Origin of the sequence: Carboxylicivirga marina (assembly GCF_016612505.1) — a bacterium.
Taxonomy (GTDB): Bacteria; Bacteroidota; Bacteroidia; order Bacteroidales; family Marinilabiliaceae; genus Carboxylicivirga; species Carboxylicivirga marina.
Window position 1 is genome coordinate 1 of sequence record NZ_JAENRR010000024.1, and the last position, 57671, is coordinate 57671.

Below are 57671 nucleotides of genomic sequence, written 5' to 3' on the forward strand. Positions count from 1 at the left end.
GAATGCTTAAAAGCCATTAGTTATTCACATTTATTGTTGATAACTAATGACTTATGATGTTGTTAAGGATTAACTAATTAATGTTGTACAACATGAAATCCTGATTTTGACTTACGCGAAGCCATTTTAAAAGCACAAAAAAAGGAGCCCGAAGGCTCCTATATTTGTTTCGATATAATGAATGGCATTTACTTGCTTATCCACATTTTAGTTGAGATGAAGTTATCACCAGCATTACCATATGCTTTTTGACGCTCCATAGCTTCATTAATATTAGTTGTGTTATTAATACGCTCGCGATCAGGGTAATCTAATCGACGAGGACGAACACCACCCGTTACACCACCATTATGATACGGCGTTGAGAAGAAGGCATCTGGTGTTTGCTCAACACCTGGTATAGCATCTTTAATGTCATCCCACTTATACTCTGGTAACTCAATATTAGTATCGTATGAAATTCCAGTTGGTGTAACTGCCAATTCAGTCCTGTTCCATAAAGCAAAAGCTTCGTAGCCATTTAAAAATAATGACTTCCAACGTTCTAACTGAATAGTTTCCTCTGTTGCCACACCTAAATTAGCAATGTAATCCGCAGCCATATCTTCATATGCTCGTGTATCACCCGTTGTTTCTTCATACTTTTTAATATATGCTGATGGTGAGTTATTGTCGTATAAAGCAGGATATTTAGCAATACTCAACTCAACAGCCTTAGCTAAGTTGGTGGCAGCATTACCTGGCACAGCCCAACCCTTTGCAGCCGCTTCAGCTAAAATAAAATATGACTCATCGGCACCATAAACAATGGTTGGAGCCGTACGTGAACCTACTGTTTCAGGGTTTACAGCACATAATGTGCGGTATTGTGCATACTCAGCATCATAAGTGTAAGTATAAAGAACATTATCACCATCCTTCACTTCTACTTCGTTACCCAGATTACCACCTGTCACAAACCAATCGGTGAATACATTTACGCCTTCCACCTTCATCAATCCACGAACTGAGAAAGACTCATCACCTCCACCTTTTTCAGGATTGAAAACAACAGGTTTCCAGGCTTCACCAGGCCGTGCTGCTTCTTCAAAAGGATTAAAATGTGTTTGACCAGTCCATGCCTTAAAACCATCCTGGTTAATAACCTGGCAGGCTGTATAAAACAAACGTGGGTCTTCATTTTGCTGTGCCAAACGTAAATACTCTTCACCTACAAAAGCATAAGCAAATCCACCAACCTGACCGTTAATAGCCGATCCAGAACCATTTTCATGAATACCCCATGGACCACCAACAGTTGAATGATTAACCATTGCCGAGTTATCATTTGTATAGTTAGTGATGAAACCAGCACTATGAGCAGCGGCTTCTTCAACTACTGTTTTTGCCCAAGCAGCATCTGCCGATGATGCACGCATACCAATACGTAATAAAACAGAGTTAGCTAATCGTGCCCATGCCTCTTTTTGCTCGGCAGCATCTAAATGACCAAATATAATGTCATAACGGCCACCAAACACTTCACCGTCATCAGATAATAATGTATTTCTGGCATCTTGCAATTTAGCTACCATCCCTTTGTACACATCTTCCTGACTGTCGTAAGCAGGATAAAATAAAAGATCATTGTAACCGGCACCAGCATCTGTATAAGGGATATCTCCATACATATCTGTTAAGCGCTGAAAACCTAATTGCAGCATGATGTTGGTTTGCGCAATTTTAACGGTATTAACGTCATCTGTATTATCTCCCTCCAGTGTACGAAGCATGTCGAATCCATCTTTCATAACATTGGTATAAACAGCTGTCCATTTCGCCTCAGTGAAACCATCAGCCAAACCAAAAGCTTGTCCATTACGGTATCCACATTGAGTGATTCCTGCTATTGGACCTGTCATGATTAAGTTGCCACGCCACTCTTCATGTCCGTTACCAGCATACATCAACTGTATTTTTCCAAATTGAAAACCTGGCTCTAACTCCTCAACCCTGTTCGGGTTGTCATTAATTGAATCGAAATCATCTGTACAGGCAGTTGTCATTAAAATACCTGCAATGAATAATAATATATTTAGCTTTTTCATGCTTATTAAAATTTCAGATTTAAGTTGAAACCAAAGCTAGCTGGTAAGGCCATGTTACCATACTCAATACCTTGTCCTCCATTGCTAATTGAGAAAGTTGACTGAGGATCGATATTATCTGTTGAACGGTATAAGTAACCTAAGTTCTTACCGAATATACCAATACTAGCGCTCTTAAAATATTTAGAATCTTTAAACAAGTGACCTGGCAAACGGTAGGCTACGCTTAATTCGCGCAGAGATACATACGATGCATCGTAAACAAACATGTCATCGATACTGGCCAATGCACCATAATAATCTTCAGGACGAGCAGTAGTACCCTGACCTTCTAATTCAGCCGGGAACCATTCCTGACCAGCTACATAATCTTCTCTTCCTATAGTTGCTTCGTGCTTACCTAATGAATAAGCCGATGCTTCGGTAGCTGAGTACACCTCTCCACCAAACTTAGAATCAAGTAATAAGTTCAATGTGAAACTTTTGTAGTTGAATATATTGCTCCATCCTAACATAACCGGATGATAAGCACAACCTAAGGCAGAATAATCATTGGTAGCTTGTGGTAAACCATTATCACTTAAAACGATTTTACCTTCATCATCACGCACCATGGTTCTTCCCATAATGGTTCCGTACTCTTCACCCACTGCAGCAATCACATTTACACCGGCGCCACTCATCAGGTTTAGCTGTGTTACACCATCAGCCAATTCTTTTACCTCATTAATGTTGTAAGAGAAATTAAACGATGTGTTCCAAGAGAAATTTGCACTACGATAAGGTGTAGCATATAATACCACTTCCCATCCTTTATTCTGAATAGAACCTGAGTTAACGATAGCCCTGTTATAGCCTGAAGTATTTGAAATATCAATTGGCATAATCTGATCTTCGGCAGTCGAGTTGTAATAGGTAACATCTAAGCCTAAACGATTATTTAGGAATTTCAAGTCAGCTCCTACTTCATAGGATGTCATGATAGATGGCTTTAAAGCGGCATTAGGTACCACATCGCCATCAGTACCTCCAACAACAATATTACCACCCCAACCTGGATGTGCATTATCATCTAACTTATATTGTAGAGCCAATTGGTATGGGTCTGTATCCGAACCAACCTGTGCAACCGAGGCTCTTACTTTAGCAAAAGTCATCCATTGTGGTAAATCAACCACTTCAGATACAATAAATGAAGTACTTACGGATGGATAAAAATAAGAGTTGTTATTTGACGGCAAAGTTGAAGACCAGTCATTACGCGCTGATAAATCGACATACAACATGCTGGCGTAACGCAATTGAGCAGTACTATATACTGAGTTGATGCGCTTACGGCTATAACCAATCTGCTGTGTATTATTTGACCCAAAACCCGGACGTTGTAAGCCTGGATCTGAGAAACTATCAGAGAAAATGGCTAAGCTTTCGTACTCTCTGTCCATACGAGAGGCACCAGCATTAACAGTAATGCCAAACTTATCATTAAAGTTTCGATCGTAATTTAATATAAAATCGTAGTTTGACTCTACCTCGTCAGCCTTCATCATATTAGCACGACCACCTTCGTAATAAGGCGTACCAATTGGATAGATAGATTCGTTGGCAAAGAATGTCATATCGCTACCTGCACGCACCTGAGCATTTAAATGGTCAGTAATATGAAGCTTGGCATTAACCAATGACATTACACGCTTTTTGCGGTAGTTGTGCTTGATTTCGTTGGTTGTCCAGTAGATGTTGCTGTTACCATTAACACCTAAGCCAACAGGCATTCCTGTAACCGAATCTTTGTAATCTTTTAAATCATCCAACGACACATTGTTTGGTACACCTAACAACTGCGATGTTGGGTTAAAAGGTGTTGCTCCCATCATCGCATTTTGCGAATCTTCATCAGTGTAAGCGATTTTAGCATTAATTTCTAAACGGTCATTAAATGTCTTAGTTCCACCTGACACGTTAAAAGTATTACGATCATATGATGTTCCAGGAACCAAACCATTATTGGTCGTATTGGAGTATGATAAACGTAAATTGGCATCTTCAGTATTGTGATTAACAGCCACAGAGTTCGTCCATGTCATACCGGTATCGAAGAAATCACGTTCGTTATCGTGGAAAACATAGTCACGCTGGTCGCCACGGTAATTAACATAGCTGGCAACATCATTATACTTTGCACCCCACATTGAAGTCTGGTCGCGACCTGCATCGATGCTTTGAGGAGCCTGGCCGTTGATGCCCTGTCCGTAAACTTCTTGCCAATTCGAATAAATTCGAGCACGGTCGAAAGTCATGTTTGAATTAAAGTCAACACTTGTTCCCTTGTCGCCTTTACCTGTTTTAGTTGTTACCAAAACAACCCCGTTAATAGCACGAGAACCATATAAAGCAGTTGCAGCAGGACCTTTCAACACTGAAATATTTTCGATATCATCGGCCGCAATACCTGATAAACCATTACCAGAATCGATACCACCGTTATCTGAATCATCAGCATTTGAAAACTGTGTATTTGAAATTGGTACTCCATCAACTACATAAAGTGGCTCGTTTGAACCAGACAGAACAGCTGCACCACGAATAATTACAGACGAGGAACCACCAGCACCCTGTGACGACGTATTAATTTGAACACCAGCCATGCGACCAGAAAGTGCTCCCATTGGGTTGGCATCTTTCATGTTTTCAAAAGCCTCTTCACCAACATCAACTGCTGAATAACCAAGTGCTTTCTTTTCGCGTTTGATACCAAGAGCAGTTACGACGACTTCATCAACATTCATGACATCTTCCTGCATCGTAACATTATATGATACTCCTGAGGCGATAGTAATTTCTTGCGTAGCAAAACCGATGAAGGAGTATACGATAACACCATTAGCCGGTGCTTCAAACGTGAATTGACCATCTAAATTAGTGATGGTACCGGTAGTTGTTCCTTTAACCGAAACATTTACACCGGGTATTCCCATTCCGAACTGATCTACTACTGTACCTGTAATCTGAACTTTATCCTCCTGCGTATTAGCAACAGTCTCTGGCTCATCTGCTACAATAACAACCTGATTGTCGTATACTTTGAAATCCGCATCTTCAAGTACTTCATTCAATACATTTTCAACACTTTCATTGCTAACATTAACCGAAACCAATTGACTAACATCAACCAATGCTTCATTGTAAACAAACACCATGTTACTTTGCTCTTCAATAGCAATTAGAAGCTCATGAAGCGTTACATCCTTAAAATTTAGATTTACCTTTTGTTCTTTCAATCGGCTCGATGCCACAACATCGTTCGAACCCAAAATCATAATAAGGCAGGTTAAAACACCTGCTTTAAGCAAATTTCTGGTTCTTTCCGAGAAGAAGGATTTCCATTTCCCAGTGAAATTCATAAATTAGTAATTTAATTAAGTGATTAAAAAAAAGATTTGAAGGGTGTGTTTTTTGACGGAGCGCACCCTTTTTTACTTTTATTCCTGTTTATAAAAACTGACTTGATTATTCTCAATACGATAGCCCATTCCCGATAAATCACACAAAGCTTTACAAACCCGCTCGGCATCAGTATCGAGCATTAGCTTTCCGCTTAGTTGAATATGCATTTCCAATAGCTCGTTGCTAATTGTAATATCACAATTATAATAGTGTTCTATTTGGTAAATTAAAGTCCGAAGATTATTCTTCTCAAGTGTTAAAAAACCATTCTTCCAGGAGGTATATATAGACGTATTTACCTGCTGTATAATTATTTGCCCTTCATTATTTGCAAACGAACATTTTTCACCTGGCTTAAGGATGATACTTTCCTTATTGAATAAAGCATTTTCATCCACTTTCAACGAACCATCAACAAGCACAGCCGAATGTATTGGGCTATGATCGTAAGAACGGATATTAAATGAGGTACCTAACACCGTGTAAGTTAGCTTATCAGTTAATACTCTGAATGGCTGAGATTCACTATGTGTTACTTCAAAAAAGCCCTCACCAAGTAGCATAACATCTCTGTGGTCTTTGTTGTTAAAATGATTAGGAAACACCAACTGACTACCTGCATTTAACCATACTTTTGTGCCGTCAGCAAGTATTAATTTAGCTGTTTTACCATAAGGCACTTGAATTTGATTAAGTTGACTCTGAGCCGCTGTCTCCCCCTTTGTTTTAACGATTTGATTCTTTTCAACAATAAATTGTTCGCCATCCTTATCGGCTTCAACGGTAGCATGCTGTTCATTTAAAGTGAATTGTTGACCATCAGCCAAGTTTAACACAGTGTTATCACCTTCTGGCTCATTAGTACTTAGCATCGATGAATATTTGTTATTAGCAGCACTAAAGATCTGCATTGTCACAACCATAACAATGGCAATAGAGGCCGCGACAGAAGCAAATCCCAATAATCGGCGCGACTTAAAACTTGCCTTATTATTTAGTTCAAACTTATTAGCAAATCGCTCCCATTCATCATTAACATCCATCTCCGCTTGCTTTTCAATGTCTGACTTTAATTTTTCAAACAAAGCCTTATTGCCATGGTCTGCTTTTAACCAGTCACCCAATTCAGCAATTTCATTAACTGAAGCTGCTCCGTATACATAGCGCTTGACAAGTCCTTTGATGTATTGATTTGTTTCTTTCATCTTCATCTCTTCCACTTCTACTACAATCAACTTTTAATACCCCCACCCTTTTTCAATAAAAAAATTACTTTTTTTACTCAAATGAATTAGGGCAACAGTGTTAAAATAAAGATGGCGGTTTTCAGATGCTTAAGTTTTGCACGCAAGGCTTTATTTGCCATGGTAATATGTCGCTCAACTCCTTTTGTAGTAATGTCTAATTGTTGAGCTATTTCGTTATGCGTTTGTCCTTCTATTTTTGATAATTTATATACCTCTTTACGTTTTTGAGGCAGTTCATCAATGGCTTTTGATATTTGGGAGTACACATAAAAGGTATCGGAATCAGATGTCTCCAAATTAAAATCCTCCCGATACACCGTATCAATCGAATCATAATTTTTGGCAAACTCGATGAACTTATCCTTTACCTTACTATGTTTAATGGCATTCAGGCATTGATTTCGAATGGCTCGATACAGTAGGCCACCGATTGATTGTTCAACATTAATAGAAGCACGTTTATTCCACAAGTTTATAAATGCATCCTGAACAACATCTTCAGCTTCATCAGATTGACTGAGAAACAATGTTGCATAATTATGAAGACGCTTATAATTTGTTTTATAAAAATCCTGAAATACTTCAAGATTTCCACATTTTATTTTTTGGGCAATCACGCTTTCGGGCACCATACAACTTAGGATTAAAGATGTAATTGTTAGCTGTGTTTTTCAATGATGGTGAAAGTAGATTTTACTGCTTGGCTGCACAATGGACAAATGTTCAGCTAGGTATACAAATGTTACCACTCCTCATACTCAACTAAAATACTGACACTTACAAACCACTCCGTGCAGGACAATTATCATTTTTTAACTTTTTTGAGAATGATTAAAACCGTTTACTATTCAAAATCACCCTTTAATCCGATCCGCTTATGAAGTCACGTTGATTATACAATGGCATTTACCATTGTAGTTTTTAAATTACGCTTAAAGCATATATTAAAATACAATTGGTTTAACATCAGTAAAAGTATAATAAAAGCCTGGTACCTTTTCTATTGCCGGTTTTGTAACAGCACAAAAAAGCCCCTCTGTTGAGAGGGGCAATATCTAATTAACAAACATATTCAAGCAATCTAATCTTTTTGTTCCAGTTCATTTATATCGTATGATTTCAATGGATTCTTCGACAAATTAATATTCATCTTACGATTACGACAAACATCAACGGCCAGATAAACAGCCTCTTTAAATGAATCGGCATTAGCCTTATCTTGCCCTGCAATTTCAAAAGCAGTTCCATGATCGGGCGATGTACGAATAAAAGGTAAACCTGCCGTAAAATTAACGCCTTTAGAAAAGGTTAATGTTTTAAATGGTGCTAATCCCTGGTCGTGATACATGGCCAAAATAGCATCGAAGTTTTTAAATTGCTCACTCCCGAATAAACCATCAGCAGGATAAGGTCCTAAGGCCATTATACCTTCTTCTTTGGCTTTACTCAGTGTTGGAATAATTATATCCTTCTCTTCTGAGCCAATCACGCCACCATCACCGGCATGTGGATTAAGTCCCAGTACTGCAATTCGTGGTTTACGAATAGAAAAATCCTGCTGCAAACTATGATTTAGTGCACGAAGCTTTTTCATGATGCTTTCTTCGGTAATTTTCGAAACCACATCTTTCATTGGAACATGCCCCGCAACAACACCAACTTTCATATGATCAGATACCATTAACATCAATGCTTCACCTTCTCCAGCAGCCTGATGTAAGTATTCGGTATGACCCGGAAAGCTAAATGTCTCTGACTGAATATTCTCCTTATTGATTGGAGCAGTAACCAGTACATCTATTCTTCCTTCTTTTAAATCCTTAACTGCCATTTCTAAGGCCTTAAATGCTGAGTCTCCGCCAATACTTGTTGATTTGCCTAACTCCACACGGATATTATCATCCAGACAGTTAATTATATTGACACGTTTAGTATGTGCATCCTTCACACTGTTGATGCTATTTAAACTAAAGTTGCCAATATTAAGCGCTTTTCGGTGATAAGCTGCCACCTTTGATGAACCATAAATAATTGGCACAAATGATTCAAAAATACGGGCATCGGCCAATGTTTTAAAAATAACCTCGTAACCAATACCGTTAATATCACCGTGGGTGATTCCCACTTTTATTTTTTCTTCGCTCATAAGCTCATTTTTTCTGACTACACAAAGTGTAAATCAGTATTTGTGCACTAAAATTAATATAAATTACCAAATTAGCACTTGTTCTTCAAAAACGCATATAACATTCGCACACCAACACCGGAAGCACCCGAGCCACGATAACTATCGTCTTTCTTCACAAAAGCTGGTCCGGCAATGTCTAAATGAATCCAGGGGCTATCGACAAAGTGACTCAAAAACTTACCTGCTGTAATGGCACCTGCCTCACGAGCTCCAAGATTTTTAATATCAGCTATATCAGACTTTATCATATCTCCATATTCATCCCAAAAGGGGAATTGCACCACACGTTCATATACACAGTCACCAGCTTCATGTAATTGCTGAAATACTTCATCGGATGCCGTTCCCATGCCAACCGTAGCATATTGCCCTAGTGCCATCACAGCACTACCGGTTAAGGTAGCTAAATCAATGACCAATTCGGGTTCGTAATTTTTTGAATAAGAGAGTGCATCAGCTAATATCAATCGACCTTCAGCATCAGTATTTAATACCTCAACTGTTTTACCATTATGCATTGTTAAAATATCGCCTGGTACAATCGCATTTCCACCTGGTCGGTTATCAGTAGCTGGAATCAGGCCAACTACGTGCATTGGCAATTTATTTGAAGCAACAGCAACCATTGCTCCAACTACCGATGCAGCACCTCCCATATCAGCTTTCATATCATCCAAACTTCCCGGAGGAGTTTTTAGGTTAATGCCTCCAGTATCAAACACGACTCCTTTACCTACCAGAACAACTGGCTTTTCATTGATCGTACTTTCTGGTTTCCATTCCAGAATATGAAATGCCGGAGGATCAACACTACCTTTATTAACACCCAATAAGCCACCAAACTTTAATGATTCAAGTTTCGCTTTATTAAATATATCAACATCAAAGCCATGTATGGCTCCTAATTCACTAATACGATCGGATAATTCCTCAACATCAAGTGTTGAGACCGGCTCATTAACCAAATCACGCGTAATAAATACAGCATTGGTTAATCGGCGTAACTCATCCAAATCACCTTGGTTAATTGCAGCAGAAGCGACCCAAATTGATAATTCCTTTACTTGCTCTTCATCAGCATCTGTTTTGTATTTATCAAATGCATATGATGACAATGCTACACCTTCATTTAGAGCTAGCATTGCTGCTTTATCACCTATCAAATCATAGATACATACACCAGATTGTTTATCTTTTTTAAGGCTAGAATAAATTGTTGCTCCATCCTTTCTTAATGCTTCATACCCTTTATTATTATACTCATCATCAGCTACTACACGCACATAATAAACAATGTTGTAGTTCTGAATGGTAATTAACTTTTCCTTCGCCTCAACCCTCGATTCTACATAAGCCAAAGCCTCATTATTAAAGCCAAAATCTTTGAGTAAGCTTGTCTCTTTGACCAGAAAAATATTACGAACACCTTCAGGGCGTTCACCTGTGTGCTTTATAGATAATTGCATAATTGTCAATTTTATTGGGTAAGCTCAGGGGCATCATCTTTTGATTCCTGACTCTGAGCTTTAAAATATTCTCGTATCATTACCTTTTTCATCTCACGATGAATAATTAATTCGGTCAGTGCATCTTCATAACTAACATCTCCCATTTCACGTTGATAAACAGCCACCTGTGTTTCTGTAACATCAATGCGATATAAAAAGTTGAGAAACTGAGAGTAATGCTCTCCCATTATATCCATAATGTGCATCTTCATTTGCTTAAAAACCTCATCATAGAAACCATCAACATCACCAGAAAAGCTTACTTCAAAACCAAACTCAGCAAAGTCTTTGATTATTTGAGCTGCAGCCTTCCTAATTAAATCCTCTCTAGAGCATGCCTGCCTTAGTGCTTCACTGTTCAATTGCGGCATCATAAGCTATTGAAATTTTAAGGTATACATTAAGGCTTCCATCTGTCGAACCTTATCTCGTTTATCAGGTTTTTCAGGCGAATACACAAAACCATCGGTTATCACCACTCTATTATTCTTCTTATCATGATGAGCTTGCAAAATAAATGGTCCGCCCATCAAATCATTCTGCACTTTCCATAAGCCTCTGATTTCGACTACATCATTTCCATTAATAGTGGCTTGCTTATAAATAACAGGAAACTGATGTTCGGTGGTCATAAAAGACCCCTCAGAAGGACCCGGCACATTTTTATGCAGTATAGAATCGCGCTTATTTAAAAGGTATTCTTTAGAAAAAGTTCCTTCGCCTATATACGGAAATTCGTAAACAAACATGCCTTGAAATCCCCATTCGGCAGCTTCATTCATCCAGATAAATGAAGCTGTTGACTTATTATTACTCAAGCTGGCAGGAACAGATAAGCGAACATTAAAAGTTGAATCAACACCTTTAACCAACTCGTCACTTGGAAATTTCTTATAAGATGCAATGTAACGATCACGCTCTGCCTTATTGAAAAAGCTTAGTATCTTCATCTGATGCTCATCTACCAATTTCTTTAGTCCGGCAGTATCTTTCGCTGTGATACCAACTACTGCTTGCGGTCGTGCCCATCGATCTTTGTAATATTTAACGCTCTCTTCATTAACATCAGAAGCGATATTTACATAAACCACATTTCTAATGGTTTTCATAAAATTGGTGAAAGAGCGATGCGGGGCAACACTCATTTTAAAATGTGGTTCTGCCTGCGGCAAACCAAGATACGTTTCGCGCAATAATGATTGTAACTCTTCGCCTCCCGGTGATTTTTTAATTTTATCGTCCATAACCACCAGCATCTCGCCAGCTTTACCACCAACATTGGGTTTATAACCTGTGCTTTTATCTTTACAGGCAAAGCTTAGCATTAGCACTAAGGTCAGAAGATAATATTTTGAGTACTTCATAAGAATATGATTTGATTACTGATTTACTAAATTAATTCATCGACAACTATAGTATCGCGGCATTTTTAAAACCGGCTTCTCGTGATGATTTTCCTTTGTTACAAAAAAGTACTTTTCTTTTTTTACGGGTCGCCAAACAAGCAAACGCTGGTCGATATATAAATTCCGATTTGGTAAATTATTCCAATGCATGATGTCACTGATTCGACATTCATTATCGATGGCAATTTTGTGAAAGAACTCACCTTTACTAACAACATGAACAAAACTGGAGCGATTAGATTTATCACCAACTGGAAGTGAGCGACTAACTGGTGGCATTGCTTTTTTCAGGTTTTTTTCTGCTCTCACAAAATGGATAACACCATTTTTGGGAAGAAATACACACACAGCCTTATCTGTTACCGGAATATATGATTTTGTATACGATGGGTTTAACCATTCGATGACTTCCAAAGGGGTTTGAGAAGCCTGATGAATCTGTTCAAAAGTTAATGATTGATGAATATATACAGTGTCTACTTCTTTAAAGCTTAATGGCGCGGGGTTTACTTTGACATCATGACGTTTATAATTGTTCATCACATAATTAACCGCTATAAAAGCCGGGACATAACTCTGTACTGCCTGAGGTAAATATGGTTGAAGTTCCCAAAAATTGGTTTTACCTCCAGAGCGTTCAATAGCTTTTTGTACAACGCCAATACCTCCATTATAGGCGGCCAATGCCAGTTGCCAATCATTCAGATTATTATGCAGATACTTTAGATAGCGACAAGCTGCTTCAGTACTTTTTACCGGGTCACATCGTTCATCGACATAATTATCGACTTTTAGATCAAACATGCGTGAAGCATGATATAAAAACTGCCACAAGCCCATCGCACCCGAGCTCGATTTAGCCTTAGGTTCCAAAGCCGACTCTACAATGGCCAGATATTTTAATTCAACAGGTAAATCATATTTCACCAGATATTCTTCAAATAAAGGGAAATAGTAATCGGCCCGACCAATAATATTCGATAAATGCTCTCTGCGTTTAATGGTATACACATCTATATATGCCTGAACCTTGGGATTATAATCCAGCTTAACGATTGTGCTTTTATCTAACTCATTCAAGCGACTTTCATACATCCAGGCAGGATAATGCGGATAATCAGCATCGCCGACACCTATGGCACTAAGCCCATTACTTACAAATAGAATGACAATAACCAGTAGCAATCGCAACATCGAATCAGTATTTTCCTTTTGAGCACTTTGAATATACCAAAGGCCAATCCTCATGGAGGGTCGGCCTTCGAAATATTTATTTGATAATATCTTGCTTATTTAGAAGAATCGTCGATGGCCTCATCTTTATCGCCATCCGACTTTTTTTCATCTTCGTTTCGTGCCTTTTTGAACTCTTTCATTCCCTGGCCCAAACCTTTCATTAACTCGGGAATTTTACGACCTCCGAATAAGAGTAATAAAGCCAATATAATAAGAATCCATTCTGGTCCGCCGGGCAAAGCCCATAATATTACGTAACTGTTCATATCGTGTTCATTTTATTATACAAATTTAATAAACTCCCTTATTTAAAGAAAGCTTTAAAGATATCATTTCCATTGGCAAACAATAGAAGCCCTAATAATAATATCATTCCGGTTATTTGAGCGTACTCCATAAACTTATCACCAGGCTTACGTCCTGTTACCATTTCGTATAAAAGGAATAAGACATGACCACCGTCTAAAGCCGGGATTGGCAAGATATTCATAAATGCCAAAATCATTGATATCAATGCTGTATTTGACCAAAACACATACCAGTTCCAGGTTGAAGGAAATAGTTTACCCATGGCTCCGAAACCACCAACTTGCTTAGCGCCTTCTTTGGTGAAAATTAAGCGTAGTTGCTTCACATAGCCTACCAAAATATTTACGCCTTTAGAAATACCCTTTGGGCAAGCTTCCCAAAAACCATATTTATGCCTTTGGATATCAACATAATTTTCGGCCGACACTAAATAAAATCCAATTTTACCAGACTTTGGCACAGTCAGGTTTAGGGTCATTAAGGTGGTATCGCGGTACACACCTAACTGAATTTCCTTTTCGATATTCGCACCCAATGACGTTGTAAAATCGTTATAAAAGGCTGCTGATTCACCATTAATACTCACAATACTATCACCAACTAACAAACCGGCTTCATCTGCACTAGACCCTTTCATGGTTTCCTGTACAACCACCGGGTATCTTACGTCAGCAAAACCTCGTACTTCGGCAGAAATCATTCGCTGATCATAACCTTCTGGTATTTCTAAATAGATGGTTTCATTACCACGCTGAACGGTTAATTGCTTAGCATTTTCAAGCAATATAAATCGGGCAATATCACCACTTTCTTCAACTTGATGATCATCAACTTTTAAAACGACATCACCATCCTGCAAACCAATTTCATTCGCTACTTCGTGATAATACAAACCGTGCTTGGCTGATTGAACCGGAATATATTGTTCGCCCCAGGTATATAGCACCATCCAATATATAAAGAAGGCTGTTATGAAGTTAACCAAAACACCACCAACCATAATCAGTAGGCGTTGCCATGCTGGCTTAGCACGAAACTCCCAAGGTTCTGCTGGTTGTGCCATCGCTTCTTTATCCATTGATTCGTCAATCATACCGGATATCTTCACATATCCTCCTAAAGGCAACCAACCAACTCCATACTCTGTTTCACCTTTTTTATATTTAAATAAAGTAAACCACGGGTTAAAGAATAAATAAAACTTCTCTACTCGTGTTTTAAATAATCGGGCAAAAAAGAAATGACCAAATTCATGCAGTATTACCAATAATGATAAGCTTAGCAACAGCTGCACTGTTTTTATAAAAATCTCCATTAATTGTTATTTTTCTTAATTAAGCAACAAATATATTCTTTTCAAGCTAATTACAGGTTGATATATCTTCTGTGTTATTCTATTCTTTATCCAACACTCCTAATAAACACCTAAAAGCTCTAAAAGATTAGTTGCAATCTTATTTATTTTGAATAATTTCTGATGCAATTTGACGTGCTTCATTGTTAGTTTGAATATAATCATCCAAACTAGGCTGATTGATTATTGAAGCTTTCATCATGGTACGTTCAATAACATCCGACATTTCAATAAAGCCAATTTTTTGCTTTAAGAATCCATCAACGGCTATTTCATTAGCTGCGTTTAGAATACAAGGCATGTTGCCACCTTTACCCATAGCCTGATATGCCAGGTCTAGATTTCTAAATACTTTAACATCTGCCTTTTCGAAAGTCAGCTCCGGATAGTCCATAAAGTTAAAACGTGGAAAATCAGCTTTCGAACGTTTTGGAAACGTCATAGCATATTGAATGGGTATGCGCATATCAGGCAAGCCTAACTGTGCCTTAATTGAACCATCTTCAAATTGCACCAATGAATGTACGATTGATTGCGGATGCACCACCACATCAATATCTTTAGGCTTTACATTAAACAGCCAGCGTGCTTCGATAGCTTCAAGCCCTTTATTCATCATTGAAGCGCTATCAATAGTAATTTTATCACCCATTGTCCAATTAGGATGATTTAGTGCCTGACAGCGAGTTACTTTACGCAGAAAATCTAGTTTCTTACCTCTGAATGGGCCTCCTGATGCCGTTAAATACAACTTCTCAATAGGGTTATGAAACTCGCCCGCTAAACATTGAAAAATGGCCGAATGCTCAGAGTCAACTGGCAAAATACTTACTTTGTTTTCATGGGCCAGCCTGGTAATGATATCACCTGCGACCACAAGTGTTTCTTTGTTGGCCAATGCTATATGCTTACCTGCTTCAATGGCATTAATGGTTGGTATCAAACCTGCAAAACCAACCATGGCTGTCAGAACAATATCAATGGTGCTTATTTGCACCACCTGAGCTATGGCATCACTACCTGCGTAAACCTTTACATCGGTATTATCCAAGCCATTGCATAGCTGTTGGTATTTATCTTTATTACCTATAACAACTGTATTTGGATCATACTTTAGTGCTTGTTCAATAAGCAACTCTACATTATTATTGGCTGTAATAACTTCTACTTGAAATTCGTCGGGGTGGGCATCAACAACCTCAAGTGCTTGCGTTCCAATCGAACCTGTTGAACCCAGTATTGCTATTCTTTTTGACATTAAATTGTATCTGTTGTGTATTATAATTACTCAAACGACATGTACTGCTCTGAATCTAAAGGCACACCATTATACCATAATTCGAAATGCAAATGCGGTCCGGTGGTTAACTCGCCTGAATTACCAACGTTGGCAATTGCTTCGCCAGCTTGTACTTTATCACCCATGCTTTTGAGCAAACTTTCGTTGTGTTTATATAAGGAGATTAAATTATTGGAGTGTTGGACTTGAATTACATAACCTGTTTCTACGGTCCAACCCGTGAAAATAACCGTGCCATCCAATACGGCACTAACACGACTTCCTGGCTTGGCTACAATATCAACCCCATAATGCCCTTGTGTTTCTCCAAACTTATTTACCACCACACCTTTTAATGGCGTAAACAGGAAACTATGTTCTAACTCAAACTTTTTACTTTTATTATCAAATACAGCGAGATTAAACTTCTCTTCTTTCTCAACCTGCTCTCTAAAAAGTGAATCTTCTTCTGACTTTTTAAAGACAACCTGGTTATTTGTTTCTTCTCCCTCGGCGTCTTTTGCATCTTCAGGTAATGCACCATCAGGCACTTCACCTGACATAATTGCTCGAAAATCATTGAAAAAACGATCACGACGCTCTATCTCTAAGATTAAACTATCGACTCGTTGCGAATTTTGAATAATTAAGCGACGCTGGTGTCCATCAGGATATCCCGGAATGTACTCTCGCAGACCGGTAAAAGCAATTAAAAAAATCACCATTACAACCAACATAATAAGACTAACTCCAACAATAGTAAACACATTCAACCGGGATAAACGCATCCCAAAAACCTCCTCGTAAGTCTGCTCATTAAATATTGCCAGCCTATATTTATGCCTTAGTTTTTCTACTAATTTCTTACCTTTTTCTTCTTTCGCCATTGCTTAAAATTCAATTGAAGCAAAGGTAAAAAAAGTCATTAGAATACATTAAGAACTACACTAAAACGATTATTGCCCAATTTTAAGATTCTCAAATGCGATGACAATTATCATAGATTTGGCGCACACTAGCAAAAACACCACTAAACACTAATACAGTGCGCATTAAGTAACTTCCCAACAAAACCATTGGTAATTCATCATCAAAAAAGTGACGTTTATGGAAGCACTTTTTTTTCACCATCGCTAATATTAGATTAAACCTATAAAATCGTCGACTAATGGAATACACTATAAATCCTTTGGCAAACATAAACTACTCATCTACTTTTATAGCGGAAAACAACACACCCGGACGGTACAGGATCAAAACTAAAAGGAAAGAGACATGATTATTAAATTAATTACAGCGCTTGGGGAAATTCGCATGCATAACAAAGTAGCCGGGATCGACTTCCCCCGAAAAAATGAACTACAGGTATCATTTAAAGACACCTTTGCAGACTTAGTGATTCCCATTTCACCTGACATGGATCATCAATTATTGGTTGGGATATTTTACAATTACCTCAATCATCCCAAAAGCAAGCTTGCAATAGCATAATAATTAAAGCACCATACTAAAACTGCAGAATCTTAACACATTAGATTCTGCAGTTTTTTTTTAATTTTAAGCTTGCTTAATAAACGAAACACTAAAGACATGAAAAAAATATCTATCCTACTTTTAATTCTTATTGGCATAATAAGTAATGCTCAAGACAGAGTCACCGGATTAAACCATGCCACACGTAGCGAAGTAATTGCGCAAAACGGAATGGCTTGTACAAGTCAACCTTTAGCAACACAGGTAGCTATAGATATATTAAAAGAAGGAGGTAATGCAATTGATGCTGCTATTGCGGCTAATGCAACTTTAGGTTTAATGGAACCTACAGGCTGCGGTGTAGGCGGCGACTTATTTGCCATTGTATGGGATGCCAAAAGCAAACAACTGTATGGTTTAAATGGCAGTGGCCGTTCGCCAAAGTCTTTAACTATTGACTATTTCAATCAACAGAAGCTAAATAAGATTCCATCATACGGTCCACTGCCGGTTAGTGTACCCGGCTGTGTTGACGCCTGGTTTGAATTACACGAACGTTTTGGATTACTGAAAATGAAAAAGATTCTAAGCCCAGCGATTCACTATGCTGAAAATGGATTTCCTTTAAGTGAGTTAATTGCACATTATTGGGGACGTTCTGTTGAATTCCACAGTAAGTATCCTAATGTGACAGACACATACACAATAAATGGCAAGGCACCTGAAAAAGGTGACATATTTAAAAATCCATATCTGGCCGAAACATACCGACAACTAGCTAAACAAGGGAAAGAATATTTTTACAAAGGAGAAATTGCACAAACAATTACTCAATTTATTAAAGAACAGGGTGGTTTCATTGAAATGACTGATATGGTTGAACATTACTCTCAATGGGTTCAGCCGGTTTCCGTTAACTACCGAGGTTACGATATTTGGGAACTACCACCTAACGGACAAGGCATTACTGCTCTTCAAATGCTGAACATCTTAAAAGGTTTTGAATTTGAGAAGTATGAATACGGGACACCTCGCCACATTCATCTGGTTACTGAAGCTAAAAAGCTTGCATTTGAAGACAGGGCTAAATACTACGCCGATATGGACATGCAGGATGTTCCCGTTGATGAACTGCTATCGGAAGGTTATGCCGTTCAAAGAAGACAGCTTATCAACACCAACAAGGCAGGCAAATACGATGCTGGCACAATCAGTAATGGCGAAACTATTTACCTTACAGTGGCCGATAAATGGGGCAATATGGTATCGCTTATTCAAAGTAACTATCGAGGCATGGGCTCAGGTATGGTGCCGCCAAAATTAGGTTTTATGCTACAAAATCGTGGCGAACTCTTTTCATTGAATAAAGACGATGCCAATGCACTAGAACCTGGCAAGCGACCATTCCATACCATCATACCGGCATTTGTCACCAAGGAAGGAGCCCCAGTAATGAGCTTTGGCGTGATGGGTGGCGATTTTCAACCTCAAGGACATGTTCAGGTTATAATGAACATTCTTGATTTTGGCATGAACATACAGGAAGCAGGCGATGCTCCTCGCTTTAGCCATGCCGGCTCATCATCTCCTACCGGGATAAAAGCTAACAATAAAGGTCAGGTAAATATAGAAACTGGCTTTAGCGATGAAACAATATTAGGACTTACCAAAATGGGGCACAAAGTAGGCTTTAGTCCGGGTGGTTATGGTGGTTATCAAGCCATATGGTATGACAAAAAAAGAAAAATTTACATTGGTGCCTCTGAAAGCAGAAAAGATGGAATGGCCGCAGGCTATTAAAACAATTGCGTGACAAGGACACTTATCATCCCCAAATCTATTCACAGGCAATAAGTCGACTTCAAACTACAAAAGTCGACCATTTGTCAAAAAAAGTTTAGTGCCTACATGTTTTTAAGTATTTTAAAATGCTCATAACTAGCAGGACGATATGAATTGGAAAAACCTATTCACAAGAAACAATACAATACTTAGTCGATTCAAACGTGTTGAATCGACTATTTATGATATAGTAACTCCTATTAACCGACATATTGGTCAACAATATTTCGAAACGGTATCATTACAACTCTGCAAATTAATTGAAGCCGACTATGTTATTATCGGCAGATACTCGGCTCAAGACAATAGCGTTGAATCAATTTCATTTTCAGATAAGAAGAAAAAACTACCGAATATAAGATACAGCCTTGAATACACTCCATGTGACAATGTAATTGGTAAAAACACCTGTCGTATTACATCGGGTGCATGGGAAAAATTTCCGAGCGACAGTTTTTTGGTTGAAAAGAAAATTGAAGGGTATATTGGTATTCCATTATTTAATTCAGGCTACCAGCCAAATGGCATTTTTATTGCTTTGTTTAAGAATCCAATTGCTCAGGCAGAAGTCATTGAATCATTAGTGTATTTGTTTACACCACGCATGAGCAGTGAAATCGAACATAAAAAAGCGAAAGAAGAACTTAATCTTAGAAACAAAGAACTTGAAATAACACACTTAGAACTCAAGAATAAGAATAACGAACTCGACATTTCATTACAGAAACTAAATGATGCTCAAAAGAAATCGAAAGAAAACGATCATTTAAAATCAACATTTCTTGCAAACCTGAGTCACGAGATACGTACCCCGATGAACGTTATTCTTGGTTTTTCGGAATTATTACGAACTGAGTCATTAAGCCCGGAAGAGAAAGATGAATATATTGGTATCATTAACCTCAACGGCCTCCAGCTGTTAAAGGTTATGGATAACCTGATTGACATTTCTAAATTACAGACACGTTTAATTCAAGAAGGCCCCAAATTATTCAACCTCAATGAGCTGTTGGAAAATATGCTAAAGCATTATATGCGTGAAGTGAAACTCATGCAAAAACCATTGACACTGTATCTTGAAAAAGGCCTGAAAGAGTATCACGATCAGATAATTACAGACCAACAGGGTTTACTTAAAGTACTAAACCACTTGCTTGACAATGCGGTGAAATTCACGATGGAAGGCTGGATAAAATTTGGCTATACCATAGCTGACGATCGTCTGTTCTTTTTCGTAAAAGACACTGGTATTGGAATCCCGGAAGGTAAAGAAGAGGTCATCTTTGATATGTTCAGACAAGTATCAACAACACATACTCGCGAATTTGGAGGAAATGGACTTGGGCTGGCCATATCGCAGAAATATATCGACACCTTAGGTGGTGAAATATGGTTAGATAAATCTTATGAAGGTGGTGCACATTTCTGTTTTACCATCCCCTTTGAAAAAACGCATAAAATAAGTGGTGAAATACCGAAGTCAAGTTTGATGTAATTAAAAGGCTGCCATCAACAAACCAATATCTTTATAAGGAATATTAAAATGACGACCAATATGACTATTGGTTAAGATTCCTTTATACAGGTACATTCCATTGCTTAAACCCACATCTTCTTTAATCAAATGATGAACACCTCCGGCTTCTCCCAATCGCAAAACAATTGGCGCAAAAATATTACTTAACGCAATCGAAGAGGTACGAGAAACACGTGAGGCAATATTTGGCACGCAGTAATGAATAACGCCATGCTTAGTAAATACCGGATGATCAAAATCAGTGCACTTACTTGATTCAAAACAGCCACCCTGATCCATGCTCAAATCAATAATAATTGAGCCCTTTTTCATTTGAGCAACCTGATCTTCTGTTACCATAAATGATCGTCCCGTGTGTAAATACCTCAAACTTCCTAAAACAGCATCAGCACTCTGCAAAGCTTTTGTAAGTGCTTGAGGATGCAAAACTGAGGTAAAAATTCTTTGTCCGATATTACGTTCAAGCTCCCGCAAACGATGATATGAATTATCAAATACTTTTACAGAAGCTCCAAGGCCCAAAGCTGCTTTAGCTGCAAATTCCCCTGCTGTACCAGCTCCCAGAATAACCAAATCAGATGGTGAAATGCCTGTAACGCCACCTAATAGTACACCTTTACCGCTATGTGCTTTACTCAAGTACTCACTGGCTATCATTACTGATGCGGTTCCTTCAATTTCACTCATGCTTCGAATAACCGGATAACAACCATTATCATCCTTCAGTAATTCAAAAGCAATGGCATTCAAACGTCTATCGAGCATTCGCTGAATAGACTCGCGCGATTGCCTGTACAAATTAAGCAGTGAAATAACTAATTGATTTGGCTCCAAAACATCAACCTCTTCTTCGGTTAATGCCGAAACCTTGAGAACAATATCGGCTTTCAGAACAGCCGATTTTCCTTTAACTATTTGAGCTCCGCACTCGGCAAAATCTTTATCAAAATAATGTGCTTTATCGCCAGCTCCAGACTCGAATATCACATTGTGTCCATTGGCCACTAAAAGCTCGACTCCTTGCGGTGTTAGAGCAACCCTATTTTCAAATCGTGATGTTTCCTTGGGGATTCCAACCGATAGTTTTTTCTTACGTCGCCCTATTTCCAACATCTCTTCTTGGGGAAGCAAAGTCGCTTGTCCCAAAGGAAAATAAGAAGTTTTGTCGCTCATCATAGCCATTTAGTTACCTATATTTCAAAGCATCAAGATAACAAAAAATGCACAATAAAGGAATTTATCATTTCTTCTGAACAGTAATCATACGACGACCATCACTTAATTCTTCAAGCGTTAATTCGAGTCGTCCGGGAGGCAAAAGTGAAGCAATTTTTTCAGGCCATTCAATCATACTGTAGTGTCCTGAATATAAATAATCTTCATATCCCATATCATAAGCTTCTTCTTCTTCTTTCAATCTATAAAAATCGAAGTGATAAACGATTTTATCCTCTGGCGTATGATACTCGTTTACAATGGCGAAACTGGGGCTATTAACTGTATCTTCAACCTTTAACTGCTCGCATAATGCCTTTACAAAGGTCGTTTTACCAACTCCCATAGGTCCGTAAAAAGCCAATACACGTTCTTCATTATATTTAGATAAAAAATCTGCCGCTACAGCATTAATATTATCTAACGAATCGATATAAAAAGTATCCATCATCCAAATATTTATAGAATGCAAAAATAATTGAAGTGTTTAAAATAGCAATACTATAACTGCGCTTTAATCATACTGATTCAGCGAACCGTTATTTTACTTTCCATCAAGGCTTTTTTAACAAACTCAACATCATCTTTACGAACATGCATCAATTCAATAATCACCTCCATCATCAAATTTCAAGGATAAGTCGTTACCAATGCTTTTATCTCACTAAAACTGACATTACCCATTTTTACACATTTAAGATTTTTCACATGTGAAAACTGGGCCAAAATTTAAGGAAGTATTATAAATTAATACTTTTGGCCTTGCAACTCACACTTTGAGAATTACTTACGATCCTTGGTTAGTTTTATCAAAGAATACGATAAACGTGCACATGTTTATGGGCTATTGTTTTAACGCTGCTAAAAAAGTTAATAACTTTACAGATAAGCTAGTAAATCAATAACAAGAAATTATCATGAAAGCATTAGCAATAACTTTCATTTTTTCGATGTTTCTATTCACCAATACAGAGGCACAATCGGACACTATCGTAATAAATAAGGATCTTCAGCTCATTCATCTGCAAGATTCAGTATTTGTACACATCTCATGGGTTGACTCTAAAAAGTGGGGACGTTTTTCCAACAATGGATTGCTAATAATTAAAAATGGAGAAGCGGTAATGGTTGACACGCCGATGAGCAACGAGCAAACCAAAGAAATTTGCGACTACCTCAACATAGTATGGGAAGTAAAAGTCAGAGCACTAATTGCAGGTCATTTTCATGAAGATTGCATTGGCGGCCTTGAGTATCTGCAAAGTATTGGTGCTAAATCCCTGGCTAGTAATTTAACCATTGCCAAGTGTCAGGAAGAAGGGCTTCCTGTTCCTTCAATTGGTTTTGATAAAGAGTATGATTGCTTATTTAATGAGCTTCCCATTGAATTCAGGTTTTTTGGTGCAGGTCATTCATTTGACAATATTACAATTTGGTTGCCTCAACAGAAAATCCTTTTTGGCGGATGCCTTGTAAAAGCGGCTCATGCAAGAAACCTTGGTAACCTGTCTCACGCTGTAGTTGATGATTGGGATGTTACCATTGAAAAAGTTCAGTATGCATACCCTGAAGTAGTTATGGTAATACCAGGACATGGAGCAATTGGCAAATCCGACTTGTTAAGTCATACCATTCAATTAGTTAAAACTTATCGAACACAAAATACCAATTAATGAGTCAATACATTTCTATATTGCGAGGCATCAACGTTAGTGGCAAGCGTAAAATTTTGATGAAAGACCTAAAACAATCCCTTGAAAAAATCGGCTTAACAGATGTGAGAACGTATATTCAGAGTGGCAACATTGTTTTTAAAAGTGTCAACTACAATGCAAATCAATTAGAAGTCTTATTGTGCAACTCTATAAAAGAAACATTTGGGCATGATGTACCTGTCATCGTTCTAAGTGATAAAGAATGGAGGAAAATGATCGAGTGCAATCCTTTCATTAAGGAGGATATAAACCACCTTCATATAACATTATTACAATCTGTACCAGAAAAGAAATCTATCGAACAATTAATGCAAGTTACAGCTATTCAAGAAGATAAAATCGAGGTAATAGGTAAGAGTGTTTATATGCTTATTAAAAGACCTTACCACTATACAAAACTAACAAATAGAGTTTTTGAAAGATGTCTTAAAACCAAAGCCTCCACCCGCAATTGGAAAACCGCACTCAAAATCAATGAGCTATTAGATAAATAATTATCACTACATTTCAATACAATTTCCTCAACTACCTATAATTCTTCTATTTATTCATCAAATTACAAATAAGAATAATCTTTTTTTTAAGTAATTTGTTCGATTATTAGTTCCAAACCTATTTCTATGACTAAAAATACGAAAGCACCAGATAACAATGAAACCGATCAGACTATAGCCACCGAAGTATCTGATGGCAATTCAAATCATAAAAGTGTTATTTGGGCTACGCGAATTGTATTCCTGTTAGCAATACTCATATTCATATGGTACTTAGTGGCCGATCGAAGAACGCCATATACCGATCAGGCAAGAATAACAGAGCTTATCATCCCTATCACACCCCGCGTTAGCGGATATATTACTGATGTAAACATTAAACTCAACAGCACTGTTGCCAGTAATGATTTACTATTTAAAATTGATAAAGAACCATTTCAGTTAGCTATTCAAAAAGCCAAAGCTAACCTGGATAATATCACCCAGCAAATTGGAGCTCAGGATGCTGGCATTGAAGCAAGTGCAAGTAGTGTTGGCATTGCCAAAGCACAATTAGACAGGGCGCAGCGTAATTACGACCGAACGCAACGCATCATCAAAAAGAATCCAGCGGCCGTTTCGCAAGCTGACATTGACCGTGTTGAAACGTCATTGGAACAAGCAAAAGAGAAGCTATCATCGGCAAATGCTAACCTAAAGAAAGCCAAAGAACAATTAGGCGTTATCGGACCTGAAAACCCACAATTACGCTTAGCCATCGCGGAACTGGAAAAAGCACAGCTTGAATTGACCTATACCAATATCTATGCTTCAGATGCCGGCTATATTGAAAGTTTTAATATCGATAAAGGATACTACGCAGCGGCCGGTAAGCCTTTGGCTACCTTGGTTTCGAAAAATGATGTTTGGATACAGGCTGATTTTAGAGAAAATAGCCTTAGCCATATGAAAGTTGGGAATAATGTGAAATTTATACTTGATATAGCTCCTGGCAAAATCTTTAAAGGAAAAGTAAGAAGCATCGGTTTTGGTGTTGATGCCGGAAATACGGTCAATAAAGGTGGATTGCCAGTTATAAAAAGCACAAGTACATGGTTAAGGGATTCACAACGTTTCCCAGTGATTATTGAGTTTGAAGATGAAGAAGCTATCACGATATGCCGGGCTGGCGGACAAGCAGATGTAGTTGTATACGCCAGTAATAGCTGGTTCTTAAATACAATTGCAAACTTTCGCATTTGGATAAATACATATCTGTCATATGTCAGATAGACAATTAGCATATAAGCCAAAAGAAATACGGCAAAAGGGCATATTTCGCTATGCTGTGGGCTCAACCCTAATTATGGGTATCGCCATGACTTATGCCTGGAACTTATCATTTATCACCCCCATTTTAGCACTCTCTTTTATTGGTCCTGATGCCAAATGCCCAAGTGCTAAAACAGGTATATCATTTGTATTGCTCATATCTATTACCACGTTTTTAGGCTTTGTTGTTTCGAAGTATTTTATCGATAAACAAGCAGTTTTTATATTAATCATTGGCCTTTCACTATTCTACATTTTTTATTCTGAGAAATTGAAAGGTCCGGTTAAGACATTTATGCTCATCTCCTTATTATTAATGCCCGTATTAAGCATGCAGCACATTGCGGTGGCTTATATGTTTAATGTGTATTTTATTATAGGGGCCGTTATTACCATACTTTTAGTCTGGGTAGTGTACTTGATATTACCTGACAAAACCGAGCATGCAAAAGACATTGAAGTCGCTAATAAAAAAAACAACAGTGCCAATAATGAATCATTAGATAAAGCCATTCAAACGTCATTTGTTGTATTCCCCATAGTGCTATTATTTTTCTATTTCGGATGGAGTGGCAGCCTGATTATACTGATGTTTGTAGGCTTACTATCGATGAACCCGAGCTTTAACGCAAAAGCTGGCTTCGTTCTTATTGTAGGAAATCTGACCGGTGGCGTATTGGCCATTATTGCGTATGAAATCCTAACATTAGTGCCTCACTTTACCTTCTTTATTTTGTTAACCCTTGGTATTGGGTTATTAATGGCAAAACAAGTATTCTCTGGCAATAAAACAGCCCCTCTATACGGAATGGCTTATTCAACATTCTTACTTATCATTGGGCAGGCAACCACGAGTACCAGCGACGCTGGCGAAAAAGTGTGGATACGCGTAATTCAAATAATGATTGCTGTTCTATATGTGGTTATAGCGCTTAATGTATATGATGCTTTTAAGGTGTACTATCAGAATAGAAAGAAAAAGAATCCATCATTCAAAAACAATTAATGAAGAAAATCTTAATCATATTCATTCTTTCATCAACCGTTTTTACTGCTTGTAAATTAGGTCCGGACTTTCAAGAACCAGAATACAATGCAGCTAAAGCATATCGTTTTAGTGGCGATGAAATCAGACAGGTAGTGAATCAGCAATGGTGGGAAGTATTTGATGATCCTACATTAGACTCTCTCATTAGCAAGGCCCTTACTAACAATCAGGATGTACTGATAGCTGCTGTTCGATTAGAAGCTGCGCGAACGAATATCGGTTATACTAAAGCCGACCAGTTGCCGTCATTCAAATATGGTGTTGGCGCGAATGGCTCTGGCCTATCCGGAAATAATCAATCTGGATTTCATGCTTACCCCGAATTAACATGGGAAATTGGCTTTTGGGGCAAATATCGACGAATGAATGAAGCCGCACAGGCCGATTACCTGGCTACCAAATATGCAGCGCAAACAGTTGAAATAAGCCTAGTTTCGGCGATAGCTTCAACATACTATGCTATACTAGCTTTTAAAGATCAATTATATATCGCCACCAATACCCTCGCCTCACGAGATAGTGGACTTATTATAATGCGCGATAAATATGAGGGCGGTTTAATCTCAAAAATGGATATGAATCAAGCGCAAATCCAACGCGATATTGCCGCAACCGTGGTACCGAACTATAAAAGAGCTATTGCCACCAATGAAAATACCTTAAGTATACTATTAGGCCAACAACCTTATGATATAATTACTGGCACTCCATTTCACGAACAAAGCTATATTTTAGATATTCCTGAAGGCATCCCCTCGGAACTAATTGAACGTCGGCCTGATGTACAAACGCAAGAAGCAGTATTGCATTCTAAGACTGCAAAAATTGGCATAGCTGAAGCTTTACGTTGGCCATCTTTTAATTTAACTGGTATGTTAGGCACAGCAAGTTCTGATTTAACGGACTTCAACACAATGGGTTTAACATGGTCAGCAGGTGGAAATTTACTAGGTCCTATCTTTCAGTTTGGAAAAAATAAAGATAGGGTAACACTTGCCGAAAAAGATGCTGAGCTAGCATATCTGCAGTACGAGCAATCAGCACTCAATGCCTTTAGAGAGGTAGAAGATGCTTTGATCAAGATTTCGAGCTATAAAGAAGAACTTGTGGCTCAGGAATCAAGAACCAACGCAGCCGTTGAATCTGAAGAACTCGCGTTTATTCGCTACAACGAAGGCTCAACAACCTATCTTGAAGTATTAGAACAACAGCGCCAGGCTTTTTCAGCTCAACTTGACATACTTACCAACCGGCTTAATCTAATAAATTCGTATATTTTACTTTACAAAGCCCTTGGTGGCGGATGGAATACCAATGAAAATCAATAATAACCTAATATAATTGACATGGAAAACGATAAAAAAAATAATGAAGTATTTATGCAACGAGCGGTCGGTGCTTCATTACGAATTAGTTTTATTGCACTACTTTTTATTCTTAGCTATTGGGTGCTTAAACCATTTTTAGCACCAGTTTTGTGGGGTGTAATATTTGCAGTTGGCATATACCCAATTCATCAAAAATTATCCAAATGGTTTGGCAACCGAGAGAAACTTGCAGCTATTGTTATTTCACTGATAGGAGTGGCCATAATCGTTGTCCCTATTGTTATGTTTACCAATTCAACAGTCGATTCAGTAAGCAAAACAGTAGAAGGTATCCATAGCGGCACTTTTAAAATTAGTCCGCCTGACGAGTCGGTAAAAGATTGGGCGTTAATAGGGAATAAAGTACACGAACTATGGACGGAGGCAGCGAATAACCTCACCCTTTTGATAAAGAAATATGAAACTCAATTAAGAGATTTAGCTCCTAAATTAACTTCAATGATTGCAGGCATGGTTGGAAGCATATTAATGTTTATCATTTCAATTGTGATAGCAGGTGCACTACTGCTTTTTGCCAAACCAGGGAAGGTTCTGGCCGATAAAATATTCAGAACATTTGTAGGCGAAAAAGGAAATGACTTTACAATCTTGTCAATTTCCACAATCAGAAGTGTCGTTCAAGGCGTTATTGGTATTGCCGCCATTCAAACCATCTTCTTAAGCATCGGGCTATTTCTAATTGGCATGCCTGCTGCAGGTGTATTCTCTATAATCATTTTGATATTGGCTATTGTGCAGTTACCTCCAACTTTGGTAATGATACCTCTGATTATATATGCCTTTAGTTATGCAGGAACGACACCGGCTATCATCTTTGCCGTTTGGTCAATTTTCTGGAGTCTGGCCGACACCTTCCTCAAGCCATTGATGTTAGGAAAAGGTGTGGATGTGCCTATGCTCGTCATCTTATTAGGTGCAATTGGCGGTATGATACTTGGCGGACCGGTTGGGCTGTTTGTTGGTTCAGTTGTATTAGCCTTATCCTATAAAATATTAATGGCCATGCTTGAAGACAGTGATGCATAAAATAAAAGCCGGAAATACATGTGCATTTCCGGCTTTGTTTATATCTTAATTGTCAACTGCTATAACTTCAACAATTTGAGGAACCGTTTTCTTAACCACCATTTCAACTCCACCTTTTAGCGTTTGCATGCTTAAAGGGCAACCGTCGCATGACCCTTCAAGGCGCACTTTCACGATATAATCATCTGTCACCTCAACAAGGCTAATGTCACCGCCATCGCCTTTAAGATATGGCCGAATCTCTTCCAATGCAGTTTCTACCTGCTGAATGATTTGCTCTTTATTCTCTCCCATAACTTAAGTTTTATTTCTTTATTTCAACAACCTTTGTATCTGGCATTGTTCGGTTACGTAATTCAACTCGCTCAACAACCTTCTGTGCTAAATCGGCAAAAGCCAAGCCTGTAAGCGAACTATCGTTCAAGGCTGCTGGCTCACCGGCATCTCCACCTTCCCTGATACTTTGCACCAATGGAATTTGACCAAGCATAGGTATCCCCATCTTGTTAGCTAATTTACTTCCTCCGTCTTTTCCAAAAATGTAATATTTATTCTCAGGCAATTCGGCAGGTGTAAACCAGGCCATATTCTCAACCAAGCCTAACACCGGCACCTGAATATTTTTACTTTGGAACATACTCACACCTTTTACTGCATCAGCCAGTGCCACATTTTGAGGAGTAGAAACAATTACAGCCCCTGTAATACTGATAGTTTGTACAATTGTAAGGTGTATATCACTGGTGCCCGGAGGTAGGTCGATAAGAAGATAATCCAGCTCACCCCAGTTACCATCATTTATTAACTGTTTGATAGCATTAGTAGCCATGGCCCCTCTCCAGATAAGTGCATCATCAGGATTAACAAAGTAGCCAATGCTTAGCATTTTAACACCGTATTTTTCAACCGGCAGAATCCTGTCTTTTCCATCTATCTTCTCAAGAACCGGACGAGCATCCTCGGTTTGAAACATAATTGGCACTGAAGGCCCAAAGATATCTGCATCGAGTAAGCCCACTGAGTATCCTGCCTTGGCCAAGGCAACAGCAAGATTAGATGTTACTGTAGATTTACCAACACCACCTTTTCCTGAAGCAACGGCTATCACATTCTTAACATCTGGCAAAGCCTTCACTTCAACTGGCTTTGGCTTTGGCTTTATCTTAACGAAAATATTTCCTTCAATCTCGGCTGCTTCATCAACATAGGTTTTAATGGCCTGAACACATGCTTTTTTTAATGAACCAACCATTGGGTCATTAGCCCTGTCAAATAACAAGCTAAAACTGATTCGTTTACCATCTATTCGCAAATCGTCTTCAACCATACCAAGCGATACGATATCTTTTCCTTTGCCAGGGTGCTCAACATGTTTGAGAGCATCCATTATGAGATTAGGATAGTACTCCATTCTTATCTTTATTTAAACCTTGTAAAAATTAGACCCAAAGGTATAAAAAAAAGAGAAACTCACTTTCTCTTCTAATCTTTATTACATATGCTTTACAGCAATTCTTCCGATGGATTCCAAAAGACCTCACTGAAGTTCATAATTTGATTACCTTCAACAATAACCCCTTCATTTTCCAGTAATTCTTTCATGGTTTCACCACCCGGGAAATGATGCTTTCCAGTTAGCAAACCTTTGCTATTAACAACCCGATGAGCAGGTATATACTTATTCCAACTACTGCATTTATTCATGGCCCAACCCACCATACGCGCACCTCGATAGCTGCCAATATAATTGGCAATGGCTCCATAACTGGTAACCCGACCATGCGGAATCAACTCAGCCACCTGGTAAACACGTTCAAAAAAATCTGTTCCTGTTTTGGGCATAATTATTTACCCTTTTTGCGTGATAATGGATTATTAATAATAGAATCTTTCTCTTTAACAACTCCACGTCCTGCACTATGGTACTCATCAAATTCTATTTCGATATCGGGCTCAATCCATTGTTCTCTGTTTTCCAGATGAAATTTGAGGTATTTGATTGATAAACCATGCTTAATCCATTTTGATTCATAATGCGTTTGAATCGACAAAATCTCATCGTCATAACCCGAACCATACAAGTCATTTTCAGCAACTTCTACTTTAAAACCATTTTCCTTCACCATCTCCGATGTATAGGTGTACAAAAAGTTAGAATCGGTTTTAAGGTGCATCAAGCCATCTAGCTTCAGGAACTGACGATACATTTGTAGAAAACGCGTGGATGACAAACGCTTATTCACCTTTTTCATTTGAGGATCCGGGAATGTCAGCCAGATCTCTTCGACTTCATTTTCAGCAAAAAATGCGGTGATAAATTCTATTCGGGTTCGAACAAAAGCCACATTTTTTAAACCTTTATTCTTGGCATCAGTGGCACCACGATGCATGCGCGCGCCTTTTATATCAACACCTATGAAATTCTTATCAGGAAACAACTCAGCCAATCCAACAGTATACTCACCTTTTCCGCAACCCAACTCTAACACTATTGGGTTTTCATTATTAAAAAAGCGTTGGTGCCATTTTCCTTTTTGATGAAACGGCTCTCCCTTTAAATCGCTAAAATCAGCTTCAAACACATGATCATATGTTGCCATTTCGACAAACTTTTTCAGCTTATTCTTTCCCACTTCTATTATTCTTTTAAAGCTTCAGCTCCTTCTATTCGCAATCCTATATTGTGTATTCCCTTTAACTCTTCATCACGCATACCTTGCACTATTCGGAAAGTGTATTGACCTGTTTCGGCAAATTTAACGTTGCGCTGATAGGGAACTTTTACATGGTACAAACTCCCCCAACCTGTTCCTAACCAGCGACCTGTTTCATCGGCTAAAATACAATCAACTTTATCTTGCATTTTATTCCCAGACGGGCTAATTACATCTACGAATAACCACAGGTTACTATTGGGATAATTGGAATAATTACGAACATTAAGTACTACATCAAAGGCCTGTTCAGCACTTTGGATATCAACCTTAAAAACAGCCATTGAATCCATATTCCAACCGCCATCTGGAATGGTAACATATTGGTCGAATACAACATTTTTATCGCAGCTACTAAAAGCAATTAGAGCGATAAGTACGACACCAATAAAACTATTCTTTCTTATTTTGCCCATCGCCTCCCTGTTGTTTGCGTTGATTGTTTGGTCGATACCTTCTTTTTGACTTGTTATAAGGTTTTTTCTCCCCTGTCGGTTGGTTGCCGGATTGTTTCCGGTCATTCCGGTCATTATTCCTTTTATCATTTGGTTTATTACCACCTGATTTGCTTTCTGTTTTTTGTCCGCCTCCAGTTCTTCGCTTATTTGGTCGACGCTTCTTCTTTTTCTGCTCATCAAAACGTGTAAGACTTTCCTGGCCTATTACGTTATCATAAGTTGGCTCAGAAACCAACATTTTAGATACTTCGTTAGCCAACTTATCAACCTTCTTACCTTTACGATTCAAACGGATGACTTCCTTAACCCGATCAACTGAAACAGAAATAACTCCAGCCGGAAAATCCTTGCTGGTGCTGTACCACATGGTGCGCGAGAATATATCCGTTTTAAAGTGGTAATAACTACCATCAACAGTTTCAAGTACAATGTTGGTCTTTGGAAAATCCTGCTGTGCATCAACATACGCATCTAATTCGTAGTTCAAACAACATTTTAGCTTACCACACTGTCCGGCCAGCTTTTGCGGGTTTAATGATATTTCCTGATATCGCGCTGCATTTGTTGTAACCGATACGAAATTTGTCATCCAGGTTGAGCAGCACAATTCACGTCCACATGGTCCAATACCTCCGATACGTCCGGCTTCCTGACGAGCACCAATCTGTCGCATTTCAATACGTACGCGAAAGCTTTCGGCCAATACTTTAATTAACTGACGGAAATCGACGCGTTCATCGGCGATATAATAAAAAATGGCTTTCGTTTTATCACCCTGATACTCTACATCGCCAATTTTCATATTGAGGTTCAGTCGCTCAGCAATTCGTCGCGACTCCAACATCGTTTCATGTTCTAAGTTGCGGGCTTCATCCCACTTTTCAACATCAGCCGGTTTCGCTTTTCGATAGACACGTTTAAACTCGAAAGTCTCGAGATTGATATTGTGCTTTTTCATTTGCAACAGCACCAATTCTCCGGTTAAAGTCACCGTACCAATATCATGACCAGGTGAAGCCTCAACTGCTACCACATCGCCCTTTTCAATTCTCAGCCCGTTGCTATTCCTGAAATAGCCTTTTCGCGTGTTTTTAAACTGAATTTCAACAACATCAGTACTATTGACGCTATCAGGTAAATCATCGAGCCAGTCGTAAACGTTAAGTTTACCACAGCGACTGCTACATCCTGAACACCCTTTTTTTTCTGTATCTTGTATAATTTCTTCCATAAAAAAAATAAATAAAAGGCTCTACGGCCTTGAGAACTTGCCCTATTGCTTAAGCAACATGATTATTTTCAGGCATAAGTCCATTAATATAATACGAGCATTCCCATTTTGTTCAAGATGAGAATGTGCCAAACTAAATTCCTCACTTAATTGTAAAATATTACCATCGTTTATAAACGGTGAAAATCGTGTTGAGAAATTCTCTTCTTCAGGTGTAAGATACAATAATTCCTCTTCCTGAATGTTCATCATGAAATTTTCGCGAACCAAACGTAGTGCGAATTCGAAAAAATTCTTTTGTCTTTCTTTTGATTGCCTGTTCATATCGTCGCACCAGTCAATTAACTCAAACAATTTACGACCATACGCTAAGCGCATCATATTTACAAACTTATCAAAAAAGTAAGCGCGTTCTTCGCCTTGCCCTACAATTTCTTTGGCTGCCACATAATTACCAACCGAGAGCTTGGCAAAACGTTCACATTCTTCCTGACTTAAATCGTACTCTTTTTTTAAAGCTTGAGCAATGTGGGTGATTTCAAGTGCTGAAATATTTAAGCGCTGAGCACGACTTTGTATGGTACCTAAGATTTCATTTGGGTCATCTGAAACTAATAAAAAAACAGTTCCAACAGGTGGTTCCTCAAGCAGCTTTAACAACTTATTAGCAGCTGCCACATGCATTTTCTCAGGCAACCAAATGATCATCACTTTATATTTAGCTTCAAAAGTCTTTAGGCTTAGTTTTTTAATAATCCCCTGGCTTTCCTGGCTATAGATTAACCCTTGCTTATCAGCATCTAAAAAATTAAACCATTGGTGAATATTAAAATAGGGCTCATTTAAAACAAACTGTCGCCATTCACTCAGGTACGAATCACTCACCGGATTTTTGTGTTTAGTGCTTTTAACAACCGGAAACACAAAATGCAAATCGGGATGAATAAGTTTGGCATATTTAACACACGATGCACATTCACCACACGAATCATCTCCTTGCCTGTTTAAACAATTTAAATATTGAGCAAAAGCCAATGCCAAATTAACCTTACCTACCCCTTCGGGCCCACAAAATAATTGTGCATGACTTACACGGTTTTCCTTAACCATGTTTACCAGATGTTGCTTGATTCTCTCGTGTCCTATTACCTCGTTAAACTTCATGAAGCTTGCTAAAATTCAAGTCATCAAAGATAGCAATTTAGTTGATTGTGGAAAATCGGCTTCAACCTTTAATAATGCCTCCCAACTAGCTCAAACATTAGTTCCATGACTTACATCAGCTTAGTTATTTGTTAGCCATATTCCATTACCTTTGCAAAAAAAATTAAGCATGTCTACGTTTTTGTTTGATGAAATAGTATTTGGGCCAGTTAACAGCCGCCGTTTAGGCGTATCACTTGGAATGAACCTATTACCAATTAACCGAAAAATCTGTTCGTTCGACTGTATATATTGCGAATGTGGATTAAATGGTGAATTGGGTGATAAAAGTGGCTCAATGCCATCGCGAGATGAAGTTAAAGAGGCGCTCAAAAACAAATTAGAAAGCATGCTTAAAGATGGCTTAAAACCTGATGTAATTACATTCGCCGGTAACGGAGAGCCAACACTTCACCCAGACTTTGCAGGTGTAATTGACGACACCATTGAGCTAAGAAATAAGTATTGTACGAATGCCCGCATTGCTGTTCTATCAAATGCATCGCGCCTTCATAAACCGGCTGTATTTGAGGCTTTATTAAAAATTGATGATAATATTCAAAAGCTGGATTCTGGCTTAAAGGAAACCATCGTGCGATTGGACCAACCCAACTACCCATTTGATTTGAATCAAACCATTGACCAACTTTGTGCATTTAATGGAGAATTGATTATTCAAACCATGTTTGTAGCTGGTGAGCTTAATGGTAGGGTTATTGACAATACAACAGAAGAAGACATTCAATCTTGGCTGAGGGCACTTGATAAAATCAAACCAAGCAAAGTCATGATTTACACTATTGAGCGCGACACGCCCTACAATTCTTTAAAGAAAGTTCCACTGGAAGAATTGAATAAAATCGCACAACTGGCAAAGAATAAAGGCTTCAACATTTCTGTTTCTGGTTAATACATAGCAGCTTCATTCATTATCTTATATTTGTATTGTGAGTGAAGCAACAGCACATCGACGAATATTAGTAAGCCCACTTAACTGGGGCTTAGGGCACGCAACACGTTTGGTTCCCATTGTTGATGCCTTGCTCAAACAGGGGCATTATGTGATCTTGGCTGGTGAATCGCCTTCAATAGACATTTTAAAAGATACTTTTCCAAAGCTTGACACGTGTAATTTGCCTGGCTTTAATGTTCGGCTATCAAAAAGCTCTCATCAATGGTTTCGCTTGTTATTACAAACCAATAAACTATTGAAGGCAAGCAGGGAGGAACACAAAAAACTACAATCATTAATTAGAAAACACCAAATAAACCTTGTTATTTCAGATAATCGATATGGCCTTTACCATCCTACGACTGCATCTGTAATTATCACGCATCAAACACAACCATATCTGGGTCGATTATGGGCACCACTAAGACCATTATCTAATTGGATAAGCAGAATACTGATAAATCGATTTGACGAATGTTGGATTCCAGATACACAAAGCAAGAATAACCTAACTGGCACACTATCAAGAACCATTCATCAAAACACAAGATTCATTGGCATCTGCTCACGGCTTTCAATCAACAGTCCAGATACGAACATAAAAGGTGCAGATGTACTAGTCATGTTATCCGGACCCGAACCACAACGAACACAGCTAGAAGACATTATCATCACTCAATTTGAGGACAGCAATACAAAAGTGACGATACTCAGCGGTCAGCCCAATAAAGAATCAAAACAAATTGGCAACATTACTATTCTTCCTCATTGCGAAGCAAACGTTCAACTAAAGCTCATCAAGCATTCGAAACACATTGTTTGTCGCTCAGGTTACTCGACACTAATGGATTTATTCTTCTGTCAAAAACATGCGCTGTTAGTTCCTACCCCAGGTCAATTTGAGCAAGAATACCTGGCAAAAAGAGCATCTGAACATCATAACTTTCAGCACATAAGCCAATCCAACCTAAAAAAGACACCTCTGTTTCAGTTGTTTCCGAATTTTAATAAAACATCAATCAGTCGTCAACAGACATTTAGGCTACCACAACTACCCGCTGATAAAGTAAATAGTTAAGTTCAGACCTCATTATTATCTGTTCATCATCTCAAAATATCATCTCATCAAGAAAAATGTAACCTTTAGGGCTTATGTCAGTATTAATATCAGGAATTGCATTTGCGGATTTACAATGCATCAAAGGCAATTGCTAACTAAACCCAACTCTTACTATAACATGTAAGACATTACGATATTAATAATGACAACGCTAATTATCACAACATTCGCACTATTGGCCTTTGGCCTTTGGTTTTGGAAAAGAGGTTTATCTCTTTTGGCTGAGAAAAATGCAGCTAAAGAGCTGGAAAAAACACTATTTCCGAATGGAGATACCGAAAAACACGCAATTTTAGATTCATTGTGTCAAATCACGAAAGATAAATACAGTAAGGAACTTTTATTAGACTATTTTCTAAAAATAAAAGGCTTGCAAGTAGTTAACATGTATGATCCGGTTAACTTCTGGACCCGTAAGTTCCTAATGAGTCCAACAAAGCTTAAACTTAACTATTTTGAACAGGTTAAGTTTTACGAAAGCTTTTTAAACTTTCCTGAAGCTTCGGCCAGGATAATGACACCGACAACTGAGGATAACGATTATATCACATCCGAATCAAATGGGGGCTTCTTTAAAAAAAAGCAGTTGGCATAGCCAGCAAAATTAAAAGGGGCAAGCGGACAACAACCTATGCTTGTCAGGAAAGAAGAACGGGAAGCCAATGGCTTCCCGTTTTTAGTACCATCTAATAACTTGAAAACTTTACTTTAACTGAAAAGTACTGGTTCCGATATTAAAGCCATCAACAAAAACATCAACGGTATAAGTTCCGGTTAACAACTCTCCATCGGCTGCTGTATAAAACACACAAATATCAACATCATCACCACCGTATTCAAACTCACGATTGGCCGAATAGTTAATTTCCTGCTCTTCGTAAGTGAATACATTTTCTTTTGAAGAAATCAGTAACACCTCGTCAGGACGCTGAATACGCACATACACCTTTTTCACACCAATGGGTGCTGTTACATTTTTAAGTATCGTGCAACACATTCTTATCTTCGCAACGCTTCGTGCCTTTTTGGTAGTCTTGCCTTTAGAATTCAGACCAGCAAGCTCAATATTTCGTGTTTCCAATTGCGATGCAATCTCAACTTGCTTATCAACTTTCTTCTTTTCCTCTTCCAGCACTTTGTACGATTGAGCTATTTCATCGTGCCGCTTTCGATATTTGATATTTTCTTGAGTCAACTCCTCATTCCGTCTATTAAGTGAGTCTATTTGTACAACAAAATTGCGCATAACACCTCGCAAAGTTGTTAACTCCTTTTTATACTCTCTTATTTTTCGTGCATTGGTTGCCTTTACGGTCTTAATTTCCTCAATCAAATGCGTAATCTTCTCACGCTCTTGTTCCAGCATTAAGTTCAAGGTATCATTATTACTATGCAGCGAATCATAGTCAAAAGCTAAATCCTGAAACTCTTCGGTCAACAGAAATTTCTCCTCTGTCATCTCTTCAACTACCGCCCTGTACTCTTGTCGATTACTCAAAAAGAGGTATAAGATAACGGCTATCACAATTACAGCAACACCACCAATAATGTACGCTAATTTATTCGATGATGATTTATTTGTATTTTCCATAATTTACAGTCTACTTTTGGGTCTGAACGCAAAGTTATTATTTTTTAACCGGCTTGCAATGAGCTTTCGATATCGATTGATTCTTACCAAAGATCATGCTAAAATAAATAATTACATAGCCGTAAAAATTAGTACTTTAATAGAATAATAGTAACATCTTAAGCAAAGACGATGTTCAGTAGATGCTATGGTGCTCCTTATTATTGAATGTGTTAAATAAAAATAACTAATCACTTCAAACTAAAAACTAACAAACTATTATTTAAATTTGTGAAGAATCTAAATGTAGCCGTTTTGAAGAAAAAAATATTTCAACTAGCCATAATCGTTGCTATCTCACAATTATTCTGGTACTGCGCCAATGTAGGAATGCCTACCGGAGGTTTAAAAGACGAAACTCCTCCTGTTGTAATTAAATCAATACCCGAAGCCAATGCTCTCAACTATCAAAAGAAAACTGTATACATCGAATTTGACGAATTAATTCAGCTCAAAGATTACCGTTCAAAATTTATTGTTTCTCCTCCCGTAAATGAACAACCCGTGGTTGAGGCCAGAGGAAACAGGCTGATGGTAACTTTTGAAGAAGATCTGCAAGCCAATACAACCTATACCCTTGACTTTGCCGATGCCATTGCAGATAATAATGAAGGTAATATTTTGGAGAATTATTCTTTCTCATTTTCAACTGGTGAGTACATCGATTCACTGCAAGTATCAGGTAATTTATACGATGCCGATGATTTATCCCCATCCGAAGGGGTATTAATATACCTGCACAATAATTTGACCGACACAGCCATTCAAACACTGGTACCCATTCGAATGGCCAAAACGAATTCCTTAGGACGCTTCAATATTCGCAATGTAAGCCCTGGCCAATACCGGATATATGCATTAGACGATGCCAACCGTAATAATAAGTTTGACCAGCCAGGCGAAGCTATGGCATGGTCTGATATAATTATTGAACCCGCATTTGAATACCGCACTTTTGCTGATACCATTCGTATCGATTCGCTAGAAACGGATTCCGTCCATTATTATGAGAAGTTAGTGTATACTCCTGACAGCTTTAAACTTTTTAAGTTTCAACACGACTACAAGGAACAATACCTTGTTTCGGAAGAACGTAAGGAGCGCGCTAAACTAACTTATTATTTTAATCGCCCACTTGAGGAAGATGCCAAATTGGTTTTGACAGGTCAGGAAGATTTGAAAGATGTATTCTTGATGGATCGTTCTTTGAATAATGACACTGTTACTTTTTGGGTACAAGACAGTACCTATTACAATCAGGATTCTCTGTCGATATCTTTGAGCTACATGATGAGAGACTCATTAAAGAATCCTTACCTAAAAACAGACACCATTGCGATGTACTTTTTTGAGGTAAAAGAAAAAAAGAAAAAGAAACGTAAGAAGGATGATGAACCAGAGCCAATTCCAACAATTCGCTTGAAAAACACAAAAAACAAACTAGACGTTTTTTCTCAATTCAACTTCTCACTACCCGCTCCAGCTACAGAATTCAAAACCGATGCTATTACGTTTTACAACCACAAAGATACAATACCTGAGGAGCAAGAATTTGAGTTTATTCACAACGAACAAGCCATTCTTAACTACACCATCAAAAGCAATTGGGAACCCGGCGTAAAATATGAAATGATTATTGATTCAGCTGCCATTGCCGATATTTACGGATTAAACAGTGATTCAATTAACGTTCAATTCAATGTCAAATCATTGGATAGTTACGGGACGATACTTGTTGATATAGAAAACCATCAAAGTGACTGGTTGGTTCAACTCATCAATCGAAAAGACATTATTATCCAGCAAAAATACATACGTCAAAAGTCAGGCAAAATAGGTTTCCGATACATTAATCCCGGAGAATATATGTTACGTATCGTTGTTGATGAAAATAAAAATGGAGAATGGGATAGCGGTAATTATTACGAACGTACGCAACCAGAAAAGCTCTTTTACTATCCAATGAAACTGAATATTCGTAAAAACTGGGATCATATAATACCAGAGCCATGGGATCCCCAAACATTTAATGTCGATCTGTTTTCAAAGCAATTTCGTAAACCAAAGAAAAAAGAAGAATAATGTCAGTACTGCTTAACTTTGCTATGTTCCCAACAGACAAGGGAGATAGCGTTAGTCAATATGTGAGTCAGATAATTAAACACATAAAAGAAAGTGGTGTTAGTTATAAACTAAACCCAATGGGCACCACTGTTGAAACAGATACAATGGAAGAAGCTCTTAAAATAGTGCAGGAGAGCTATGATATTCTTGAACCTGTATCTAATAGAGTTTATTGCTCAATAAACATTGATGCTCAAAAAAATAAGGGCGAGCGCATAAGCAGCAAAATCGCTTCTATTGAAGCAAAAATTGGAGACGTCAATAAATAAACTATTTTCTTGATTGACTTCAGGGCATTGTTTTTGAATGAGCAGTGCCTTTAATATGAACTTATGCACAAGATTCTCTCAGCCTTAATTTGCCTGACCGTTAGTTTCCAACTCAGTGCTCAATGTAACGACATAAATACAGCCTTTTCTGCCGGCGAAGTAGTAAAATACCATGCCTATTACAACTGGGGATTCATCTGGTTGAATGCTGGCCAGGTATCATTTACTGTTGAATCAGCTACACATGACAAGCAACCCGCGTATCATTTAAAAGCACATGGAGCCACTTACCCATCGTACGACATTTTATTTAAAGTGCGCGACACATTTGAAACAGTGGTAGACACCTTACACCTTGAACCCTATAAATTTAAGCGCGTCACCAATGAAGGAAGCTACCATGCCAATTACCTCTATCAATTTGACAGGAGTAAACGTCAGATAAAAGCAAACATACAAAAGGAAAAAGAAGAAGCCCGTGACACTGTTCTAAGTTGGACAGATTGCTCTTTCGACCTACTCACCATGGTGTATAAAGCGCGTAATATTGACTATTCGAAATACGCTTTTGATGAAAAAATTCCCATTAGCATGGTGGTTGATGGAGAAATTCACGATATCTACATTCGCTATCTGGGCAAAGAAACCATTAAAAACAGGGATGGACGCAAATTCAACTGCCTGAAATTCTCGCCATTGTTGGTTGAGGGTACAATATTTAAAAGTGGTGAAGACATGACTGTTTGGGTAACCGATGATGCCAATCGTATCCCCATCATTGTTGAGGCTAAGATTTTGATAGGTTCGGTCAAAGCTGTTTTTATAGATGCGATAAATACGCGCTACCCAATGACGGCTGAAATTAAAAAGTAAAACGTTGAAACCAGTCGGCTAGCGGTGCCTGCTGTATTGCAACCAGATTTACAAACTTTGCTTTTAATTCATCAGGCGCATTGGCGACCACGTAGGCACCAGCAAAAGCATTGAGCATATCCAAGTCGTTGTAATCATTGCCAACAACAGAAACATCGGCTGCATTAACACGCTCAAGTTTACACACCTCTAATACACCATTTGCTTTTGACACCAACGGATTAAAGCATTCCATCCAAATACTCACACCATCAATTGGTGATGTAGCCCTCACAACTTTTACACCCGATATTTCTTTTTTGATAGCATCAAAGATGTTCATATCAGGCACAAATGCTAAAGTCTGAGTATAATCAAGCTGAGGAACACTCCCATTAATCACTTCGGCATGAGGCTGATTAAACTCAAGGTAACGATCAAAATCAGGATGAACATCATCACCTTCCGGATGAAAAAACAAATGATTTTCAGGTATTGGATGATGCAGTGTATATTCAACATGAAACTTTTTAAACACCTCTACAACCGCTTTGGTCTTTTCAAAACCTAGATGACATGTCGACAATAACTGCTTGGTTTTCCAACAATAAATGCCTGCTCCTGAAGAAAACACCAGGTAATCAATTGGAAAATCGTCTGGTAAAACCCGAAAAGCCGATTGTAAAGTTCGCCCGGTTGCAACGACCCGGACATAATCTTTACCACCCAAGTGTTTCAACACATTAATATCTTCACTATTGAACTTCTCGCCTCGTGCCAGTATGGTGCCATCAAGATCGGTTGCCAGCAGTTTTGTCATATTACTGAATTTGTTCGAGTTGATACGGTGTTGCCTGATAAACGTAATAATTCAACCAGTTCGAATAAAGCAAACTGGCATGACTACGCCATAGTACCATTGGTTCATTCTCCGGATTATCATCAGGAAAATAATTGGCCGGAATTTCCATATCAAGTCCTTTGGCTATGTCGCGCACATACTCTTCCTTCAATGTAGATGCATCATATTCAGAGTGTCCTGTGACAAATATTTGTCGTCTGTCTTTAGACATCACCATGTAAATACCCGCCTTTTCTGATTTTGACAATAAGATTAAATCAGAATGCGCTTCAATTTCTTCTTCTTTCACCTCGGTATAGCGCGAATGTGGTGCATGATACAAATCATTAAAACCGCGCATCAAAGGCTCTTCAGTCTCCTCAACGGTGTGCTTAAAAATACCAAACATCTTTTTTTCAAGTTGGTATTTATTAATACCATAATGATGATATAATCCGGCTTGGGCTCCCCAGCAGATATGAAAAGTGCTCGTGACATTTTCCTTGCTCCAATCCATAATCTCTGTTAGTTCGGGCCAATAATTGACCTGCTCAAAGTCCAGCAACTCAACAGGTGCTCCGGTAATTATCATACCATCATACTTATTGGTTCGTACCTCATCAAACACTTTATAAAAAGCAAAAAGATGTTCTCGGGGTGTATTTTTTGACACATGACTCGACGTCATTAAGAAATCAACCTCAACCTGTAACGGACTGTTTGACAAGGCCCTTAATAAATGTGTTTCAGTTGCAATCTTAAGAGGCATCAGGTTTAAAATTAATATTCTAAGCGGTCGAATATCTTGATGCATAGCACGCGTTTCGCCTATAACGAAAACATTTTCGTTCTCAAGCACATGACGCGCCGGCAGAGCATCAGGTATTTTAATTGGCATATGGTTGTTGTGTGGTGGTTAATGTTTTGCTTCTGTTATCGTTTTATAATACCAAAAAATAAAATATTTAAGATATTATCAATCTGCACTTTAAAATCATCAAATTTATTAGACGATTGAAAAAGCGGGCCCTCCAATCCTTTTAATGCAATAGCAATGGCAACAGCTGCCATGTGTACATTCTTTACCTGGAAGCTATCATCTTTCTGCCCTTCTTCCAGCATCTTGGTTAACAGCTGTGCTTCTTCGGCTTCTCCTTTGCCACGCAGTTTATCAAAGAAATCATACACTCCTAAGGCATCATCTTTAAGCACCTTCATATAATTCTCAAGCATATGAATGGTTTTCATGCGTGTGATAACGTATTCCTTAAATTTCTCCTTTGGATTTAACTCCGAATCAACAACTTTATTCAACTCATTAAACAAGATATCCTTTTCGAGCTCAATCACAGCCTGAAAGATTTCTTCTTTATTTTTAAAATAATAATAAAGCGAGCTCTTACCTTTTCGCAAGGCATGAGCAATGTCTTCCATGGTTGTTTTCTTATATCCGAACTTGGCGAATAAATCCCTTGCTGCCTCAATAATGGCAACCCGCATCCCATCACTATTTGTTTCTGAAGGGTAAGCAACTCCTATAGTCATCCCGATGTATTTTATTAATTACTCATCAACAAAAATAGAAATACTTTTGCCTTATCAAAACAGCAAAACGATAGATTCTACAATTCAATTTCTGATACACCTCATTATCTGTACATTAAAAACCGCCGAACCATTTGGTCGAATTACCCCTTTTCATTCACAAGAGCAAAATCTAGCTGTTTTTTCTCCAGGTTAGCATTGGCAATCACAATTTTTAATGCTTCCCCAAGCTGGTAAGTCCGGTTGTATTTCCTTCCCACCAGGCAATAATTTTCTTCATCAAAATGGTAAAAATCATCGTCCAAATCACGGATTGGAATCATCCCCTCGCACTTATTCTCAACTATTTCAACATACAAACCCCATTCGGTAACACCTGAAATCACTCCATCAAACTCCTCACCCAGGTGGTCTTTCATAAACTCAACCTGCTTGTACTTAATAGAAGCTCGTTCAGCATCGGCAGCACGTTGCTCCATATCGGAACTGTGCTCACACATTTCTTCGTAGGTTTCTTCATTGACCGAACGACCACCATCGAGGTAACGCTGTAACAAACGATGAACCATCATATCGGGGTAACGACGTATTGGAGATGTAAAGTGCGAATAGTGTTTGAAAGCCAAACCGTAATGTCCAATATTATGGGTTGAATAAATGGCTTTGGCCATGGTACGAATGGCCAGTGTTTCAATCAGGTTTTGCTCACCCTTACCTTGCACATCGGTTAATAATCGATTGAGTGATGCACTAACCGTTTCGGCACCTTTAGGTAAGGCCTCATAACCAAAGCGACGTACAAAAGATGCGAAGTTTTCAAACTTATCTGGATTTGGAACATCATGAATTCGGTAAACAAAGGTTTTGGCCTTTCCTTTACGTCCCTTATCCATCTCCTTATCTCCTATTAATTGTGCTACCTTTTTATTGGCAAGCAACATAAACTCTTCAATAAGTTTATTGGCATCTTTCGATTCTTTAAAGAAAACACTGACGGGCTTTCCTTTATCGTCGATATTAAACTTCACTTCCACACGTTCAAAACCAACCGAACCTTCAGCAAATCGCTTATCTCGTAATTCTTTTGCCAAACGATCTAAGGTCAATATCTCCTCGGACAAATCACCTTTTCCTGTTTCAATCACCTCTTGAGCCTCTTCGTAGGTAAAACGGCGATCTGAATAAATCACCGTGCGCCCAAACCAGCTATTACGAATATTGGCATTATCATCCATCTCAAAAACAGCTGAGAAACAAAGTTTTTCTTCGTGTGGGCGAAGCGAGCAAATAAAGTTACTGAGTCGCTCGGGTAACATTGGCACCACCCTGTCGACCAAATAAACCGAAGTCGCACGCTCATAGGCTTCTTTCTCAAGCAATGTTTTAGGCTCTACATAATGTGTTACATCCGCAATATGAACCCCAACTTCCCAGTTGCCATTATCGAGTTTCTGAATGGATAATGCATCATCAAAATCTTTGGCATCAGCAGGATCTATCGTAAAAGTGGTAATCTTTCTAAAATCCCTTCGATTCTTAATCTCTTCTTCAGATATGGTGGCATCAATTGTTTCAGCCTCATCAATCACCTCTTGCGGGTAACGGTATGGCAAGTTAAACTCAGCCAATATGGCATGCATCTCGGCATGATGGTCACCTGCATCACCCAATACATCAATAATTTCACCAATTGGATTCTTGGCTCTCTCGGGCCATTCAACAATGCGCGCAATAGCTTTTTGACCATCTTTCACACCATTCATGCCTTTGGCAGGAATAAATATATCATGCGACATCACTCTATCATCAACCACCAAAAAGCCCAAACCGCGCGACACCTGCATCACACCAACAAACGAATCTCTTTTACGTTTCAAAATATCTATAATCTCACCTTCGGGCTGACGGTTTCGACGACGGGCATGCATAAACACTTTAACATGATCGCCATTAAGGGCATGATTCATATTATTACGTGGTATAAATACATCACCTCCTTCAGTATCTTCATCTGGCACTACATAAGCAGAACCAGAAGCAGTCATATCTACAATTCCTGTTATGGTTGAACCACGACTTAATAATTTATATTTTCCAGATGCTACTTCAGTCAGGTAACCTGACTCAAATAACTCTTTTAATAAAATCTGAACCTTCTGTCTACCTGTTTTCTTTCTCACTTCCAGCAAGGCAGAGACTTGTTTGTAGTTAAATGTACGTTTTGGATTATTATAAAATAAACCTTGTATCAATTGTTTTAGCGTATCTTTCTGAGACGGCTTTTTCTTTTTCTTCTTTACCATGTTATTTCTATTTAAGGTTAAGGGTTTTAATTCTTTTGAAAATATTGGGAATAATAGGCATATAGGCCAATGTAACACATTAATTACATTTTCAATCCAAAAGTATAAAATAAATCTATCCGATTTAAGATAACCTTTTTACACAATTAACAGTATAAACAGTTCTATTGATGAATAACTATAGCAACTAAACACCCAATAATTTAGTAATGCGAAACCTTTTTTTATTTATACACCTGACACTTGGGATTACTTGTGCAGCTCAATCTTATAAACTTTATAAGGGAGACACAATTAATTACACCGACATCCATAACCATAAACAAGGCATATGGATTATGCTGAACAGTAGTGGTGACGAGATATTAGAACAAGGCTTATATGAATCCAATAAAAAAGACGGCTATTGGGTGAGCTATTATCCTGGTGGACAAGTGAAACACAAGATCACTTATAAAAATGGAAAAGCCATTGGTCCGGCTGAATTCTATTACGAAAATGGCCTGATATCAGAACAAGGCATCTGGCACATCAACCATTGGAAAGGCAACTACAAATTCTACAATAAAAGCGGGCGCCTAGCCTATGATTGGAATTATGATGAATCGGGCAATCGAACCGGAACACAAAAGTATTACCACGATAATGGTACACTAAAATACACCGGCGAATGGAACGAAGGCAAAGCAACTGGTACCCTTAAAATATATGATGACCAAGGAAAATTAATCACCGAGAGAGTATATAACAATGGAGAGTTTCAGGAAAACAAAGCTATTACAGAGTATATTACTACCGATGAAGTTGCACCACAGCAGACATTGACTGAACAAAAGCATTCTGAAACATTTAAAGGAACAGGTAAGCACACCATTTACAACCTACATGGACTAGTAGAGAAGCAAGGCTTTTTTGTGAATGGCAAAATATTTACCGGTACGCATTGCTTCTATAACGAGGGTAAAGAAATAACTAAAGTTATCCACTACCAAAATGGAAATGTGGTTAAAACAGAAGAGTTTTAGGCGAAACTCACTGATGAATATTAGCTTCTTATGGTTAATCATCATTTGAGTTGATAAGTTTTTTGTAATTTAGCAGCTTGTTAAAAACACGACAATTACGTTTAAACAAGCATGGACAACAAGTTATTTCTATACAATACCTTATCTCGAAAGAAAGAAGAGTTTCAGCCAATTAACCAGAATCACGTTGGTTTATATGTATGCGGCCCTACTGTATACGGCGATCCTCACTTAGGACATACACGACCGGCAATTACCTTCGATATATTATTCAGATACCTGAAACACTTAGGTTTTAAAGTACGATATGTACGTAATATTACTGACGTTGGCCATTTGGAAAGCGACGGTGATACCGGGGAAGATAAAATCGCTAAAAAAGCTCGTCTGGAAGAACTGGAGCCAATGGAAGTAGTGCAGCACTACACCAATCGTTACCAGTCATATATGGATGAGTTGAATATTCAGAAGCCAAGTATTGAACCACGAGCATCCGGGCATATTATTGAACAGCTTGAGATCGTCGAAGACATTCTTTCAAAAGGCCTGGCCTATGAGAGTAATGGCTCAGTTTACTTCGATGTTGAGAAATACAATGAGAGCAATAATTACGGTGAACTTTCGGGCAGAAATATTGAAGACCTGTTAAGTACTACGCGTGAACTGGACGGCCAGACCGAAAAACGCAACAGCTTTGATTTTGCCCTTTGGAAAAAGGCAGCGCCAGAGCACATTATGCGTTGGCCTTCACGATTTAGCGATGGTTTTCCTGGTTGGCATTTAGAATGTTCAGCCATGAGTGCCAAGTACCTGGGCACTGAGTTCGATATTCATGGTGGTGGTATGGACTTATTATTCCCACACCACGAGTGTGAGATAGCGCAAAGCACCGTTTGCAATGGACACACACCTGCGCGCTATTGGATGCACAACAACATGATTACTATCGACGGGCAGAAAATGGGTAAGTCACTGGGCAACTTTATTACTTTAGAACAAATGTTCTCAGGTGAACATGATAAGTTGGAACAATCATACAGCCCTATGACTGTGCGCTTCTTTATTATGCAGGCACATTATCGCAGCACGCTCGATTTCTCTAACGAAGCCTTGCAAGCTTCACAAAAAGGAATGGAACGATTACTGGAAGCTTTCACCAATCTGGATAAATTGGAAGCATCAGATAGCTCAAGCTTTAGCGTCAAAGAACTGTCTGACAAATGTTATGTAGCCCTTAACGATGATGTTAATACACCTATATTAATTGCTCACTTATTTGATGCCGTTAAGAATATCAACAGCATGTTGGCCGGCAAAGCTAGCCTGACATCTGCGGACCTTGATGTTTTAAAGCAACTTATGTCTGCCATGGTAATTGACATCCTTGGTTTATCGGTAAATATTGAGAATAATTCTGCAGGTAACGATGAACTCCTCTCGGAATCCATTAACTTGCTTCTTAATTTAAGAGTGGATGCCAAAGCCAATAAAGATTGGGCAACAGCTGATAAAATCAGAAATGAGCTTCAGGCTTTAGGTGTTGAAATTAAAGATACAAAAGATGGCTTCGAATGGAGCGTAAAATAATACGATGCATATGACATTGAAACATACAATAGCAGGTTTGGCAATAATTGCCAGCCTGCTTTTTTTTGGCTGTAACTCAGATAAAAGCAATAAAAAGCAGTCAACAACTCAGCGCAAATCACAAAAAGCAGCCACCCCGATCTTCAATGCCGATTCGGCCTATCAGTATATTGCCACACAGGTTAATTTTGGACCGCGCGTACCAAACACTGAAGAACATGCTGCTTGTGCAACATACCTTGCCAATGAGTTAAAGCGCTTTGGTGCCGATGTGATTGTTCAGGAAGCTGATGTAGTTGCTTTTGACGGTACGGTATTAAAGGCTAAAAACATCATAGGGCAATATAATCTGGATAAGCCAAAGCGCGTGATGCTATGCGCACACTGGGACACGCGCCCATTTGCCGATTACGACAAAGATGCCAGCAAGCACAACACACCCATAGATGGTGCTAATGATGGAGCCAGCGGCGTAGGTGTGTTATTAGAAATTGCACGTCAAATCAATCAGGCACAACCAAACATCGGCATAGACATTATCTTCTTTGATGCCGAAGATTACGGACAACCTATCCACCTCAATCTGGCACCCAAAGAAGACACCTGGTGTTTAGGCTCACAATACTGGGGTAAAAATCCTCACACGCCTAACTATCGAGCTAAATATGGTATTTTGTTAGACATGGTAGGTGCACCTGATGCCTACTTCTTTAAGGAGCAACATTCAATGAGCTATCAACCAGATTTGGTTAATCACATTTGGGATATTGCTCATAATCTGGGCTATGGCTACCACTTTAAAAAAGAAGCAGGTGGCTGGATTACCGATGACCATGTTTATGTGACCAACCTGCGCAACTTCCCTTGCATAGACATTATTCAGTACAACCCTGAAGCCCGACATGGATTTGGCGACTATTGGCACACACATGACGACACCATGGATAACATCAATAAAAACACTTTAAAAGCAGTTGGGCAAACGGTATTGGAAGTAATTTATCGGGAAAATTAGATTTAAGAATATATGTAGAACTCCCCCTCTCCCTTCAGGTTTCTCCCCAAGGGGAGAATTCTCACCTATGCAATCTTCCCCCTGGGGAAGTGCCAAAGGCGATGGGGGAAATCAAAATCATGCAATTTACTATATAACATGCTCCATTTATTACCATATTTAAACGAACAACTCACTGAAGCTGGTTGCGACGAGGCCGGTCGCGGTTGCCTGGCTGGTCCTGTAGTTGCTGCTGCTGTTATTTTGCCTAAAGATTTTAAGCATGAGCTATTAAACGATTCTAAGCAATTGACAGAAAAACAACGTCAGAAACTTCGTCCCATTATTGAACAAGAAGCCATTGCCTGGGCTGTATCCTTTGTCAATCATCAGGAGATTGATGAAATCAACATTCTTAAAGCATCATATCTAGCCATGCACCGCAGTGTTGATCAATTAACAACAAAGCCAGAGCATTTATTAATTGATGGCAACCGCTTTATCCCCTACAAAGGAATTGAGCATACCTGCGTAGTTAAAGGTGATGGGAAGTATTTGTCTATAGCTGCTGCCAGTGTGTTGGCCAAAACCCACCGCGACGATTACATGGAAAAGATGCATGAGCAATACCCGCATTATGCCTGGGATAAAAACAAAGGCTACCCAACCAAAGCCCACCGGGCTGGCATCAAGGAACATGGCATTTCGCCCTTTCACCGCAAGACTTTCAGATTATTAGATGAGCAGATGAGCTTGTTTTAATCAACGCGCTTAAAGTGTGCTTTCTTAAGTTCCTTTTTAAGTTCTTTCCCTGCTCTAAACTGCACTTTAAGCTCTTTAATACTGCGCCATGTCACATCCTCTGGTTGGTCTTCACTATGGCTCGACAAATGCAAACTGATTGTCCCTAACTTGCCTAAATCAACCGATTGATTGTTTAACAGAAAGTCAGGAATAATATCCGTAAGTGAGATAAGCGTACTATACACATCTGCTTTGGACAAGCCACTATTCCGTTGTATGATTTCTGAAATTTCATCAAGACTAACACGGCTTCGCTCACAAGCTCTGGCATTATAGGAAGGCTTGCCTGTTGTGCTTAATTTATTGGGTGGTTGCTTAATTACCTTGTACTTTATGGCCATATCAAACTTCGTTTATGCGCAAACCTGCGGTTATTTCAATTCTTTTACTTAGGTAATAATACTTTTTTACGTATGTTAAATTACATTATTACTTAGGTAAAAGCAAGGAAACATACTTACATATCACCATAAACTAACTGTTCTTTAGTCATAAATCATGTTAATAATGAGAATTAATCCAAGGTTTTTGGGTTAAAAGATGAATAGGGATATAAAAAAACAGCAAACAGCCAGTTAAAACTTAAGTGATAAACTTAATTTAGAAATAAAGCGAAAAACCAACATTAACAGCCAAAGCCTTAGCCAGTATTTTAGCTTTCTCGTCATCTCTACTAATAAATGTAGCTTTACCATATCCAAGCGTAATATCTATTGATGCAAAATCGTTTAGGAAGATAGCGGCTCCACCTCCAATTTCCCAGGCAGTTGCTTTTGCTTTTGCTACCTCCTCATCATCTTCTTCTGTTGACGAACCAAATAAGTATGCAGCATACAAATATGGCCTAAGGTGAGTAGTTCCACATTGTTTATTATAATGACTGCTAACATAGTTAAACACTTATTAACTCACAACAACCCTTTATCATTGCTTATGCATAGTTGACACCCTATTAACTCTTTATTAAACCCTATCTTCCATTGATTAATCAAATAAACCCTCATAAAGTTTTTTGTTAATTATTTTCCACAAAACGTTAAGCTTTTAGTAGAGTTACATAATTGATATAAGCTTTTTAAGCATGTACATATTAGTTTACAAAAAAACCGGCACGAGGCCGGTTATCATGCTTTCAATTAACGAGTTCAATTAAAAATAAAAAGAGAAACCAACATTGACAGCTAAACCTTTTACCTTGACTTTAAACTTGTCATCATCGTTACTGGTAAGTGTTGCATTACCATACCCCAGGCTCATATCCAAAGAAGCAAATTCGTTTAAAAAGATAGCTGCTCCACCTCCTATTTCCCAAGAGCTCGCTTTTGCTTTTGCTTCATCAACATCATCATCCTCTTTCTGTGAACCAAAAAAATAGGCAGCCTGCAAATAAGGCTTGACACTACTTGAGCCACCAACATAATAGCGTGCAATCGGACCAACTAACAGAGAGTTTGTGGTATAATCATCTTGTTTACTATTCTCAACATTCATTCCCAATCCTAAGGCAAAATCATCGGCCACAAAGTAGGCTATAGTTGGTGTTAAGTTAAAAGATGATAAATCCGAATCCCCCATTTCTTCGCCATCATACTCTAAGGTCATCGTTGTAGTGGTAAAACTCAAATCGCTTGAGCCTGAAAATACCCACTTACCCTTTTCTGTTTGAGCAAAAGAGCTCAGTGAAGCCATTGCTATTACAGCAATAATTGTTAAAATCTTTTTCATGTTCATTTTGTTAAATTTGTCAATAACTCTTTAAAGCTAATGATTTTAGCCTTAAAGAGATGCAGACGCATACTTTTTATCATTTTTTTCGGTTTAAGTGCACCCTGTTCTACAACACACCTTTCATTCCACCAAAAATTATATCTTTGGCACTTTAAACAGAGATTATAAATTAATAGACTTTGTAAGTTGAACGAGCTTTGATTGTTGATAACTGTCCCATTTACAATCATTCATAACAATTAAAATTTGTAAGCAACTTCAAATCTTAAAGTACGATTTTTATGAGACGAATAGCAGCAATTTTGCTAGTAGCATGCATGGGTTTTACGCAATTTGCTAAGGCCGATGAAGGTATGTGGTTATTACCACTTATCAACAAATTGAATATTGAAAAAATGCAGGAAATGGGCTTTAAACTTTCAGCAGAGGAAGTTTACAGCATCAATAATAGCAGTTTAAAAGACGCCATCGTCATTTTCGGTCGCGGCTGTACAGGTGAGATGATTTCTGACCAAGGTCTACTACTAACCAACCACCACTGCGGATATGGTAACATTCAGGAGTTAAGTTCGGTTGAACACAATTACCTGAAAGATGGTTTCTGGGCCAAAAGCTTAGAAGAAGAATTACCAGCCCCAGGTTTATCGGTTACTTTTTTAAAGTACATGACTGATGTAACAGAGACTGTAACAGCTGAACTTACTGATGATATGACCGAGCAGGAACGTGCTTTGAAAATCAAAGAGGTATCAGCTCAATTAGTTACAGAAGCTAAAGAAGGTAATGAATATCAGATAAGCGTTAAAGACTATTTCGAAGGCAACCAGTTCTTTTTGATTGCTTACGAAAAATTCAATGATGTACGTTTTGTAGGCGCTCCTCCTTCATCAATTGGTAAATTTGGTTTTGATACCGATAACTGGATGTGGCCTCGTCACACTGGTGACTTCAGCATGTTCCGTGTTTATTGCGGACCAGATGGCAAACCAGCTGAATACTCAAAAGACAACAAGCCATATAAGCCAGCACACCATTTACCTGTATCATTAAAAGGCGTGCAGATGGATGACTATGCCATGACGGTTGGTTTCCCTGGAAGTACTGAGCGTTACTTAACATCGTGGGGTATTGAAGAACGCATGGAAATCATCAACCAGGCTCGCATTACACCTCGTGGTGTTAAACAAGATATCTGGTTAGAAGACATGCGTGCCGACGAGAAGTTAAACATTCAGTATGCTACTAAATTCGCTCACAGTGCCAATTACTGGAAAAATTCAATTGGTATGAACCGAGGTCTGGAGGAATTAAACGTATTAGACCAAAAGCGTACTTTAGAAGATGAATTTACTGCGTGGGTAAATGCTAATGATAATCGCAAAGCAAAATATGGCAATGTATTATCTGAGCTAGAAAAATCATATAACAATCGTGCTGAATTTGTAAAAGCAACAGCATTCATTTCTGAATGTCAGCTACGAGGTGCTGAAGCATTTTACTTCGCGTATCGTGCTGGTGGTTTAGAAAAAGCACTTGAAGAAGGTGAACAGGAAGTCATTGACAAAGCAGTAGAATCGCTAAAAGCTGCTGGACGAAGCTTCTATAAAGATTACAGTCCTAAAACAGACCGCAAAGTAATTGGTGCTTTATTAAAAATGTACAACGATGAAATTGATGCTAAATATCATCCTGCATTTTACGCAACCATCAACAAGAAGTTCAAAGGTGATTTCCAGAAGTTTGCTGACTACATGTATAACAAGTCAGTATTTATGGATGAAGCACGTTTTAATGCTTTCCTTGAGAAACCTTCATTAAAAGTACTTCAGAAAGATTATGCCTACATCGGTGGTGTTTCTTCCATTGAAAAGTACCGCGAAATTAAAGGCATGGAAGCGGAGAGCGCTATAGCCATTGACAAGAATAACCGCTTGTTTATTGCCGGTTTATTTGAGATGCAGCCTGAAAAAGTATTCTATCCAGACGCTAACTTCACCATGCGCTTATCATATGGTAAGGTAGGCGATTACGAGCCAAAAGATGGTGTTGTATACAAGCATTATACAACTATTGAAGGAATCATGGAAAAAGAGGATCCGGATAACTTCGAATTTGAAGTACCTGCTAAACTAAAAGAGCTTTGGAAAAACAAAGACTATGGGCAGTATGCTGACGAAGCAGGTTACATGCCTGTTTGTTTTACTTCAAACAACGATATTACTGGTGGTAACAGCGGTAGCCCTGTTATCAATGCCGAAGGTCACTTGTTCGGATTAGCTTTTGATGGTAACTGGGAAGCTATGAGTGGTGATATTGCTTTTGAAACAGAGCTTCAGAAGTGTATTAATGTTGACATACGTTACGTACTTTTCATCATCGACAAGTACGCTGGTGCCACTAACCTAATTGAAGAGATGACTTTGGTAAAGTAAATCAAAGCATTAGATAAGATATCAAGAGCTGTCAGTTAATTCTGGCGGCTCTTTTTTGTTAATTTTGTTTAAAATCAAGATAATTCATAGTAATCCCATTTATAATCTATTAGTTTCGTGCCTCTTGAATTATAGCTAACTAGATTGATGCGCATACTAATAATCACCATAATTATAATCATATGCTCGGCTGCTGCAAAGGCCGATGAAGGCATGTGGTTACCTTACCTGCTCAGCAATAAGCAAATTGAACAAATGCAGGAAAAAGGTTTGAAAATTCCCTTCGAATCGATTTACAGTCATTCTAAACCATCATTAAAAGATGCCATTGTATCGCTCGATGATGGTGCCTGCACGGGAGAATTCATTAGTAACAAAGGATTATTATTAACAAATCACCACTGTGGCTATAACGAAATACAGCAACACAGCAGTGTAGAACACAATTTTTTGGCAGATGGCTTTTGGGCTAGTTCACATGCCGAAGAATTGGCTAACCCTGGCAAAACAGCTACACTGCTTATTGAAGCACACGATGTCACGTCGCAAATCAAGCAACAGGTACAAGGCAAGCTAGGTGGTAAACGACAAATCGCTGTTGATAGCCTCATTTCGATTATTGAGGCGGAAGCAGCAGAAAAGTACAAACTAGATGCTACCATAAAACCGCTCTTTAGTGGTAATACCTATATTTTGTTTTTGACACAAACCTTTCGCGATGTTCGATTGGTAGGAACACCACCTTCATCCATTGGTAAATTTGGTGGAGATACCGATAACTGGATGTGGCCACGCCATACTGGTGATTTTAGTTTCTTTCGGGTATACTGTGCACCAGATGGCTCAGCAGCTGATTATTCACCTGAAAACATTCCCTTTACGCCAAAGATGCACTTAAAAATAAACGCACAAGGCATCGAAAAAGGTGATTATACAATGACATTGGGTTATCCGGGACATACACAACGCTACTTATCTTCATTTGGCATTAAAGAAATTAATGAGGTAATTAATCCCATTATTGCAGAGGTACGTGGCATTAAGCAGGACATTTGGTCAACCGCCATGCAAAGCTCAGAAACCATAAACATAAAATATGCGGCTAAATATTCCGAATCGAGTAACTATTGGAAATATGTGATTGGCCAAAATAAAGCACTTGATAAACTAAGCATTCTGGAACAGCGTCAGCAACGCGAAGAAAGTTTTAAGGAATGGTCAAGCGAAGATTCTGCTCGACACAACAAGTATAACAATACACTATCGGTTATTGAAGCATCATACTTGCTTGGCAGTAAGCTAACACTGGCCGAAACAATCACACAGGAAACCATGCTGGAGGGACCAGAGATAGTAAAGTTTGCTTTGGAAATTAGCTCACTATTTATGGAGCTATTGGATAAAAAACCAGGTTCTGAAGAATACACCATACAATTGCAGGAAACAATTGCAAGTATTGAGCAATTACACAAAGACTTTGATGCATTGGTTGATAAAGCTGTTTTTGAAGCCATGCTAAGCTATTATCTGGATAATATGCCTGCAAAACTGAGACCTGAGACACAATCTTTATTAGGTAAAAAATACATGCTCGACATTAGTGCTTATACCATGCATTTGTATGAAAAAACGGCACTTACCAATACTAACAAACTAAAAAAACTGATTCAGGAAGGAGACGAAGATGCCTTCTTTGAAGACCCGGCCATTGCCTTTTCGTACCAAATCTTATCTCATTTCTACCAGATGCTCGACATCCACGAAAAGCTAAATAGCCAATACGAGGATGCACAAAGACTGCTGGTAGAAGGTTACATACAGCAAAACAGCGACAATAGCTTTTATCCGGATGCCAATAGCACCTTAAGGCTTTCATATGGCAATATAGGTGACTACGAGCCCAAGGACGGTGTCAAGTATAAATACATGACTACGCTGACAGGTATCTTTGAAAAAGAAGATAACACACAACCTGACTTTACAGTACCCAATCAGCTAAAGCGACTTTATAAAAGCAAAGACTTTGGAAGCTATTCACTTCCGAATGGTAGAATGCCGGTTTGTTTTTTAACCAACAATGACATTACAGGCGGAAACAGTGGCAGCCCTGTACTCAATGACAGTGGAGAACTTGTAGGCTTGGCCTTTGATGGCAACTGGGAAGCCATGACAAGTGATTTAGCATATGAAGAGAAACTTCAGAAGTGCATCTGTGTAGATATTCGCTATGTTTTATTTATTGTTGATAAAATGGCCAATGCACAAAACCTGATTGAAGAGCTTGATTTTGCTCATCAATAACAAATTCGATTTATATTTACAGACATAAATGGAATTGACATGGCAAAAAACAAGTTTTATGTAGTATGGGTAGGTGCGAAACCGGGAATTTATAAAAGCTGGCCCGAATGTCAGGCTCAAATAAAAGGTTTTCCGGCTGCCAAATACAAGGGCTTCCCTTCGCTGCAAGAAGCTCAAAATGCCTACAGCAATGGTTTTTCCAGTCACATATCTTCTGCAACCAGAGGTAGTAAAACATCTTCAAGTAAACTAAACTCAAAAGCCAACATCATTAGCAACAGCATTGCTGTTGATGCCGCCTGCAGTGGTAACCCAGGCGTAATGGAGTACCAGGGCGTGTTTACAAAGGATGGACGACAGTTATTTCATCAGAAGTTTCAATTAGGGACAAATAATATCGGTGAATTTCTGGCCTTGGTTCACGGCATCTCTTATCTTCAGAAAAACA

The 57671-nt window shown here is 38.5% G+C and carries 52 protein-coding genes (1 of these 52 running past the window's edge); 22 read left to right on the forward strand and 30 right to left on the reverse strand.

The window, feature by feature from the left end; translation table 11 throughout:
• Positions 1-188: 188 nt before the first annotated feature.
• The 13 genes from JIV24_RS11240 to JIV24_RS11300 all read right to left on the reverse strand — a co-directional run bounded on the left by JIV24_RS11240 (position 189) and on the right by JIV24_RS11300 (position 16948).
• Complete coding sequence (locus JIV24_RS11240; RefSeq protein ID WP_200465137.1) at positions 189-2087, reverse strand: SusD/RagB family nutrient-binding outer membrane lipoprotein; 1899 nt, start codon at positions 2085-2087, stop codon at positions 189-191.
• Between the two features lie 5 nt (positions 2088-2092).
• On the reverse strand, positions 2093-5491 hold the full coding sequence (locus JIV24_RS11245) for a SusC/RagA family TonB-linked outer membrane protein (RefSeq protein WP_200465138.1): 3399 nt from the start codon (positions 5489-5491) through the stop codon (positions 2093-2095).
• A 78-nt stretch (positions 5492-5569) separates the two neighbouring features.
• Positions 5570-6769: a FecR family protein gene (locus tag JIV24_RS11250; RefSeq protein ID WP_200465139.1), complete on the reverse strand. Its 1200-nt coding sequence runs from the start codon at positions 6767-6769 to the stop codon at positions 5570-5572.
• 56 nt (positions 6770-6825) lie between these two features.
• Positions 6826-7413 (reverse strand): RNA polymerase sigma-70 factor, encoded by a 588-nt coding sequence (locus JIV24_RS11255; protein ID WP_200465140.1) that lies wholly within the window; start codon positions 7411-7413, stop codon positions 6826-6828.
• Positions 7414-7862: 449 nt separating this feature from the next.
• The gene (gene pdxA, locus JIV24_RS11260; protein ID WP_200465141.1) at positions 7863-8927 is read right to left on the reverse strand and encodes a 4-hydroxythreonine-4-phosphate dehydrogenase PdxA; all 1065 of its coding nucleotides are present in this window, start codon (positions 8925-8927) and stop codon (positions 7863-7865) included.
• A gap of 71 nt (positions 8928-8998) precedes the next feature.
• Entirely contained in the window at positions 8999-10435 is a 1437-nt protein-coding gene (locus JIV24_RS11265) for a leucyl aminopeptidase family protein (RefSeq protein ID WP_200465142.1), read from the reverse strand.
• A gap of 11 nt (positions 10436-10446) precedes the next feature.
• Positions 10447-10851: a hypothetical protein gene (locus JIV24_RS11270; RefSeq protein ID WP_200465143.1), complete on the reverse strand. Its 405-nt coding sequence runs from the start codon at positions 10849-10851 to the stop codon at positions 10447-10449.
• Positions 10852-10854: 3 nt separating this feature from the next.
• Complete coding sequence (locus tag JIV24_RS11275; RefSeq protein WP_200465144.1) at positions 10855-11841, reverse strand: DUF4837 family protein; 987 nt, start codon at positions 11839-11841, stop codon at positions 10855-10857.
• Between the two features lie 36 nt (positions 11842-11877).
• Positions 11878-13077 carry a lytic transglycosylase domain-containing protein gene (locus JIV24_RS11280; RefSeq protein WP_200465145.1) on the reverse strand — a complete coding sequence of 400 codons (1200 nt, stop codon included), beginning with the start codon at positions 13075-13077 and terminating at the stop codon, positions 11878-11880.
• A 95-nt stretch (positions 13078-13172) separates the two neighbouring features.
• On the reverse strand, positions 13173-13385 hold the full coding sequence (locus JIV24_RS11285) for a twin-arginine translocase TatA/TatE family subunit (protein WP_200465146.1): 213 nt from the start codon (positions 13383-13385) through the stop codon (positions 13173-13175).
• 38 nt (positions 13386-13423) lie between these two features.
• The gene (gene rseP, locus JIV24_RS11290) at positions 13424-14743 is read right to left on the reverse strand and encodes an RIP metalloprotease RseP (protein WP_200465147.1); all 1320 of its coding nucleotides are present in this window, start codon (positions 14741-14743) and stop codon (positions 13424-13426) included.
• 139 nt (positions 14744-14882) lie between these two features.
• Entirely contained in the window at positions 14883-16040 is a 1158-nt protein-coding gene (locus JIV24_RS11295; RefSeq protein WP_200465148.1) for a 1-deoxy-D-xylulose-5-phosphate reductoisomerase, read from the reverse strand.
• 26 nt (positions 16041-16066) lie between these two features.
• Positions 16067-16948 (reverse strand): M23 family metallopeptidase, encoded by an 882-nt coding sequence (locus tag JIV24_RS11300; RefSeq protein WP_200465149.1) that lies wholly within the window; start codon positions 16946-16948, stop codon positions 16067-16069.
• Between the two features lie 388 nt (positions 16949-17336).
• Here JIV24_RS11300 and JIV24_RS11305 point away from each other — a divergent pair, with 388 nt between their 5' ends.
• From JIV24_RS11305 to JIV24_RS11315, 3 genes are all read left to right on the forward strand, one after another.
• A complete protein-coding gene (locus JIV24_RS11305) occupies positions 17337-17552 on the forward strand; it encodes a hypothetical protein (RefSeq protein WP_200465150.1) in 216 nt (71 codons plus the stop codon).
• 99 nt (positions 17553-17651) lie between these two features.
• Positions 17652-19334: a gamma-glutamyltransferase gene (ggt, locus tag JIV24_RS11310; RefSeq protein ID WP_200465151.1), complete on the forward strand. Its 1683-nt coding sequence runs from the start codon at positions 17652-17654 to the stop codon at positions 19332-19334.
• Between the two features lie 151 nt (positions 19335-19485).
• Positions 19486-20871, forward strand: a complete 1386-nt coding sequence (locus JIV24_RS11315; RefSeq protein WP_200465152.1) for a sensor histidine kinase — start codon at positions 19486-19488, stop codon at positions 20869-20871.
• Here JIV24_RS11315 and JIV24_RS11320 read toward each other — a convergent pair whose 3' ends face one another.
• Together JIV24_RS11320 and tsaE are read right to left on the reverse strand one after the other, a co-directional pair.
• Positions 20872-22086: an alanine dehydrogenase gene (locus tag JIV24_RS11320; RefSeq protein WP_234445799.1), complete on the reverse strand. Its 1215-nt coding sequence runs from the start codon at positions 22084-22086 to the stop codon at positions 20872-20874.
• A gap of 67 nt (positions 22087-22153) precedes the next feature.
• Entirely contained in the window at positions 22154-22576 is a 423-nt protein-coding gene (gene tsaE, locus JIV24_RS11325) for a tRNA (adenosine(37)-N6)-threonylcarbamoyltransferase complex ATPase subunit type 1 TsaE (RefSeq protein ID WP_234445800.1), read from the reverse strand.
• A gap of 469 nt (positions 22577-23045) precedes the next feature.
• On the opposite strand from tsaE, the gene bla reads away from it, so the two are divergent.
• The 6 genes from bla to JIV24_RS11355 all read left to right on the forward strand — a co-directional run bounded on the left by bla (position 23046) and on the right by JIV24_RS11355 (position 29110).
• Complete coding sequence (bla, locus tag JIV24_RS11330) at positions 23046-23801, forward strand: subclass B1 metallo-beta-lactamase (RefSeq protein WP_200465155.1); 756 nt, start codon at positions 23046-23048, stop codon at positions 23799-23801.
• Positions 23801-24337, forward strand: coding sequence for a DUF1697 domain-containing protein (locus tag JIV24_RS11335; RefSeq protein WP_200465156.1), 537 nt, complete (start codon positions 23801-23803; stop codon positions 24335-24337). Before bla ends, JIV24_RS11335 begins: the two co-directional genes overlap by 1 nt.
• Before the next feature lie 126 nt (positions 24338-24463).
• Positions 24464-25609 carry an HlyD family secretion protein gene (locus JIV24_RS11340; protein ID WP_200465157.1) on the forward strand — a complete coding sequence of 382 codons (1146 nt, stop codon included), beginning with the start codon at positions 24464-24466 and terminating at the stop codon, positions 25607-25609.
• On the forward strand, positions 25599-26654 hold the full coding sequence (locus tag JIV24_RS11345; RefSeq protein WP_200465158.1) for a DUF2955 domain-containing protein: 1056 nt from the start codon (positions 25599-25601) through the stop codon (positions 26652-26654). Before JIV24_RS11340 ends, JIV24_RS11345 begins: the two co-directional genes overlap by 11 nt.
• Positions 26654-28024, forward strand: a complete 1371-nt coding sequence (locus tag JIV24_RS11350; RefSeq protein ID WP_200465159.1) for an efflux transporter outer membrane subunit — start codon at positions 26654-26656, stop codon at positions 28022-28024. The genes JIV24_RS11345 and JIV24_RS11350 overlap by 1 nt, the downstream gene beginning before the upstream one ends.
• Before the next feature lie 18 nt (positions 28025-28042).
• A complete protein-coding gene (locus JIV24_RS11355; protein ID WP_200465160.1) occupies positions 28043-29110 on the forward strand; it encodes an AI-2E family transporter in 1068 nt (355 codons plus the stop codon).
• A gap of 45 nt (positions 29111-29155) precedes the next feature.
• Here JIV24_RS11355 and JIV24_RS11360 read toward each other — a convergent pair whose 3' ends face one another.
• The 7 genes from JIV24_RS11360 to JIV24_RS11390 all read right to left on the reverse strand — a co-directional run bounded on the left by JIV24_RS11360 (position 29156) and on the right by JIV24_RS11390 (position 34677).
• The gene (locus JIV24_RS11360; RefSeq protein ID WP_200465161.1) at positions 29156-29404 is read right to left on the reverse strand and encodes a NifU family protein; all 249 of its coding nucleotides are present in this window, start codon (positions 29402-29404) and stop codon (positions 29156-29158) included.
• Positions 29405-29414: 10 nt separating this feature from the next.
• A complete protein-coding gene (locus JIV24_RS11365; protein WP_200465162.1) occupies positions 29415-30521 on the reverse strand; it encodes an Mrp/NBP35 family ATP-binding protein in 1107 nt (368 codons plus the stop codon).
• Positions 30522-30613: 92 nt separating this feature from the next.
• Complete coding sequence (locus JIV24_RS11370) at positions 30614-30952, reverse strand: MGMT family protein (RefSeq protein ID WP_200465163.1); 339 nt, start codon at positions 30950-30952, stop codon at positions 30614-30616.
• 2 nt (positions 30953-30954) lie between these two features.
• On the reverse strand, positions 30955-31743 hold the full coding sequence (gene trmB, locus JIV24_RS11375; RefSeq protein WP_200465164.1) for a tRNA (guanosine(46)-N7)-methyltransferase TrmB: 789 nt from the start codon (positions 31741-31743) through the stop codon (positions 30955-30957).
• A gap of 5 nt (positions 31744-31748) precedes the next feature.
• On the reverse strand, positions 31749-32240 hold the full coding sequence (locus JIV24_RS11380; protein ID WP_200465165.1) for a gliding motility lipoprotein GldH: 492 nt from the start codon (positions 32238-32240) through the stop codon (positions 31749-31751).
• A complete protein-coding gene (locus tag JIV24_RS11385; RefSeq protein ID WP_200465166.1) occupies positions 32218-33513 on the reverse strand; it encodes a PSP1 domain-containing protein in 1296 nt (431 codons plus the stop codon). Before JIV24_RS11385 ends, JIV24_RS11380 begins: the two co-directional genes overlap by 23 nt.
• 42 nt (positions 33514-33555) lie before the next feature.
• The gene (locus JIV24_RS11390; RefSeq protein ID WP_200465167.1) at positions 33556-34677 is read right to left on the reverse strand and encodes a DNA polymerase III subunit; all 1122 of its coding nucleotides are present in this window, start codon (positions 34675-34677) and stop codon (positions 33556-33558) included.
• Between the two features lie 169 nt (positions 34678-34846).
• Here JIV24_RS11390 and JIV24_RS11395 point away from each other — a divergent pair, with 169 nt between their 5' ends.
• The 3 genes from JIV24_RS11395 (at position 34847) to JIV24_RS11405 (ending at position 37383) form a co-directional block, all read left to right on the forward strand.
• Entirely contained in the window at positions 34847-35626 is a 780-nt protein-coding gene (locus tag JIV24_RS11395) for a radical SAM protein (RefSeq protein WP_200465168.1), read from the forward strand.
• Positions 35627-35663: 37 nt separating this feature from the next.
• Positions 35664-36746 carry a glycosyltransferase family protein gene (locus JIV24_RS11400; protein WP_200465169.1) on the forward strand — a complete coding sequence of 361 codons (1083 nt, stop codon included), beginning with the start codon at positions 35664-35666 and terminating at the stop codon, positions 36744-36746.
• Between the two features lie 184 nt (positions 36747-36930).
• Entirely contained in the window at positions 36931-37383 is a 453-nt protein-coding gene (locus JIV24_RS11405; protein ID WP_200465170.1) for a hypothetical protein, read from the forward strand.
• 108 nt (positions 37384-37491) lie between these two features.
• Here the strand turns inward: JIV24_RS11405 and JIV24_RS11410 are convergent, their stop codons facing one another.
• The gene (locus tag JIV24_RS11410; protein WP_200465171.1) at positions 37492-38379 is read right to left on the reverse strand and encodes a hypothetical protein; all 888 of its coding nucleotides are present in this window, start codon (positions 38377-38379) and stop codon (positions 37492-37494) included.
• Positions 38380-38673: 294 nt separating this feature from the next.
• Here JIV24_RS11410 and JIV24_RS11415 point away from each other — a divergent pair, with 294 nt between their 5' ends.
• The 3 genes from JIV24_RS11415 to JIV24_RS11425 all read left to right on the forward strand — a co-directional run bounded on the left by JIV24_RS11415 (position 38674) and on the right by JIV24_RS11425 (position 41684).
• Positions 38674-40500, forward strand: a complete 1827-nt coding sequence (locus tag JIV24_RS11415; protein ID WP_200465172.1) for an Ig-like domain-containing protein — start codon at positions 38674-38676, stop codon at positions 40498-40500.
• Positions 40500-40811 carry an MTH1187 family thiamine-binding protein gene (locus tag JIV24_RS11420; protein ID WP_200465173.1) on the forward strand — a complete coding sequence of 104 codons (312 nt, stop codon included), beginning with the start codon at positions 40500-40502 and terminating at the stop codon, positions 40809-40811. The genes JIV24_RS11415 and JIV24_RS11420 overlap by 1 nt, the downstream gene beginning before the upstream one ends.
• Before the next feature lie 63 nt (positions 40812-40874).
• Entirely contained in the window at positions 40875-41684 is an 810-nt protein-coding gene (locus JIV24_RS11425) for a DUF3108 domain-containing protein (protein WP_200465174.1), read from the forward strand.
• On the opposite strand, the gene JIV24_RS11430 is transcribed toward JIV24_RS11425, so the two are convergent.
• From JIV24_RS11430 to rnr, 4 genes are all read right to left on the reverse strand, one after another.
• Complete coding sequence (locus tag JIV24_RS11430) at positions 41674-42483, reverse strand: HAD hydrolase family protein (protein WP_200465175.1); 810 nt, start codon at positions 42481-42483, stop codon at positions 41674-41676. The genes JIV24_RS11425 and JIV24_RS11430 overlap by 11 nt on opposite strands.
• Position 42484: 1 nt before the next feature.
• Positions 42485-43402 carry a homoserine O-acetyltransferase MetA gene (gene metA, locus JIV24_RS11435; protein WP_200465176.1) on the reverse strand — a complete coding sequence of 306 codons (918 nt, stop codon included), beginning with the start codon at positions 43400-43402 and terminating at the stop codon, positions 42485-42487.
• 35 nt (positions 43403-43437) lie between these two features.
• Positions 43438-44049 carry a TetR/AcrR family transcriptional regulator gene (locus tag JIV24_RS11440; RefSeq protein ID WP_234445801.1) on the reverse strand — a complete coding sequence of 204 codons (612 nt, stop codon included), beginning with the start codon at positions 44047-44049 and terminating at the stop codon, positions 43438-43440.
• Between the two features lie 143 nt (positions 44050-44192).
• Positions 44193-46352, reverse strand: a complete 2160-nt coding sequence (rnr, locus tag JIV24_RS11445; RefSeq protein ID WP_200465177.1) for a ribonuclease R — start codon at positions 46350-46352, stop codon at positions 44193-44195.
• A gap of 209 nt (positions 46353-46561) precedes the next feature.
• Here rnr and JIV24_RS11450 point away from each other — a divergent pair, with 209 nt between their 5' ends.
• From JIV24_RS11450 to JIV24_RS11465, 4 genes are all read left to right on the forward strand, one after another.
• The gene (locus JIV24_RS11450) at positions 46562-47377 is read left to right on the forward strand and encodes a toxin-antitoxin system YwqK family antitoxin (RefSeq protein ID WP_200465178.1); all 816 of its coding nucleotides are present in this window, start codon (positions 46562-46564) and stop codon (positions 47375-47377) included.
• A 111-nt stretch (positions 47378-47488) separates the two neighbouring features.
• Positions 47489-48964 (forward strand): cysteine--tRNA ligase, encoded by a 1476-nt coding sequence (cysS, locus tag JIV24_RS11455; protein ID WP_200465179.1) that lies wholly within the window; start codon positions 47489-47491, stop codon positions 48962-48964.
• A 10-nt stretch (positions 48965-48974) separates the two neighbouring features.
• Positions 48975-49979, forward strand: a complete 1005-nt coding sequence (locus JIV24_RS11460) for a M28 family peptidase (RefSeq protein ID WP_234445802.1) — start codon at positions 48975-48977, stop codon at positions 49977-49979.
• A gap of 138 nt (positions 49980-50117) precedes the next feature.
• A complete protein-coding gene (locus tag JIV24_RS11465; protein WP_200465181.1) occupies positions 50118-50720 on the forward strand; it encodes a ribonuclease HII in 603 nt (200 codons plus the stop codon).
• Here the strand turns inward: JIV24_RS11465 and JIV24_RS11470 are convergent.
• The 3 genes from JIV24_RS11470 to JIV24_RS11480 all read right to left on the reverse strand — a co-directional run bounded on the left by JIV24_RS11470 (position 50717) and on the right by JIV24_RS11480 (position 52487).
• Positions 50717-51103 (reverse strand): HU family DNA-binding protein, encoded by a 387-nt coding sequence (locus JIV24_RS11470; protein WP_200465182.1) that lies wholly within the window; start codon positions 51101-51103, stop codon positions 50717-50719. The two genes, JIV24_RS11465 and JIV24_RS11470, sit on opposite strands and share 4 nt — an antisense overlap.
• Positions 51104-51362: 259 nt before the next feature.
• The gene (locus JIV24_RS11475) at positions 51363-51662 is read right to left on the reverse strand and encodes a hypothetical protein (RefSeq protein ID WP_200465183.1); all 300 of its coding nucleotides are present in this window, start codon (positions 51660-51662) and stop codon (positions 51363-51365) included.
• A gap of 249 nt (positions 51663-51911) precedes the next feature.
• Positions 51912-52487, reverse strand: coding sequence for an outer membrane beta-barrel protein (locus tag JIV24_RS11480; protein WP_200465184.1), 576 nt, complete (start codon positions 52485-52487; stop codon positions 51912-51914).
• A 284-nt stretch (positions 52488-52771) separates the two neighbouring features.
• Between JIV24_RS11480 and JIV24_RS11485 the strand changes: the two genes are divergently transcribed.
• The 3 genes from JIV24_RS11485 to JIV24_RS11495 form a co-directional block, all read left to right on the forward strand.
• Positions 52772-54922 carry a S46 family peptidase gene (locus JIV24_RS11485; protein WP_200465185.1) on the forward strand — a complete coding sequence of 717 codons (2151 nt, stop codon included), beginning with the start codon at positions 52772-52774 and terminating at the stop codon, positions 54920-54922.
• Between the two features lie 147 nt (positions 54923-55069).
• On the forward strand, positions 55070-57223 hold the full coding sequence (locus JIV24_RS11490) for a S46 family peptidase (protein WP_200465186.1): 2154 nt from the start codon (positions 55070-55072) through the stop codon (positions 57221-57223).
• A gap of 39 nt (positions 57224-57262) precedes the next feature.
• Positions 57263-57671: the 5' portion of a ribonuclease H1 domain-containing protein gene (locus JIV24_RS11495; RefSeq protein ID WP_200465187.1), read on the forward strand. The gene runs 221 nt beyond the window's last position; the window shows 409 of its 630 coding nt (coding positions 1-409); its start codon is at positions 57263-57265; its stop codon lies off the right edge, out of view.

Coding starts and splice junctions, on each gene's coding strand:
- JIV24_RS11240 (WP_200465137.1), bottom strand. CDS start 2,087: ATGAAAAAGCTAAATATATTATTATTCATTGCAGGTATTTTAATGACA.
- JIV24_RS11245 (WP_200465138.1), bottom strand. CDS start 5,491: ATGAATTTCACTGGGAAATGGAAATCCTTCTTCTCGGAAAGAACCAGA.
- JIV24_RS11255 (WP_200465140.1), bottom strand. CDS start 7,413: ATGGTGCCCGAAAGCGTGATTGCCCAAAAAATAAAATGTGGAAATCTT.
- pdxA (WP_200465141.1), bottom strand. CDS start 8,927: ATGAGCGAAGAAAAAATAAAAGTGGGAATCACCCACGGTGATATTAAC.
- JIV24_RS11265 (WP_200465142.1), bottom strand. CDS start 10,435: ATGCAATTATCTATAAAGCACACAGGTGAACGCCCTGAAGGTGTTCGT.
- JIV24_RS11270 (WP_200465143.1), bottom strand. CDS start 10,851: ATGATGCCGCAATTGAACAGTGAAGCACTAAGGCAGGCATGCTCTAGA.
- JIV24_RS11275 (WP_200465144.1), bottom strand. CDS start 11,841: ATGAAGTACTCAAAATATTATCTTCTGACCTTAGTGCTAATGCTAAGC.
- JIV24_RS11280 (WP_200465145.1), bottom strand. CDS start 13,077: ATGTTGCGATTGCTACTGGTTATTGTCATTCTATTTGTAAGTAATGGG.
- JIV24_RS11285 (WP_200465146.1), bottom strand. CDS start 13,385: ATGAACAGTTACGTAATATTATGGGCTTTGCCCGGCGGACCAGAATGG.
- rseP (WP_200465147.1), bottom strand. CDS start 14,743: ATGGAGATTTTTATAAAAACAGTGCAGCTGTTGCTAAGCTTATCATTA.
- JIV24_RS11295 (WP_200465148.1), bottom strand. CDS start 16,040: ATGTCAAAAAGAATAGCAATACTGGGTTCAACAGGTTCGATTGGAACG.
- JIV24_RS11300 (WP_200465149.1), bottom strand. CDS start 16,948: ATGGCGAAAGAAGAAAAAGGTAAGAAATTAGTAGAAAAACTAAGGCAT.
- JIV24_RS11305 (WP_200465150.1), top strand. CDS start 17,337: ATGATTATTAAATTAATTACAGCGCTTGGGGAAATTCGCATGCATAAC.
- ggt (WP_200465151.1), top strand. CDS start 17,652: ATGAAAAAAATATCTATCCTACTTTTAATTCTTATTGGCATAATAAGT.
- JIV24_RS11315 (WP_200465152.1), top strand. CDS start 19,486: ATGAATTGGAAAAACCTATTCACAAGAAACAATACAATACTTAGTCGA.
- JIV24_RS11320 (WP_234445799.1), bottom strand. CDS start 22,086: ATGAGCGACAAAACTTCTTATTTTCCTTTGGGACAAGCGACTTTGCTT.
- tsaE (WP_234445800.1), bottom strand. CDS start 22,576: ATGGATACTTTTTATATCGATTCGTTAGATAATATTAATGCTGTAGCG.
- bla (WP_200465155.1), top strand. CDS start 23,046: ATGAAAGCATTAGCAATAACTTTCATTTTTTCGATGTTTCTATTCACC.
- JIV24_RS11335 (WP_200465156.1), top strand. CDS start 23,801: ATGAGTCAATACATTTCTATATTGCGAGGCATCAACGTTAGTGGCAAG.
- JIV24_RS11340 (WP_200465157.1), top strand. CDS start 24,464: ATGACTAAAAATACGAAAGCACCAGATAACAATGAAACCGATCAGACT.
- JIV24_RS11345 (WP_200465158.1), top strand. CDS start 25,599: ATGTCAGATAGACAATTAGCATATAAGCCAAAAGAAATACGGCAAAAG.
- JIV24_RS11350 (WP_200465159.1), top strand. CDS start 26,654: ATGAAGAAAATCTTAATCATATTCATTCTTTCATCAACCGTTTTTACT.
- JIV24_RS11355 (WP_200465160.1), top strand. CDS start 28,043: ATGGAAAACGATAAAAAAAATAATGAAGTATTTATGCAACGAGCGGTC.
- JIV24_RS11360 (WP_200465161.1), bottom strand. CDS start 29,404: ATGGGAGAGAATAAAGAGCAAATCATTCAGCAGGTAGAAACTGCATTG.
- JIV24_RS11365 (WP_200465162.1), bottom strand. CDS start 30,521: ATGGAGTACTATCCTAATCTCATAATGGATGCTCTCAAACATGTTGAG.
- JIV24_RS11370 (WP_200465163.1), bottom strand. CDS start 30,952: ATGCCCAAAACAGGAACAGATTTTTTTGAACGTGTTTACCAGGTGGCT.
- JIV24_RS11380 (WP_200465165.1), bottom strand. CDS start 32,240: ATGGGCAAAATAAGAAAGAATAGTTTTATTGGTGTCGTACTTATCGCT.
- JIV24_RS11385 (WP_200465166.1), bottom strand. CDS start 33,513: ATGGAAGAAATTATACAAGATACAGAAAAAAAAGGGTGTTCAGGATGT.
- JIV24_RS11390 (WP_200465167.1), bottom strand. CDS start 34,677: ATGAAGTTTAACGAGGTAATAGGACACGAGAGAATCAAGCAACATCTG.
- JIV24_RS11395 (WP_200465168.1), top strand. CDS start 34,847: ATGTCTACGTTTTTGTTTGATGAAATAGTATTTGGGCCAGTTAACAGC.
- JIV24_RS11405 (WP_200465170.1), top strand. CDS start 36,931: ATGACAACGCTAATTATCACAACATTCGCACTATTGGCCTTTGGCCTT.
- JIV24_RS11410 (WP_200465171.1), bottom strand. CDS start 38,379: ATGGAAAATACAAATAAATCATCATCGAATAAATTAGCGTACATTATT.
- JIV24_RS11420 (WP_200465173.1), top strand. CDS start 40,500: ATGTCAGTACTGCTTAACTTTGCTATGTTCCCAACAGACAAGGGAGAT.
- JIV24_RS11425 (WP_200465174.1), top strand. CDS start 40,875: ATGCACAAGATTCTCTCAGCCTTAATTTGCCTGACCGTTAGTTTCCAA.
- JIV24_RS11430 (WP_200465175.1), bottom strand. CDS start 42,483: ATGACAAAACTGCTGGCAACCGATCTTGATGGCACCATACTGGCACGA.
- metA (WP_200465176.1), bottom strand. CDS start 43,402: ATGCCAATTAAAATACCTGATGCTCTGCCGGCGCGTCATGTGCTTGAG.
- JIV24_RS11440 (WP_234445801.1), bottom strand. CDS start 44,049: ATGACTATAGGAGTTGCTTACCCTTCAGAAACAAATAGTGATGGGATG.
- rnr (WP_200465177.1), bottom strand. CDS start 46,352: ATGGTAAAGAAGAAAAAGAAAAAGCCGTCTCAGAAAGATACGCTAAAA.
- JIV24_RS11450 (WP_200465178.1), top strand. CDS start 46,562: ATGCGAAACCTTTTTTTATTTATACACCTGACACTTGGGATTACTTGT.
- cysS (WP_200465179.1), top strand. CDS start 47,489: ATGGACAACAAGTTATTTCTATACAATACCTTATCTCGAAAGAAAGAA.
- JIV24_RS11460 (WP_234445802.1), top strand. CDS start 48,975: ATGACATTGAAACATACAATAGCAGGTTTGGCAATAATTGCCAGCCTG.
- JIV24_RS11465 (WP_200465181.1), top strand. CDS start 50,118: ATGCTCCATTTATTACCATATTTAAACGAACAACTCACTGAAGCTGGT.
- JIV24_RS11470 (WP_200465182.1), bottom strand. CDS start 51,103: ATGGCCATAAAGTACAAGGTAATTAAGCAACCACCCAATAAATTAAGC.
- JIV24_RS11480 (WP_200465184.1), bottom strand. CDS start 52,487: ATGAAAAAGATTTTAACAATTATTGCTGTAATAGCAATGGCTTCACTG.
- JIV24_RS11485 (WP_200465185.1), top strand. CDS start 52,772: ATGAGACGAATAGCAGCAATTTTGCTAGTAGCATGCATGGGTTTTACG.
- JIV24_RS11490 (WP_200465186.1), top strand. CDS start 55,070: ATGCGCATACTAATAATCACCATAATTATAATCATATGCTCGGCTGCT.